The sequence below is a fragment of the Paracoccus marinus genome (assembly GCF_007018965.1).
Taxonomy (GTDB): Bacteria; Pseudomonadota; Alphaproteobacteria; order Rhodobacterales; family Rhodobacteraceae; genus Paracoccus; species Paracoccus marinus.
On sequence record NZ_VJYZ01000005.1, the window covers coordinates 1 to 55,974 of the forward strand.

52 protein-coding genes, 1 tRNA gene and 1 riboswitch (1 of these 54 only partly in view) are annotated in these 55,974 nt (G+C 70.6%); of the genes, 25 read left to right on the top strand and 28 right to left on the bottom strand.

The window, feature by feature from the left end:
* Positions 1–330 precede the first annotated feature (330 nt).
* On the top strand, positions 331–1,005 hold the full coding sequence (locus FNF32_RS02600) for a hypothetical protein (protein ID WP_131675416.1): 675 nt from the start codon (positions 331–333) through the stop codon (positions 1,003–1,005).
* A gap of 32 nt (positions 1,006–1,037) precedes the next feature.
* Here FNF32_RS02600 and carB read toward each other — a convergent pair whose 3' ends face one another.
* A complete protein-coding gene (carB, locus tag FNF32_RS02605) occupies positions 1,038–4,376 on the bottom strand; it encodes a carbamoyl-phosphate synthase large subunit (protein ID WP_131675417.1) in 3,339 nt (1,112 codons plus the stop codon).
* Positions 4,377–4,542: 166 nt separating this feature from the next.
* On the opposite strand from carB, the gene FNF32_RS02610 reads away from it, so the two are divergent.
* On the top strand, positions 4,543–4,806 hold the full coding sequence (locus tag FNF32_RS02610; RefSeq protein WP_131675418.1) for a hypothetical protein: 264 nt from the start codon (positions 4,543–4,545) through the stop codon (positions 4,804–4,806).
* Positions 4,807–4,881: 75 nt separating this feature from the next.
* Here the strand turns inward: FNF32_RS02610 and FNF32_RS02615 are convergent, their stop codons facing one another.
* Positions 4,882–6,087 carry a phosphoglycerate kinase gene (locus tag FNF32_RS02615; protein ID WP_131675419.1) on the bottom strand — a complete coding sequence of 402 codons (1,206 nt, stop codon included), beginning with the start codon at positions 6,085–6,087 and terminating at the stop codon, positions 4,882–4,884.
* 166 nt (positions 6,088–6,253) lie between these two features.
* Here FNF32_RS02615 and FNF32_RS02620 point away from each other — a divergent pair, with 166 nt between their 5' ends.
* Positions 6,254–6,763, top strand: a complete 510-nt coding sequence (locus tag FNF32_RS02620) for a peptidylprolyl isomerase (protein ID WP_131675420.1) — start codon at positions 6,254–6,256, stop codon at positions 6,761–6,763.
* Positions 6,753–7,361, top strand: a complete 609-nt coding sequence (locus tag FNF32_RS02625) for a peptidylprolyl isomerase (RefSeq protein WP_131675421.1) — start codon at positions 6,753–6,755, stop codon at positions 7,359–7,361. Before FNF32_RS02620 ends, FNF32_RS02625 begins: the two co-directional genes overlap by 11 nt.
* Positions 7,362–7,442: 81 nt before the next feature.
* Here FNF32_RS02625 and FNF32_RS02630 read toward each other — a convergent pair whose 3' ends face one another.
* Positions 7,443–10,163, bottom strand: a complete 2,721-nt coding sequence (locus tag FNF32_RS02630; RefSeq protein WP_185961829.1) for a penicillin acylase family protein — start codon at positions 10,161–10,163, stop codon at positions 7,443–7,445.
* Positions 10,164–10,334: 171 nt separating this feature from the next.
* Here FNF32_RS02630 and FNF32_RS02635 point away from each other — a divergent pair, with 171 nt between their 5' ends.
* On the top strand, positions 10,335–11,204 hold the full coding sequence (locus FNF32_RS02635; RefSeq protein ID WP_131674498.1) for an NAD(P)-dependent oxidoreductase: 870 nt from the start codon (positions 10,335–10,337) through the stop codon (positions 11,202–11,204).
* Positions 11,201–11,617: a cupin gene (locus tag FNF32_RS02640; protein ID WP_131674497.1), complete on the top strand. Its 417-nt coding sequence runs from the start codon at positions 11,201–11,203 to the stop codon at positions 11,615–11,617. The genes FNF32_RS02635 and FNF32_RS02640 overlap by 4 nt, the downstream gene beginning before the upstream one ends.
* A 164-nt stretch (positions 11,618–11,781) precedes the next feature.
* Here the strand turns inward: FNF32_RS02640 and FNF32_RS02645 are convergent, their stop codons facing one another.
* From FNF32_RS02645 to FNF32_RS02660, 3 genes are all read right to left on the bottom strand, one after another.
* On the bottom strand, positions 11,782–15,138 hold the full coding sequence (locus FNF32_RS02645; RefSeq protein WP_131674496.1) for an error-prone DNA polymerase: 3,357 nt from the start codon (positions 15,136–15,138) through the stop codon (positions 11,782–11,784).
* A gap of 97 nt (positions 15,139–15,235) precedes the next feature.
* Positions 15,236–17,116, bottom strand: coding sequence for a Y-family DNA polymerase (locus FNF32_RS02655; RefSeq protein WP_246087642.1), 1,881 nt, complete (start codon positions 17,114–17,116; stop codon positions 15,236–15,238).
* The gene (locus FNF32_RS02660) at positions 17,103–17,789 is read right to left on the bottom strand and encodes a hypothetical protein (RefSeq protein WP_185961830.1); all 687 of its coding nucleotides are present in this window, start codon (positions 17,787–17,789) and stop codon (positions 17,103–17,105) included. Before FNF32_RS02660 ends, FNF32_RS02655 begins: the two co-directional genes overlap by 14 nt.
* Positions 17,790–18,133: 344 nt before the next feature.
* On the opposite strand from FNF32_RS02660, the gene FNF32_RS02665 reads away from it, so the two are divergent.
* Both FNF32_RS02665 and FNF32_RS02670 read left to right on the top strand, forming a co-directional pair.
* Positions 18,134–19,300: an RsmB/NOP family class I SAM-dependent RNA methyltransferase gene (locus tag FNF32_RS02665; RefSeq protein WP_131674495.1), complete on the top strand. Its 1,167-nt coding sequence runs from the start codon at positions 18,134–18,136 to the stop codon at positions 19,298–19,300.
* Positions 19,301–19,694: 394 nt separating this feature from the next.
* Positions 19,695–20,894, top strand: coding sequence for a Hint domain-containing protein (locus FNF32_RS02670; RefSeq protein ID WP_131674494.1), 1,200 nt, complete (start codon positions 19,695–19,697; stop codon positions 20,892–20,894).
* 190 nt (positions 20,895–21,084) lie between these two features.
* Here FNF32_RS02670 and FNF32_RS02675 read toward each other — a convergent pair whose 3' ends face one another.
* The 5 genes from FNF32_RS02675 to pdxH form a co-directional block, all read right to left on the bottom strand.
* Positions 21,085–22,194, bottom strand: coding sequence for a hypothetical protein (locus tag FNF32_RS02675; protein ID WP_131674493.1), 1,110 nt, complete (start codon positions 22,192–22,194; stop codon positions 21,085–21,087).
* Positions 22,194–22,270 (bottom strand) — tRNA-Pro (locus FNF32_RS02680). The genes FNF32_RS02675 and FNF32_RS02680 overlap by 1 nt, the downstream gene beginning before the upstream one ends.
* A 114-nt stretch (positions 22,271–22,384) precedes the next feature.
* A complete protein-coding gene (locus FNF32_RS02685; RefSeq protein ID WP_246087643.1) occupies positions 22,385–22,909 on the bottom strand; it encodes a DUF192 domain-containing protein in 525 nt (174 codons plus the stop codon).
* 27 nt (positions 22,910–22,936) lie between these two features.
* Complete coding sequence (locus FNF32_RS02690; protein WP_131674491.1) at positions 22,937–23,674, bottom strand: cold-shock protein; 738 nt, start codon at positions 23,672–23,674, stop codon at positions 22,937–22,939.
* 251 nt (positions 23,675–23,925) lie between these two features.
* Positions 23,926–24,525 (bottom strand): pyridoxamine 5'-phosphate oxidase, encoded by a 600-nt coding sequence (gene pdxH, locus FNF32_RS02695; RefSeq protein WP_131674490.1) that lies wholly within the window; start codon positions 24,523–24,525, stop codon positions 23,926–23,928.
* A gap of 63 nt (positions 24,526–24,588) precedes the next feature.
* Between pdxH and fabI the strand changes: the two genes are divergently transcribed.
* The 11 genes from fabI (at position 24,589) to lpxK (ending at position 35,932) form a co-directional block, all read left to right on the top strand.
* Positions 24,589–25,452, top strand: coding sequence for an enoyl-ACP reductase FabI (gene fabI / locus FNF32_RS02700; RefSeq protein ID WP_143796465.1), 864 nt, complete (start codon positions 24,589–24,591; stop codon positions 25,450–25,452).
* 37 nt (positions 25,453–25,489) lie between these two features.
* Positions 25,490–26,104: a LysE family translocator gene (locus FNF32_RS02705; protein WP_246087644.1), complete on the top strand. Its 615-nt coding sequence runs from the start codon at positions 25,490–25,492 to the stop codon at positions 26,102–26,104.
* Between the two features lie 40 nt (positions 26,105–26,144).
* On the top strand, positions 26,145–26,651 hold the full coding sequence (gene gpt / locus FNF32_RS02710; RefSeq protein WP_131674501.1) for a xanthine phosphoribosyltransferase: 507 nt from the start codon (positions 26,145–26,147) through the stop codon (positions 26,649–26,651).
* Between the two features lie 135 nt (positions 26,652–26,786).
* Positions 26,787–28,361: a phospholipase D-like domain-containing protein gene (locus tag FNF32_RS02715; RefSeq protein ID WP_131674488.1), complete on the top strand. Its 1,575-nt coding sequence runs from the start codon at positions 26,787–26,789 to the stop codon at positions 28,359–28,361.
* Between the two features lie 18 nt (positions 28,362–28,379).
* A riboswitch (cobalamin riboswitch) is annotated at positions 28,380–28,597 on the top strand.
* Positions 28,598–28,743: 146 nt separating this feature from the next.
* On the top strand, positions 28,744–30,699 hold the full coding sequence (locus FNF32_RS02720) for a TonB-dependent receptor plug domain-containing protein (RefSeq protein ID WP_131674487.1): 1,956 nt from the start codon (positions 28,744–28,746) through the stop codon (positions 30,697–30,699).
* A 1-nt stretch (position 30,700) separates the two neighbouring features.
* Positions 30,701–31,585, top strand: a complete 885-nt coding sequence (locus FNF32_RS02725; protein ID WP_246087645.1) for an ABC transporter substrate-binding protein — start codon at positions 30,701–30,703, stop codon at positions 31,583–31,585.
* Positions 31,582–32,616, top strand: a complete 1,035-nt coding sequence (locus tag FNF32_RS02730; RefSeq protein ID WP_185961843.1) for a FecCD family ABC transporter permease — start codon at positions 31,582–31,584, stop codon at positions 32,614–32,616. Before FNF32_RS02725 ends, FNF32_RS02730 begins: the two co-directional genes overlap by 4 nt.
* Positions 32,613–33,389 (top strand): ABC transporter ATP-binding protein, encoded by a 777-nt coding sequence (locus tag FNF32_RS02735; RefSeq protein ID WP_131674484.1) that lies wholly within the window; start codon positions 32,613–32,615, stop codon positions 33,387–33,389. Before FNF32_RS02730 ends, FNF32_RS02735 begins: the two co-directional genes overlap by 4 nt.
* A 53-nt stretch (positions 33,390–33,442) precedes the next feature.
* The gene (locus tag FNF32_RS02740; protein WP_131674483.1) at positions 33,443–33,691 is read left to right on the top strand and encodes a DUF4170 domain-containing protein; all 249 of its coding nucleotides are present in this window, start codon (positions 33,443–33,445) and stop codon (positions 33,689–33,691) included.
* A 22-nt stretch (positions 33,692–33,713) separates the two neighbouring features.
* Positions 33,714–34,949 carry a 3-deoxy-D-manno-octulosonic acid transferase gene (locus FNF32_RS02745; RefSeq protein ID WP_131674482.1) on the top strand — a complete coding sequence of 412 codons (1,236 nt, stop codon included), beginning with the start codon at positions 33,714–33,716 and terminating at the stop codon, positions 34,947–34,949.
* Positions 34,946–35,932, top strand: coding sequence for a tetraacyldisaccharide 4'-kinase (gene lpxK / locus FNF32_RS02750; protein ID WP_246087646.1), 987 nt, complete (start codon positions 34,946–34,948; stop codon positions 35,930–35,932). Before FNF32_RS02745 ends, lpxK begins: the two co-directional genes overlap by 4 nt.
* A gap of 2 nt (positions 35,933–35,934) precedes the next feature.
* On the opposite strand, the gene mutY is transcribed toward lpxK, so the two are convergent.
* Positions 35,935–36,975, bottom strand: a complete 1,041-nt coding sequence (gene mutY / locus FNF32_RS02755) for an A/G-specific adenine glycosylase (RefSeq protein WP_246087647.1) — start codon at positions 36,973–36,975, stop codon at positions 35,935–35,937.
* Between the two features lie 138 nt (positions 36,976–37,113).
* On the opposite strand from mutY, the gene FNF32_RS02760 reads away from it, so the two are divergent.
* From FNF32_RS02760 to FNF32_RS02770, 3 genes are read left to right on the top strand one after another with little or no spacing between them, the layout of a single operon-like run.
* Positions 37,114–37,695 (top strand): DUF721 domain-containing protein, encoded by a 582-nt coding sequence (locus FNF32_RS02760; RefSeq protein WP_246087648.1) that lies wholly within the window; start codon positions 37,114–37,116, stop codon positions 37,693–37,695.
* Positions 37,692–38,360, top strand: a complete 669-nt coding sequence (locus FNF32_RS02765) for a DsbA family protein (protein WP_131674479.1) — start codon at positions 37,692–37,694, stop codon at positions 38,358–38,360. Before FNF32_RS02760 ends, FNF32_RS02765 begins: the two co-directional genes overlap by 4 nt.
* Positions 38,361–38,370: 10 nt before the next feature.
* Positions 38,371–39,483 (top strand): CaiB/BaiF CoA transferase family protein, encoded by a 1,113-nt coding sequence (locus tag FNF32_RS02770; RefSeq protein ID WP_131674478.1) that lies wholly within the window; start codon positions 38,371–38,373, stop codon positions 39,481–39,483.
* A 4-nt stretch (positions 39,484–39,487) separates the two neighbouring features.
* On the opposite strand, the gene FNF32_RS02775 is transcribed toward FNF32_RS02770, so the two are convergent.
* From FNF32_RS02775 to FNF32_RS02810, 8 genes are all read right to left on the bottom strand, one after another.
* Positions 39,488–39,835 carry a cupin domain-containing protein gene (locus FNF32_RS02775; protein WP_131674477.1) on the bottom strand — a complete coding sequence of 116 codons (348 nt, stop codon included), beginning with the start codon at positions 39,833–39,835 and terminating at the stop codon, positions 39,488–39,490.
* Between the two features lie 73 nt (positions 39,836–39,908).
* Complete coding sequence (gene argF / locus FNF32_RS02780) at positions 39,909–40,835, bottom strand: ornithine carbamoyltransferase (protein ID WP_131674476.1); 927 nt, start codon at positions 40,833–40,835, stop codon at positions 39,909–39,911.
* A gap of 238 nt (positions 40,836–41,073) precedes the next feature.
* Entirely contained in the window at positions 41,074–41,994 is a 921-nt protein-coding gene (gene rocF, locus FNF32_RS02785) for an arginase (RefSeq protein ID WP_131674475.1), read from the bottom strand.
* Between the two features lie 68 nt (positions 41,995–42,062).
* Positions 42,063–42,842, bottom strand: a complete 780-nt coding sequence (locus FNF32_RS02790; RefSeq protein WP_131674474.1) for a TSUP family transporter — start codon at positions 42,840–42,842, stop codon at positions 42,063–42,065.
* Positions 42,843–42,860: 18 nt separating this feature from the next.
* The gene (metG, locus tag FNF32_RS02795) at positions 42,861–44,579 is read right to left on the bottom strand and encodes a methionine--tRNA ligase (protein WP_131674473.1); all 1,719 of its coding nucleotides are present in this window, start codon (positions 44,577–44,579) and stop codon (positions 42,861–42,863) included.
* An 85-nt stretch (positions 44,580–44,664) separates the two neighbouring features.
* Entirely contained in the window at positions 44,665–45,327 is a 663-nt protein-coding gene (locus FNF32_RS02800; RefSeq protein ID WP_131674472.1) for a glutathione S-transferase family protein, read from the bottom strand.
* A 140-nt stretch (positions 45,328–45,467) separates the two neighbouring features.
* On the bottom strand, positions 45,468–46,022 hold the full coding sequence (locus FNF32_RS02805; RefSeq protein ID WP_131674471.1) for an NADPH-dependent FMN reductase: 555 nt from the start codon (positions 46,020–46,022) through the stop codon (positions 45,468–45,470).
* A 30-nt stretch (positions 46,023–46,052) separates the two neighbouring features.
* Positions 46,053–46,835: a GcrA family cell cycle regulator gene (locus FNF32_RS02810; protein ID WP_143796466.1), complete on the bottom strand. Its 783-nt coding sequence runs from the start codon at positions 46,833–46,835 to the stop codon at positions 46,053–46,055.
* Positions 46,836–46,946: 111 nt separating this feature from the next.
* On the opposite strand from FNF32_RS02810, the gene FNF32_RS02815 reads away from it, so the two are divergent.
* Complete coding sequence (locus FNF32_RS02815) at positions 46,947–47,789, top strand: ABC transporter permease (protein ID WP_425467878.1); 843 nt, start codon at positions 46,947–46,949, stop codon at positions 47,787–47,789.
* Positions 47,790–47,797: 8 nt separating this feature from the next.
* Here FNF32_RS02815 and FNF32_RS02820 read toward each other — a convergent pair whose 3' ends face one another.
* The 6 genes from FNF32_RS02820 to def (FNF32_RS02845) form a co-directional block, all read right to left on the bottom strand.
* Positions 47,798–48,427: a GNAT family N-acetyltransferase gene (locus FNF32_RS02820; protein ID WP_185961831.1), complete on the bottom strand. Its 630-nt coding sequence runs from the start codon at positions 48,425–48,427 to the stop codon at positions 47,798–47,800.
* Between the two features lie 103 nt (positions 48,428–48,530).
* Positions 48,531–49,907 carry an MATE family efflux transporter gene (locus FNF32_RS02825; RefSeq protein WP_131674923.1) on the bottom strand — a complete coding sequence of 459 codons (1,377 nt, stop codon included), beginning with the start codon at positions 49,905–49,907 and terminating at the stop codon, positions 48,531–48,533.
* Positions 49,908–50,080: 173 nt separating this feature from the next.
* Complete coding sequence (gene fmt / locus FNF32_RS02830; protein ID WP_131674922.1) at positions 50,081–50,992, bottom strand: methionyl-tRNA formyltransferase; 912 nt, start codon at positions 50,990–50,992, stop codon at positions 50,081–50,083.
* 105 nt (positions 50,993–51,097) lie between these two features.
* A complete protein-coding gene (def, locus tag FNF32_RS02835) occupies positions 51,098–51,598 on the bottom strand; it encodes a peptide deformylase (protein ID WP_131674921.1) in 501 nt (166 codons plus the stop codon).
* A gap of 4 nt (positions 51,599–51,602) precedes the next feature.
* Entirely contained in the window at positions 51,603–52,151 is a 549-nt protein-coding gene (locus FNF32_RS02840) for a peptide deformylase (protein WP_246087649.1), read from the bottom strand.
* A complete protein-coding gene (gene def / locus FNF32_RS02845; protein ID WP_131674920.1) occupies positions 52,144–52,671 on the bottom strand; it encodes a peptide deformylase in 528 nt (175 codons plus the stop codon). Before def (FNF32_RS02845) ends, FNF32_RS02840 begins: the two co-directional genes overlap by 8 nt.
* A gap of 80 nt (positions 52,672–52,751) precedes the next feature.
* On the opposite strand from def (FNF32_RS02845), the gene FNF32_RS02850 reads away from it, so the two are divergent.
* Entirely contained in the window at positions 52,752–53,936 is a 1,185-nt protein-coding gene (locus FNF32_RS02850) for a MalY/PatB family protein (RefSeq protein ID WP_131674919.1), read from the top strand.
* A gap of 100 nt (positions 53,937–54,036) precedes the next feature.
* Complete coding sequence (locus FNF32_RS02855; protein ID WP_131674918.1) at positions 54,037–54,693, top strand: L,D-transpeptidase family protein; 657 nt, start codon at positions 54,037–54,039, stop codon at positions 54,691–54,693.
* A gap of 78 nt (positions 54,694–54,771) precedes the next feature.
* Here the strand turns inward: FNF32_RS02855 and rfbA are convergent, their stop codons facing one another.
* Both rfbA and rfbD read right to left on the bottom strand, forming a co-directional pair.
* Positions 54,772–55,656: a glucose-1-phosphate thymidylyltransferase RfbA gene (gene rfbA, locus FNF32_RS02860; RefSeq protein WP_131674917.1), complete on the bottom strand. Its 885-nt coding sequence runs from the start codon at positions 55,654–55,656 to the stop codon at positions 54,772–54,774.
* Positions 55,653–55,974 carry the final stretch of a dTDP-4-dehydrorhamnose reductase gene (gene rfbD, locus FNF32_RS02865; protein WP_131674916.1) on the bottom strand. The gene runs 530 nt beyond the window's last position, so the window shows 322 of its 852 coding nt (coding positions 531–852); its start codon lies off the right edge, out of view; it ends in the stop codon at positions 55,653–55,655. The genes rfbA and rfbD overlap by 4 nt, the downstream gene beginning before the upstream one ends.

Sequence of the window (55,974 nt, forward strand, 5' to 3'; positions counted from 1 at the left end):
TCGGCCTGTTCCCGTTTCCCATAGAACACCTCCTGGTTCCTCAGTTGGTGCTCTCCACATTTTCCGGGCAAGTCCAACTAGGCGGTGCGTAGGTCGTATTACCCCTTTTCAGAAGCAATCGACTTACGCATCGCTTTCGCTCGCAGCATGGCTCGTAATCGCGCTGCTAGCTCGGTATCTGAGCGGCCTCCTAGGGTGTTGGTAGCACCTTACGGAGGCCGCTCTCGTTTCCGAGCTTCCACAGACCTACCACGTCCCAACGAGCCACGCAAGTCAGCGCTTGCCGTTGGCTGGACTTTTTCTTAGGCTCTCCTGAAACGGAGTGCCACCATGACCGACCCAGCCGTCCAAAGGCTTGAAATCGAACTGGCAGAGATCGAGAAAAAGCTTTCTGACCTAGATTTATATCAAGATTACAAAGCACTGAAGAGAATCATACGACGCTTGCGTAGTCGAGATGATGATGAGCGTCCGCTAGGTAGCCGAGATGATGATGAGCGCCTGCTAGGTAGGGATGAGGCGATGCCTATGACGAGCACTGCTGGAAATCCGGCCACAATGAAAAATGCTGTTGTAGAGGTTCTAAAAGGTAGAGCCTCACCCATGGCAACAAAAGATATTTATGACTGGATTTCAGATCACGGGGTCGAGGTGCCAGGGGAAAACCCTACCAACAACCTGAGCGCTCACATGTCCCGAGATCCCCGTTTCCTTAGTTGGGGACGAGCCGGTTGGACATTGACGAGTGCGATCGACCCAGACCTCACCGAGGTGCAAGGCATAGCGGCCGACTTTCTAGCGTCTCTAGATGATGAGGCGCGTCAACCTCTTTTGCACAGCATATCGGAGGGCCGTGGCCTCACTAGCGAGTTAGACGGTGAGCTTCTTCGCTTTGCTCGGCAAAGAATGGGAAGGCATCTCGTGAACGAAGAGAAACGAAGCCTTCGTGAAAAGATTGTGGCGGATGGGAGCGCTCGTGAGCGCGGAGAGGGCGGCGAGGCTTAGGTTCTATCTTCACTGTGACAACATCACAATGTTCACCCCTGCAACGTCCTGACCCCCACATCCCCCTCCGCCCGTGACGCGATCGCGGCCACCGCTGCGATCGCCCCTGCCGCCGTCGTGAAATACGGGATCTTGTCGTACAGCGCCACCGACCGGATGTCGCGCGAATCGGCGATCGCCTGCGCGCCCTCGGTCGTGTTCAGCACCATCGCGATGTCGCCGTTCTTCAGGCGGTCCACGATGTTCGGGCGGCCTTCGTAGACCTTGTTCACCGGCTCGGCCGCGACGCCGGCGCCGCGCAGGAACTCCAGCGTGCCGCGGGTCGCGAGAAGGGTGAAGCCCATCGCCGACAGGTCACGCATCGCCGCGGCCATCTCGGGCGTCTTGTCGGCGTCCTTGACCGACACGAACACGCACCCCGCTTCGGGCAGGTGCGTGCCCGCGCCCATCTGCGCCTTCAGGAACGCGCGGGCGAAGTTGCGGTCCCAGCCCATGACCTCGCCGGTGGACCGCATCTCGGGGCCCAGCAGCGTGTCGACGCCGGGGAAGCGGGCGAAGGGCAGGACCGCCTCCTTGACCGAGAACCAGGGGGTTTTCGGGTCCGCCAGCGTCAGCGGGTCGGCGTAGGGCAGGGGCGTGTCGGGGCCGACGCCTTCGGGATAGGGGGCGCGGTGAGGGAATGCCTCCATCGGCTCGCCCGCCATCAGCCGCGCGGCAATGGACGCGATGGCGCTGTCGGTTGCCTTGGCCACGAACGGCACGGTGCGGGACGCGCGCGGGTTCACCTCCAGCACGTAGATCGCGCCGTCCTTGATCGCGAACTGCACGTTCATCAGGCCCACGACGTTCAGCGCCAGCGCCATCGCGACGGTCTGCCGCTTCAGCTCGGCGATGGTGTCCGCGTCCAGCGTGTGCGGCGGCAGCGAGCAGGCGCTGTCGCCCGAATGGACGCCCGCTTCCTCGATATGTTCCATGATGCCGGCGACGTGGACGGTGCGGCCGTCCGACAGCGCGTCCACGTCCACCTCGATCGCGCCGGACAGGTAGCTGTCGAGCAGCACCGGGTTGCGGCCCGACACCTGCACGGCGGTGGTGATGTAGCGGTTGAGGTGGTCCATGTCGCGCACGATTTCCATCGCGCGGCCGCCCAGCACGTAGGAGGGGCGGATCACCAGCGGGAAGCCCACGCGGCCCGCGATCTCGCGCGCTTCGTCGGCGCTGCGGGCGATGCCGTTGACGGGCTGTTTCAGGCCGAGGTCGTGGAGCAGCTTCTGGAACCGCTCGCGGTCCTCGGCGAGGTCGATCGCGTCCGGCGTGGTGCCGAGGATCGGGATCCCCTCGTCCTTCAGCGCCTGCGCGAGCTTCAGGGGGGTCTGCCCGCCGAACTGCACGATGACGCCGTGAAGCGTGCCGTTTTCCTGTTCAACGCGCAGGATTTCCAGCACGTGTTCCAGCGTCAGCGGCTCGAAATACAGGCGGTCCGAGGTGTCGTAGTCGGTGCTGACCGTCTCGGGGTTGCAGTTGACCATGATGGTCTCATACCCTGCATCGGTCAGCGCGAAGCAGGCGTGGCAGCAGCAGTAGTCGAACTCGATCCCCTGGCCGATCCGGTTGGGGCCACCGCCGAGGATCACCACCTTCTTGCGGTCCGAGGGCCAGGCCTCGTCCTCGACATCGCCCATCGCGGGGGCTTCGTAGGTCGAATACATGTAGGGGGTCTGCGCCTCGAACTCGGCGGCGCAGGTGTCGATGCGCTTGAAGACCGGGAGGATGTCCAGCGCCTGCCGGGCGCGTCGGACCTCCGCCTCGGGGTGGCCCGTCAGATGCGCGAGGCGGGCGTCGGTGAAGCCCATCATCTTGATCCGCCGCAGCCCCTCGGCGTCCGAGGGCAGGCCGTGGTGGCGGATCTCGTGCTCGGCGTCCACGATCTCGCGGATTCGGGCGAGGAACCACGGATCGAAGCTGGTGACGGCGTTGATGTCGTCGTCCGACAGGCCGGCGCGCATGGATTCGGCGATTACGCGGATGCGGTCGGGGGTCGCCTGCGACAGCGCCTTGATGAAGGCGGGGCGGCCTTCCTCGGCCGCGCCGTCGATCGCGATCTCGTCCAGGCCCGAAAGCCCGTTCTCCATCGAGGCGAGCGCCTTTTGCAGGGACTCGTGGAAGGTGCGGCCGATCGCCATGACCTCGCCCACCGACTTCATCGCGGTGGTCAGTTCGGGCTTCGAGCCCGGGAACTTCTCGAACGCGAAGCGCGGGATCTTGGTCACGACGTAGTCGATCGACGGCTCGAAGCTTGCGGGCGTCACGCGGGTGATGTCGTTGTCGAGCTCGTCCAGCGTGTAGCCAACGGCGAGTTTCGCCGCGACCTTGGCGATGGGAAAGCCGGTGGCCTTGGACGCCAGCGCCGACGAGCGGCTGACGCGCGGGTTCATCTCGATCACGACCATGCGGCCGTCGGCGGGGTTCACGGCCCATTGGACGTTCGAGCCGCCGGTTTCCACGCCGATCTCGCGCAGGACGGCGATGGAGGCCGAGCGCATCCGCTGGTATTCGCGGTCCGTCAGCGTCAGCGCGGGCGCGACGGTGATGGAATCGCCGGTGTGGACGCCCATCGGGTCAATGTTCTCGATCGAGCAGACGATGATGGCGTTGTCGGCGCGGTCGCGCACGACTTCCATCTCGTATTCCTTCCAGCCGAGCAGGCTTTCGTCGATCAGCACCTGCGCCACGGGCGACGCATCAAGGCCCGAGCGCACGATCGCTTCGTAGTCGTCGCGGTTGTAGGCCACGCCGCCGCCGGTGCCGCCAAGGGTGAAGGCGGGGCGGATAATGGCGGGCAGGCCCACGTTGTCCAGCGCCTCGACGGCCTGCGCGACGCCGGCCGCGATATCGTACTTGCCGCCGGGCAGCTTCGGCGCGGACACGATGGTGGCGCGCGGGTTTTCCAGCCCGATCCGGTCCATTGCCTCGCGGAAGAGAGCGCGGTCCTCGGCCATCTCGATGGCGGACCGCTGCGCGCCGATCAGTTCGACGTCGTATTTTTCCAGCGTGCCGCGATCGGCGAGCGCAAGCGCGGTGTTCAGCGCGGTCTGCCCGCCCATCGTCGGCAGCAGCGCGTCGGGGCGTTCGGCGGCGATGATCTTTTCGACCACCTCGGGGGTGATCGGTTCAATATAGGTGGCGTCGGCCATGCCGGGGTCGGTCATGATCGTCGCGGGGTTCGAGTTGACGAGGATGACCCGGTAGCCTTCCTCGCGCAGCGCCTTGCAGGCCTGTGCGCCGGAATAGTCGAACTCGCAGGCCTGGCCGATCACGATGGGACCGGCGCCGATGATGAGGATCGAGGAAATGTCGGTTCTTTTCGGCATGGCTCGTTCCCTCGGGCTTGCGGCGGATAAATCGTCCGGGGTTATAGCCACGGCCCGTCCGGGCGCAAGGGCGGCGGGGCCGCGCCGCGCGTGGGCGGCCCCGCATCCGCGCGGAACGGGGGCGGCCGGGCCGGCGTTGTGTCCAAAGCTTTGAACGAGGATCCAGATGTCGAACAACGAAGGCAACATCCAGAAGGCGGCACGCTGGCACCGCCCGGCGATCATCGGGATCGTCGTCGCGCTGGCATTGGCGGCGCTGGCCGCGTTCGTCTTTGCCCCAATGGGCGGCAGCGCGCCCGAACCGGGCGGGCAGGCGGCGCCGGGGACCGACGCGCTGGCGCCCGCCACCACGCCGGGCGCAGAGCCGGTCGCGGGCGGGCAGGCGACGACGACGACGCCGCCCGCAACGACGACGCCCGCCACGAACTGAGCGGCCGGTCCGGCTGGCGCGAAATGAAAAAGGGCGGCTCGCGGAGCCGCCCTTGTCTGTTGGTGACCTTTAGGGTCAGCCGTGGCGCACGTCGGCAAGCGCCGCGACGCCCGGCAGGTCCTTGCCCTCCATCCACTCAAGGAAGGCGCCGCCCGCCGTCGAGATGAAGGTGAAGTCGTCGGCTACCCCCGCCTTGTTCAGCGCCGCGACCGTGTCGCCGCCGCCGGCGACCGACACCAGGCGGCCGTCGCGGGTCAGGTCTGCCGCCGCCCGGGCGGCCGCGTTGGTGGCGGCGTCGAAGGGCGCGATCTCGAACGCGCCCAGCGGGCCGTTCCACAGCAGCGTGCGGCTTTGGGCAAAGACCTCGCCGATGGCGGCCACGGTCTGCGGCCCGGCGTCCAGGATCATGGCGTCGGCGGGGCAGGCGTCCACGGGAACGGTCGTGTTCTCGGCATTGGCCTTGAACTCGCGCGCGACGACCACGTCCACCGGCAGGTGGATGGTGCAACCCGCGGACTGCGCCTTGTCGATGATCGCGCGGGCGGTGTCGGCCATGTCGCGCTCGGCCAGGCTGGTGCCGACCTCGATCCCCTTGGCGACGAGGAAGGTGTTGGCCATCCCGCCGCCGATGACGAGGTGATCGACCTTTTCCAGCAGGTTCGACAGCAGCTCGAGCTTGGTCGAGACCTTTGCCCCGCCCACCACCGCGACCACCGGCCGCTGCGGGTTGCCCAAGGCCGCGTCCAGCGCGTTCAGCTCCGCCTCCATCAGGCGGCCCGCGGCGCTGGGCATCATCCGCGCCAGCCCCTCGGTCGAGCCGTGGGCGCGGTGCGCCGCCGAGAACGCGTCGTTGACGAACACCGACCCCAGCGCGGCGAGCGAGGCCACGAAGGTCGGATCGTTGGCTTCCTCGCCCGGGTAGAAGCGGGTGTTTTCCATCAGGAGCACGTCGCCCTTTTCCAGCCCCGCCACGGCGCGCTTGGCCGGGCCGCCGATCGCCTCGTCCGCGAACTTGACGGGCTGGCCCAGCGCCGCTTCCAGCGCCGGGACGATCTGCTTGAGGCTCATCGCCTCGACCCGCTGGCCCTTGGGGCGGTCGAAATGGGCCAGCAGGACCGGGATCCCGCCGCGGCCCTGGATGTCCTTCACGGTCGGCACAATCTTTTCGATCCGGGTCGCGTCCGTGACCTGCCCGTTCTCGACGGGGACGTTCAGATCCACGCGCGTGAGGACGACCTTGCCGTCCATGTCGAGGTCGTCGATCGTGTTGAACTGGGCCATGCCGGTCCCCTTTTTTCGCCGTTCCGTGTGTGCTGCGCCTTACTGGCCGCAGATGACATTCGCGTCAACTGCCCGCGACCGGACGGCACGCGGGCGCGGGCGGATGCGTTGCCCTTGGCCGCACGGGCGCATAAGCCGGTGCCACATGACGCGAAAGGAGGCCCGGATGGCCGACATCAAGGATCCCGAAAACACCATCATCATCGAGCTGAAGGACGGCCCGGTGGTGATCCAGCTTCTGCCCGACGTGGCGCCCAAGCACGCCGAGCGCATGAAGGAGCTGGCGCGCGCGGGCAAGTACGACAACGTGGCCTTCCACCGCGTGATCGAGGGCTTCATGGCCCAGACCGGCGACGTGGAACACGCCAACATGGAAAAGGACTACAAGCCCAATCGCGCGGGCACCGGCGGGTCGGACATGCCGGACCTTCCGGCCGAGTTCTCCAAGCTGCCGCACGAGCGCGGCACGATCGGGGCGGCGCGCAGCCAGAACCCGAACAGCGCCAACAGCCAGTTCTTCATCAACTTCAAGGACAACTCGTTCCTGAACGGCCAGTACACCGTCTATGGCCGCGTCCTGTCGGGGATGGAGCATGTCGACAAGATCGCCCGCGGCGAGCCGCCGGCGAACCCCGACCGCATGATTTCCGTGAAGGTGGCCGCCGATGCACAATAAGTTCCTGATCGCCGCGGCGCTGGCCGCCACCGCCACCGTCACCGGCACCGCCGGCGCGGGCTTCGCGCAGGACATGCCCGCCGACGGCCCCGGACCGAACCTTGTGATCGAGGTCGCGGACGAAGGCGGCGCATCGAAGGGCCAGATCGTTCTGGACCTGTACGCCGACAAGGCGCCCAAGCACGTCGAGCGGATCGTCGCGCTGGCGAAGTCGGGGGCCTATGACGGGGTGGTGTTCCACCGCGTGATCGACGGCTTCATGGCCCAGACCGGCGACGTGGAGTTCGGCAAGCAGGGCGGCGACACCGCGATGGCCGGCACCGGCGGGTCCGACATGCCCGACCTCGCGGCCGAGTTCAACGACACCACCTTCGGGCCCGGCACCGTCGGCATGGCCCGTTCGGCCAGCCCCGACAGCGCCAACAGCCAGTTCTTCATCGACCTGGCGCCGGCCCCGTTCCTCGACGGCGAATATACCGTCGTGGGCCAGCTGGTCGAAGGCTGGGACGTGCTGGGCGCGGTGAAAAAGGGCGATGCCGCCGCCAACGGCGCGGTGGACCGCCCGGACTACATGGCCAAGGTGACCGTGGCCGAGTGATCCGCCGTCTGAGAACCGGTCGGGAAAGGCGGCGGGCTTCGGCCTTGCCGCCTTTTTCGTCGCGGCCTATTGCGTCGCGGCCTATTGAGTCGTGGGCAGCAGCGTCGTGACGCCGGTCGCGCCGGCCCGGGCAAGGTCGGGGTCCAGCGACATGCCCACGTACTCGCCCCGCCGCCAAAGTTCCGACAGGTCGTCGTAGTGGCGCGACAGCGGATGGCCCGACTGCCCGGTCGAGATGACGAAGACCGAACTGTCCGGGTCGGCCAGGTCATAGACGCCGCGATAGCCCGCGCCCGTCACCTGCGCCCACCGTCCCGGCGCGGCCAGACCGTCCGTCCCCGGCGTCGTTCCGCGGTCGCCCGCGCCGCCCGCGCTCGTCGCGCGCGCCAGCGTGAAATCCCCGCCCGACGTGGACTGGATCAGGCTCACCACCCAGCGCAGCCCCGGCATCCGGCCGAGCGCGGGGTGTTCGTGCCGCGCCTCGTGGACGTCGCCCCAGCGCCAGCTTGCCACGTCGCCGCCGAACCGTCCCGACAGGTCCAGGATCGCGGCGTCCAGCGCCTGCCGCGCGATGGTCGCGCAGCTTTCCATGGGGGCGGACTGCACCACGTCGCACCAGACGCCCGCGCCGCCCGTGTTGCGGAACACCGCGTCGATGAACGCGGGCCTGAGCCGCGTGAGCGAGTCCGTCAGCGGCCCCAGCTCGTCCTGCACCAGCCGCGCCTGCAGCTGCGCCATCCATGCCGAATAGATCAGCGGCTCGGGCAGATGCTCGCTCATGTTGCCGTCCCATTCGGCGAGCAGCGCAAGCGCGTCCTGCCGCTGCCGCTCGGGCGTGCCCTGCGCGGCGGGCTCGCCCGTGAACCACAGGTCGGCGCCGACCAGCGGCAGCAGCGCGCGGGCGGCCGGGCTGACGGTATCCAGCTGGGCTGCAACGAAGCTGTCGCGCGAATGAACCTCGCGCGCGGACAGAAGCCGGGACAGCCGCGCTTTCCGCAGCGCGCCGTCGCGGCTGTCGCCAAGGATGCTGCCGGGCGTCGCGGGCGCGAGCAGCGGAAGAAGGGCGGGGGTGGGGGCCGCAGGGGTCGTCGCGGCAGGTGCCGGCGGGGGCGTGGCCGGCGACAGCTCGGACATCGTCGGCTCGCCCGCGATCGGGACGGAACCCGGGCCGGGGCCGGGTGCGGACCGCGGAACCGTCGGCGGCGCGGACGACGCTGCGGCTGCGCCCGGTGCGCCGGGCGTGCCGGACATGGCCAGAACCTCGGCCCCCGTCGCGGCGAGAATGCCGTTCTGGGCGGGCTGGTCGCGCCCGGCCGCGCCCGCGGGCAGAAGCCCGGTCCACCCCGCGCCGCGCAGCCAGCCCGGCACTGGCATCCGGCCGCCGGTCGGGTGGTCCGCGCCGCGCATGGGCACCGCCCCGGCAAGCGTCTGCGCGACGCCGCCCTCGTCGGCCAGCGTGACCTGCACCGCGGGCGCGACGATCCCGCGCACCGCGCTTGCAGCGGCAACCCGGTCGGGCGCGGTCATCAGCCCCATCAGCGCGGTCATCGTGGTGTCGTCGGCCGCAAGCCCGGTCCAGCGCAGCGCCGCGACGTGCCCCGAGGGCGTAACGGACCCCAGCGCGAAGTGGCCGCCGGGGATCACCGGGCCATTGCCGGTGTCGCGCAGGGTGATCGGCTGGTTTTCGGCGCCGCGGATGCGGATCACCTCGGTCCGGGTGGTGAACTCGGTCCAGCCGTCGGGGCCGCGATAGCGGTCGGCATTGCCGGGCTGGACCTCCTCCATCACGATGTCCTGATCGTCCACCTGCGCGGGCGTCAGCCCCCAGGCGAGGGTCGGGTTGCGCCCGGTCAGCACCGCGGGCACGCCCGGAATGGTGCCGCCGATCATCCCGCCCGAGGCAAGCTCGATCCGGGCCAGATACCACAGCGACGGCGCGGTCAGCGCCACGTGCGGGTCGTTCGCGAGCAGCGGCGCGCCGGCGGCGGTGCGTTCGGGTGCTGCGGCGAAGGCGTTGGCCGACGCGCCGAGGCCGGGCCGCACGAACCCCGCGAGCCCGTCGAACCAGCCGCCGGGCTGCGCCCCCGCGTGGTCGGGGCTGGGCAGCCGCGCGTCGCCGAAAAGCGAGGCATACGCGGGCAGCGGCGCCTCGCCCGGGCGCGCGACCACGTCCTGCCCGCGCTCGGGTGCCGCGATCGACAGCCGCGCGCGCAGCACCTCGGCCGGGATCTGGTCGCTGGCGCCCGCCGCGATCAGCTTCAGGATCGCCAGCGAATCCGCCGGCTGCCAGTAGGCGACGTCGCCCGGCAGCACGAAGAACTCGGGCGCGCCACGCCCCCGCGCGCCCTCGTTGACGAGCGCGATCCACGCGTTCACCCCGTCGGCATAGGCCGCGAGCGCCGCCTTGGTGCGGTCGTCTTGCGCGGCTAGGGACGCCTGCGCGTTCCGCCACAGGCCCAGCCTGCGGGCGAGGTCGTCGGCGGCATAGGTGCGCGAGCCGTAGATCTCGGACAGCCGCCCCTGCGCCGCGCGGCGCAGCACCGTCATCTGGAACAGCCGGTCCTGCGCGTGGGCGAGCCCCAGCGCGAAGAAGGCGTCGTGGTCCGAGCCCGCGAAGATGTGGGGGACGTCGTCGGTCGTCCGCACGATCTCGACCTGGGCGCCGATCCCCGCGACCCGGTGGGTCGCCTGATAGTCGGGCAACGAGCGGACCGCGAAATACCACGCCAGTGTCACCGCCAGCACCGCGCCGACAAGAAGCCCCACGGTCAACCGGACCAGCCAGCGGAAAAGCGTCAGCATCGGCGGGGCGGTCCTTCGGGTCGATCGGCCGGCGGGGCGGCGTTGTGGGCGGCGTGACGGGCGGCGAGATGCGCGGTTGACCCGCGCGGGTGGTCGAGGGTTGAAATGCGGCGATGCATAAGTCAGCACCGGCCGCAGATCAACGCGGTGCGGAAGGCAGGGGGACGGCGGATGGCGCGTGTGGCATTTCTGGGGCTTGGGGTCATGGGCTACCCGATGGCGGGGCACTTGGCCCGCGCGGGGCATGAGGTGACGGTTTATAACCGCACCGCCACCCGCGCCGGGGCGTGGGTCGCCGAGCACGGCGGACGCGCGGCGGCGACACCGCGCGCGGCGGCGGACGGGGCGGCGTTCGTGATGGCTTGCGTCGGCAACGACGACGACCTGCGCGCGGTCTGCACCGGCGCGGACGGCGCGTTCGCGGGCATGGCGCAGGGCGCGGTGTTCGTGGACCACACCACCGTCAGCGCCGCGGTCACGCGGGACCTTGCGGCGCAGGCCGAAGCCGCGGGCCTGGGCTACGTCGATGCGCCGGTGTCGGGCGGGCAGGCGGGGGCGGAAAACGGCCAGCTTTCCATCATGTGCGGCGGCGCCCAGGATGCGTTCGACCGCGCCGAGCCGGTAATGGCGGTCTATGCCAAGATCTGCCGCCGGATGGGCGACACCGGCGCGGGCCAGCTGGCCAAGATGTGCAACCAGATCGCGATCGCGGGCGTGGTGCAGGGCCTGGCGGAATCGCTTTCCTTTGCGGAGCGCGCGGGCCTGTCGATTCCCGACCTGGTCGAGGTCATCAGCCAGGGCGCGGCCGGCAGCTGGCAGATGCAGAACCGCCACGCGACGATGGCCAAGGGCGAGTTCGAGTTCGGCTTTGCCGTGGACTGGATGCGCAAGGACCTGGGCATCTGCCTTGCCACCGCCGACGAGAACGGGGCGAGCTTGCCGCTGACCGCGCTGGTGGACCAGTTCTACAAGGACGTGCAGAACATGGGGGGCGGGCGCTGGGACACCTCGTCCCTGATCGCGCGGCTGCGCGCGAGATGAGCGGGGATGCGGTGATCCATCGCGGGGTGGGCAAGGCGGACCCGGAGTGGTTCGAGAACCGCTTCGCCGCGAACGGCTGGACCGGCGCGTGGCGGAACGGGGTCTATGGCTACCACCACTACCACGCCACGACGCACGAGGTGCTGGGCTGCTATGCCGGGTCCGCCCTGCTTCAACTCGGCGGACCTGACGGCGCGGTCCACGAGATCGCCGCGGGCGACGTGGTGGTGATCCCCGCAGGCGTCGCGCACAGGCGGGTGGAGGCATCGGACGACTTCGCCGTCGTCGGCGCCTACCCGGACGGCGTCACGCCCGACCTGCAGGAAGTCGGGGGCGATCCGTCGATCGCGCTGGACCGGCCGGAATGCGATCCGGTGCTGGGCGCGGGAGAAGGGTTCGCGGCGGACGGCTGATGCCTTGGGGCTCGCTTCGTCGGGCGCGCGATCGGTGCCTGAGGCAGGGTGTTGCGGGCATCTTGTCCCCGCCTAGCCAAGCCGCTCTCTCACCGCCAGCGCGATCCGGCGCGCCGTCCTGCTCCTGACCGGCGCCGCGCCCTTCTGCCGCAACCTGCCGCGCCTCAATGGAAATCCCGCGATTCCGGCATGATCCGGGCGTCCCGCGGATGGCCGTGCCGTTGCGTCGGGATCGGCCGCTTCACCTCGTCGGCGCGGGCAAGCTGCGGGTCCACCGTCTCGCCCTTTGACAGGCGCAGCAGCGCGTCGCTGCGGTCGTGGACGGCGCGGGCGACGATGTGGGTCACGCCCTCGCTGCGCTGGACCTGCCCCTCGACCACCATCAGGCGCGCGGTCATGACGGTCTTGCGGAACGCCTCGAACACCTTGGGCCAGACGACGAGGTTGGCGACGCCCGTCTCGTCCTCCAGCGTGACGAAGCACACCCCCTTGGCGCTGCCGGGACGCTGCCGGATCAGGACGATCCCCGCCATCCGCACCGGCTGCCGGTTTCGCAGGCGCGAGAGGTCCGCGGCCGACACATGCCCCTGCCGCGCAAGCGAGCGGCGCAGGAACCGCATAGGATGCGCCTTCAGGGACAGCCGCAGGGTCTGGTAGTCGGCGACCACATGCTCGCACACGGGCATCGCGGGCAGGGTCACGCGCGGCTCCGCCCCCTCGTCCTCGCGCTCGGCGAACAGGGGCAGGTCGGGGGCATCGCGCAGCGCCCGCGCGTCCCACAGCGCCGCCCGCCGGTCCAGGTCCATCGACCGCAGCGCATCCGCCGCCGCGATCCGGCGCACCGTGCCCGCATCCAGCCGCGCCCGGTCCTTCAGCTCGGCCAGGCTCTCGAACGGGGCGTCGCGCGCGTCCACGACCCGCCGCGCCGCCGCCTCGGCCATCCCGGTGATCTGACGCAGCCCCAGCCGCAGGGCGAAGCGCGGCGCGCCCCCGCACGCCACGGCAGGCTCAAGCGTGTTGTCCCAGTCCGACAGGTTTGCGTCCACCGCGCGCACGGCCACCCCGTGCGCCCGCGCGCAGCCCACGATCTGCGCGGGCGCATAGAACCCCATCGGCTGGCTGTTCAGCAGCGCCGCCGCAAAGGCGTCGGGGTAGTAGTGCTTGAGCCAGGCCGAGACATAGACCAGATGCGCGAAGGCCGCCGCGTGGCTTTCGGGAAAGCCGTATTCGCCGAAGCCCTTGATCTGGTCGAAGCAGCGGCGGGCGAAGTCGGGGTCGTAGCCGCGCTCGATCATGCGGCCGACCATCTTGTCCTGCAGCTTGTCGATCGTGCCGCGCGACCGGAACGTCGCCATCGCCTTGCGAAGCTCGTTCGCCTCGGCGGGGGAAAACCGCGCCGCCACCAGCGCGATCTTCATCGCCTGTTCCTGAAAGATCGGCACGCCCTTGGTGCGGCCAAGGATGTGGCGCAGCTCGTCGGGATCGTTGGGGGGCGCGGGCGAGGGGTATTCCTCGACCTCGATCCCGTTGCGGCGGCGCAGATAGGGGTGGACCATGTCGCCCTGCACGGGGCCGGGACGGACGATCGCCACCTCGATCACGAGGTCGTAAAAGCAGCGCGGTTTCAGGCGCGGCAGCATGTTCATCTGCGCCCGGCTTTCGACCTGGAACACGCCCAGGCTGTCGCCCCGGCACAGCATGTCGAAGACCGGCTTCGCGTCCGGGGCGGCCGGGTTCAGGTCGGCAAGCGTCAGCGGACGCCCGTAATGCGCCGCCACCAGGTCGAAGCATTTCCGGATGCAGGTCAGCATCCCCAGCGCCAGCACGTCCATTTTCAGGATGCCAAGCGCGTCGATGTCGTCCTTGTCCCACTCGATGAAGCTGCGGTCGGGCATGGCGCCGTTGCCGATCGGCACGGTCTCGGTCAGCCGCCCCTCGGTCAGGATGAAGCCGCCGACATGCTGGCCCAGATGCCGGGGCATCCCGATCATCTGCTCGGCCAGCCGCAGCGTCATCGCAAGATGCGGGTCGCGCAGGTTCAGACCGGTCTCGGGCGCGTGTTCCAGGTTCTCGCCCCAGCTGCCCCAGACGGTCGAGGCGAGGGCGCCGGTCACGTCATCGGACAGGCCCATGGCCTTCCCGACCTCGCGGATGGCGCTGCGGGGGCGGTAGTGGATGACGGTCGCGCACAGGCCCGCGCGGTGGCGGCCGTATTTGGCGTAGATGTGCTGGATCACCTCCTCGCGCCGCTCGTGCTCGAAATCGACGTCGATGTCGGGCGGCTCGTCGCGGTCCTCGCTGATGAAGCGCTCGAAGAGCAGGTCGTGGTGCGCGGGATCGACCGGGGTGATGCCGAGGACGAAGCACACCGCGCTGTTGGCCGCCGAACCGCGTCCCTGGCACAGGATCCCTTCGCCGCGGGCGAACTGCACGATCTCGTGGATGGTCAGGAAATAGCGCGCGATCCGCTTCTTCGCGATCATCGCCAGCTCCTTGACGATGGTGTCGCGCACATGGTCGGGCGTCCCGTCGGGATAGCGCCACTCGCACCCGGCCCAGGTCAGCTCCTCCAGATGCTGGTCGGCGTCGAGCCCCTCGGGCACCGTCTCGGCCGGATATTCGTAGCGCAGGTCGTCGAGCGAAAAACGGCAGGCGTCGGCCACCTGCCGGGTCGCCGCGATGGCGTGGGGCCAGTCGGAAAACAGCCGCGCCATCTCGGCGGGCGATTTCAGGTGCCGCTCGGCGTTGGCGTCCAGCAGAAAGCCCGCGCGGGCGACGGTGGTGCCGTGCAGGATGCAGGTCATCACGTCCTGCAAGGGGCGGCGGTCGGGGGCGTGGTAATGCACGTCGTTGGTGGCGAGGATCGACAGCCCGCAGGCGCGGGCGGCCGCATCCAGCCGGTTGATCCGGGCCCGGTCGCAGCCGCGATAAAGCCAGCGGGCCGCCACATGGCGCAGCGTCGGCAGCCGCGCGGCGAGGTGCGGCAGCGCCGACAGGTCCTCGGATGCCGCCGCCGCCGTGGCCGCATCCCCGGCGATCTCGGGCGGCATCCAGATCAGCTGGATGACGCTGCCCGCAGTCCCCCCGGGCGCGCGGGCCGCGTCCGCCAGATCGTCCAGCGTCAGGTCGCAGATGTCCTTCGCCTGCCAGTCCCCCGCCGCCGTCGCCATCCGCCCCTTGGAGATCAGCGCCGACAGCCGCCCATAGGCCGCCCGGTCGGTCGGATAGGCGAGGAACGCGGTCCCGTCCGTCAGGACGATCCGCGCCCCGATCACGGGCCGCATGCGCGCCTTCTTCGCCTCGGCATGGATCCGCACCACGCCCGCGAGGCTGTTCAGGTCTGCGATCCCGATGGCGTCGTGACCCAGCTCCCACGCGGCCTGCACCAGATCGGGCGCCATCGACGCCCCGCGCAGGAACGAAAAGGCCGAGGTCACCCCCAGCTCGACGTAATCGGCGCGCGGGTTGGGCGTGAATTCGCCGGCAAGCGTGCGGCGCGGAACGCTGTCGTTCTGCGGCATCAGCCCGCCCCCGCGCGCGTCAGGTCACCGCCCGCGCCCGATCTTCTGTCCGCAAATATTCCGGGATCCGGGGCAGCGCCCCGCCTTTGCAGCCCGTTCATGCGAACACCCCGTGCAAGAACCAGCGAGGCGCGCCGCCGCGCCCGTCATGGGCCAGCCCCTCGCGATAGATCCACAGCCGCCGCCCGCCCGGGTCCTCGACGCAGAAATAGTCGCGCAGCCGGGTGCCGGGGCGGTCCACCCACCACTCCGGCGCGATCCGTTCGGGGCCGGCGTGGCGCGCCACGCGCAGGATCTGGCGGCGCCAGACGAACTGCGCGGGCGGGCCTTCGGGGATGGCGTAGAGGACACGGATTTCCTCGGGCGGGTGGAACAGGCGCAGGGGCCGCGCGGTGCGGGTGGGGGAAGGGGGCGCGGGGGCCGGATCGGCAGCGCCGGGGCTGAGGCTGAGGGCGGGGTCGACCACGACGGGGCAGGGCGGGGTGTCATCAACGACCTGCGCCTCCTCCGCGTTCGCCCCTTGCACGACGGCATCCTCGTCTGCCCGGGGCGACCTTGGATCGCATTCCGCGGCATCCGCCGCCGGTCGCCGCCCCGTTGTTCGCCGCCCGGCCGTTCTTCGCGTCTTGTTGCGCGGCTCGGGCACCCTTGTCCGCGGCCTTCCCTCCAGCGCGGACGCGGTTTCCTCGGCCCGTTCCGGGACGTGGCTTTCGCGCGGCTCGGGCCGGGTGATCGCCCCCGCGCCGAAGCGGGCGCTCAGCCGGTCCACCAGCCGCGCGAGTTCCAGCGTGCCGTCCGCGCCGCCGTCCAGCCGGTCCTGCGCGGCGGCCAGCGGCTCCACCGCCTCGGCCGTCAGGGTGATGAGGTCGAAGCCGAAGCCCGGGTCCAGCCGTTCCAGCCGGTCGCCCCACAGCCGCGACAGATGCGCGGGATCGCGCGTCGGCACCGCCATCGCCACGGACAGATCGCGCCGCTCGCCGTCCACGCGGAACACCGACAGGACCAGCCGTCGGCAGCCCTGCGCCTCGGCCGCCAGCCGCGCGCACAGATCGCGCGTCAAGCCCGGCAGCCAGTCCGAGGGGTCCTGCACCGGCTCGGCCAGTCGCGCCGCCGCCTGAAAGCGGGGCGGCGGCTCGGGCGAGGACATCGGCTCGGCCAGCCGCCCCATCGCCTGGTCCAGCCGGATCAGCGGGTTGTCGCCCGGCTCGGCCCGGCCGAACCGGCGCATCATCGACAGCCGCGGCACCGCGGCCAGATCGCCGATGGTCCGCAGCCCCAGCCGCCGCAAAAGCAGCAGCGTGTCCCCCGACAGCCGCAGCGCCGCGACCGGCAGGGGGAAAAGATCGCCGGGGTCCGCGCAGACCGCGCGTTCCGCCCCGTAGCGCGCAAGCCCCCAGGCCGCGCCGCGCGTGGGGGCTACGGCCACCCGCGCGGTCAGCCCCGCCAGCGCGAAGCGCGCCTGCATGTCGGCCAGCATCGCCGCCTCGCCGCCATGCAGATGCGCCGCGCCCGTGGTGTCCACCACCAGCCCGTCGCACCCGTCGGCCGCCGACCACGGCCCCCAGCGCCGCGCCCACAGCATCAGCCGGTCGAGCGTCGCGGCTTCCAGGTCCGGCCGCGCCTCCTCGATCCGCAGGGCGGGGCAGATCGCGCGCATGTCGGTGACGCGCGCGCCGACCTGCACGCCCGCCAGCCCCGCGGCCCGGTTCGCGCCGTGGATCACCGGCCCGTGCCGCCCCTCGACCGACAGGGCGAGCGGCAGGTCGTCGGGAATGTCCTCGCTCCGGCGCAGGGCATGGGCGAGCCATAGCTCGATCGGCAGCAGCGGCAGGTGGATCGACACGATCCGACGGGCGGGGGGGGCGCCTTGGGGACCGGTCGCAACCTCGCGCCCGGTGCCGTGCTGCCGCTCACGGCTGTCCGGCGGCCCTGCGGTGCCCGCAGCGGGGCGGCCCGCGCCCAGCCTAAGCGGACGCATGGGCCCTTGCCCTTGAAATGGCCGGGATGTCGCCCGTGCCAGGGAAACCGGCGTCGTGCAGGGGCGCGAAGGTCAGGCCACCGGCCGCATCGTTGCTCACGAGCCATGTCGCGGGCGGGCGGCCCCGGGCGCGGAACAGCTCTGCCTTCCAGCGCGGGGCGCCGGGGGCCAGCGGGTCGTGGGGATGCGCGGCCGAGGGGGCGCAGCTCAGCCGCCAGCGCAGCCGGGCGGCGCTGGGCTGGGGCGCGCTGCCGTGCAGGATCAGCCAGCAGGGCCGCCCCCAGCGTTCCGCCCGCAGCGCGAGGCGGCGGGTCGCGGTGAAGCTGGGGGCGTCGCCGTGGATTTCCCCCACCACGGCGGCCAGCGCCGGGCTGGACAGCCCGTCCTCGAGCGCCGCCAGAACGTCGGTGGCGCGGGACAGGTCGGCGCGCAGAAGCGGCCTGCCGCTGAAGGGGGCGGATGGCAGGTAGGGCGCGCCCGCCTCGCGCCGCGACAGCCGGTCCTGCGCCCACAGGACCGCGCCGCCGGGCGGCAGCATGGCCATCACGAACGCCCCCGCCGCCCCGTCGAGCGGGTGTGCGGCAAAGGCCTCGCACAGGGTCGGGGCGTCGAACCCGGGTGCTTCCGGCAGGGCATCGCGGGCATCGGAGACGCCCGCCACCCCCGCGGCCATGCCAGCGGCCACTCTCGTGGACACACCCGCGGGCCCGGTATCCGGGATACGCGCATCACCGGCCCGTGCCTGCCCGGAGGGCAGGGGCCGCCGCCGGAAGGAATGAACGGACATGGGGTTCTCACAGCGCCTTTGGGTCGAATGTTCTCATTTCGTTCTAGTCCTGCACAGAACGATTCGCCACCCGCTTCTGGTTCCCTTGGCCGTTGCTGACGTGATCGCCCGCTTGGCGTCGGCGGGGGCGGTTGCTAAGCACGACCCATGCCCATCACCACCTCCGTCCACGTGCCGACCCCCATCCAGACGCCCGCGCCCGCCCGCTCGCGCCAGCGCAGGCACAGCCCGTGACGCCCGCCGCGCGGGTCGAGGCCGCGATCCACATCCTCGACCAGATCATCGCCGGCAGCCCGGCAGAGCCCGCGCTGATCCGCTGGGCGCGCGGCAGCCGCTTCGCCGGATCGGGCGACCGGGCCGCGGTACGCGACCTCGTGTTCGACAGCCTGCGCCGCCGCCATTCCCGCGCGCGCCTCGGCGGTGCCGCGCCGGGGGCCGAGACCGGCCGCGCGCTGATGATCGGCATGTGCCGCGAGACCGGGCAGGACCTGGCGGGAATCTTTACCGGGCAGGGCCACGCCCCCGCGCCGCTGACGGATGCCGAGGCCACCGCCCCGCCGCCCGGCCGGGACGATCCCGCGATCGACCTGCCCGAGTGGATCGCCGCGCGCCTTAAGGCCGACCTCGGCCCCGGATTTCCGGCCGTCGCGGCCGCCTTGCGGGACCGGGCGCCGGTCTGGCTTCGCGCGAACCCTGCCCGCGCCACGCCGCAAGCCGCCATGGCCGCATTGGCCGCGGACGGGGTCGAGGCGGTGCCCGCGCCCGACCTGCCCGGCGCGTTGCGGGTGACGGCGGGGGAACGCCGGGTCGCCGCGTCCGCCGCCTATCGCGACGGGCTGGTGGAGCTTCAGGACCTGTCGCCCCAGCTTGCCTGCGCCGCGCTGGACATCGGCCCGGCCACCCGCGTCCTCGACTTTTGCGCGGGCGGCGGCGGCAAGTCGCTGGCGCTGGCCGCGCGGGGCGCGCAGGTGACCGCCCACGACGCGGACGCGGGCCGGATGCGCGACCTTCCCGCGCGCGCCACCCGCGCCGGAACCCCCGTCGGCATCGCACCCCCGGGCGGCCCCAAGGGCGTGTTCGACCTGGTCGTGACCGACGTGCCCTGTTCGGGGTCGGGCACCTGGCGGCGGTCGCCCGACGCGAAGTGGCGGATCGCGCCCGCGGACCTTGACCGGCTCGTCGCCCTGCAACGCGACATCGTCGAACAGGCGGCGCGCCACGTGCGGCCGGGCGGGCAGCTGGCCTACATGACCTGCTCGCTTCTCGACGCCGAGAACGGCGTTCAGGTGGGCCGGTTCGTCCGCAGCCATCCCGAGTTCCGGCAGGTCCGGTCCCAGACCCTGACGCCCCTCACCGCGAGCGACGGGTTCTTCTACGCGATCCTCGCCCGGGATTGACGAAGGAGAGGGCGCCCGCGCGACGGAGACCTGACCCCATCATGACCTTGCGGCAACGCGGGGCCAAGACGGGTGTCCCCCAGCGTCTCGGTGCATCGCGCCAGACGCTGCGACACCGGCGCGCCAGCGCAACGGACCACTTGATCGGCGCCCCGTTGTTTGGCATAGAACCGCCTGTATGCGCAGGACAACCAATGCCCGGGACAGGGCGCTGCGCGCACCGACTGAACTGCGCGACAACGCACATTCCGAAGCGGACGACCTGCACACGGAAAACTGCGGCCATGCACAAGTGTGGCAAGTCGCGTCAGGCGTTGTATCTGGAAATCTTTGTAAACTCGCTTCGATCGAATTGATTGGCGCGAAGTGTAAACGGTAGAAGGTGGTTTGGAAGATGCCCTCGATCGATATCGTCAGGCTTGACGAGAATCCCCACGAAACGGAAAACGGGCTCCGCTCCGATACGGCCTCGCGCGGGGTCGATCTGGCTGGCGCGAAGATCACGGTCACCTATTCGGACGGTTCTTCCGAAACCCTGACCTGGGAGGCTTTCGACCCCTACACCAACGGCGGCGCGTCGGGCACCGACGTCACCATGTCCTATGGTTTCGACTGGCATGAGCTGTCGACGACCAAACCCCTTGCCTCGCTGAGGTTCGACCTGCAGCCCGCAAGCTCGGTCTTCGACACCACGACCGACAGCGCCGATTTCCCGGAAGGGCAGTCGACGCCCGGCTCGCTGAACGGGTTTCCGTTCCGTCTTGACACCGAGTCCGAAGACAGCATCGGCGGCGACCTGACGGTGACCTATTCGGGGATCGTCAACCGCGCGGGCAGCCCGGCGGTCGGCGATCTTTACACAACGATGGTCGTCGATTTCTCGAAGCTGCCCGGCGGCGGCCTTCTGGGTGATCTGCGATGGAACTCCGACATCGACACGATGCGCGATGCCGGGGACCTGGTGCCGACTGATGCGACATGTATCGCCCGCGGAACCTTGATCACCACCGATCTCGGCGACATCCCCGTCGAGGAGCTGAGGGCGGGCTGCAGGGTCCTGACCGAGGATAACGGATTCCAGGAACTCGTGTCGTCGATGAGCCGGGTTGTCGAGGCCAGCGGGCTTCGCGGCAATCCGAAGCTTTATCCGGTGCGGATCACGGCGGGGGCGCTGGGTTCCGGCCTGCCGAAACGGGATCTGGTCGTATCGCGCCAGCACCGGATGGCCGTGAAGTCGAACATCGTCAAACGCATGTTCGGGGCTGAAACCGTCCTCGTCGCCGCGATCAGGCTGACGGAATTGCCGGGCATCTATGTCGACGAAACCGTCGAGAGCGTCGAATATTTTCATCTCGTCTTCAAGAAGCACGAGGTGATCTTTGCCGAAGGCACGCCGACCGAAAGCTTCCTGATGAACTTCGAGACGCAAAAGACCCTGACCCGGGCGCAGCGGGACGAATTCGCGTCGCTGTTCCCTGAGGTGGGTGAAACCGGTTATCGCGGCGCGCCGGCGCACGCAATTCCGTCGCGGCTGCTGCAAAAGGAACTGGTGCGGCGGCATGTGAAGAATTTGAAGGGCATTCTTTCGCTGTAGCCAAGCGCCGACGTGAACGAATGATGCGACGGGGTCGGACATCCAACGGCCCCATCCGTCTTTCACAGGTTCCGCCGTCGGGACGGCCGCTTTCCGGTCACCGAGTCTCTGGCGGTTGCGAACCGGACCGCTGCCCGACAACGCGCTGGTGGAAATCGACGGCCCGGTCTGACGCCGCCGGGCCGCGAGCTCAGTTCGCGCCGCCCCGCAGGATCGACGCGGGCTGCAGCGCAAGGAACCTGGCCGGGTTGGCGTCTTCGGCCTTGATCGCGTCCTTCTGCGCGCGCAGTTCGTTGAACCGCGCGTTTTCCTCGGGCGTGCGTTCCGTGGCTTTCAGACGCGCAAACTCCCGCAGCACCTGCCGCGCGCGGGCCTCGCGCGCGTGGGGCTCGCGCGTGAGGTCGGCCAGGCTGTCGAAGCTTGTAAAGCGGCGCAGCGCCGCGTCCACCAGTCCCGCGTAGCGGGTGCCTTTGAGGTATCGCGGATGATGGTAATGCAGGATCAGCGCGTCGGTCTGGTCGAGCCTTGCCCCCGCCGCCGCCTTCCAGGGCTTGTCGAGGTCTCGCTTCATCGACAGGTTAAGGGCACTGTCCATGACGTTCGCCGTCAGGCCCGCGCGCGCGATCGCTACGGGCAGCGCGATCTGGTCGAGCCACGGGCGGCGTTGCTGGACCGCCTTGTTCGCGTCGATCGCCAGCGCCGTGTCCATCCACAGCCGCGCGAAGTCCGAACCCGTCGGAAAGCCGACCACGCCCGCGTTGAAATAGGGCAGGGACTTGACCGCCTTTCGGGCCAGCACCACCCGCTCGTCCGGCGGCTCCATCCCAAACATGGCGTAGATCGGGGTCCAGTTGGCCTGCTTCTTTCCCCAGGTGAGCGCGCCTTCGGGGACGACGCTGACCTGCCCGTCGCGGGCGATCAGGCCAAGATCGAAGGGGCGGGCGATCGCCGTGTCGGTGTCGAGAAAGATCGAATGCCGCGTCTCGCGCGGCTGGCAGGCGGCCACGATCTTGTTGCCCTGCTTGTAGTGCGGCTGGAACGGCGCGCGCGGCATGAAGCGGATCGACACGCCGACGCTGGCCATGAACTCGGCCACGTAAGGCGGCAGCATCGCGCGCCGGGGCTCCGGGCAATAGGCGATGATCTCGGCCCGCTCGAAGCTCGCGCGAAGCGTGCTTGCAAGGACGATGCCGTCGATCAGCAATGCGGGCGGGTCGATGACGAAGAAGAACGACAGATCGTCTTGATCCAGCTTGTGCCTCGTGCGCGAAGGGGGGCCAAAACCGATGCACAGCAACATGGTCGGGGCGAGAGGATTCGAACCTCCGGCCTACGGTACCCAAAACCGTCGCGCTACCAGGCTGCGCCACGCCCCGAACGCTGGCCTTGTAGCGGCCGCGCGGGGGCTGCGAAAGGGTTATTCGGGGCAAGCCGGGGCGTAGATGCGGGACGGTGCGGGGGTGCCGGGGTGCCGGCCAGACCGGGTTCGTTCAGCGGCAGGGGGCCTCGGCCTTGTCCTGCGGCAGGCGCGGGTGGCGCAGGATGGCGCCGGGGGCGATGTCCAGCCGCGCCGCCTCTCCGCCGCCGATCTCGAGCACCATCAGGCGGTCGGGGTCGGTGTCGCCCGGCGCGGCGCCGGGCAGGGGGGTCAGGTCCATCGGCCGCGCTTTGCGGTGGATGTGGCGCACGACGCCGGAGGCGTCCATGTAAAGCAGGTCCAGCGGGATCAGCGTGTTCTTCATCCAGAAGGATTGCGGACGCGCTTCCTGGAACACGAACAGCATGCCGGTGCCCGGGCGCAGGCTGCGGCGGTTCATCAGGCCGATGCGCCGTTCATCGGGCGTGTCGGCGATCTCGACCGAAAAGCTGACCTCGCGGGTGCCCGTGACGAAGGTCGCGATTCCGTCGCGGCAAGCGGCGCCATTCGCGGCAGCCGTCTGCGGGGCCGCCCCTGCGGCAAGCGGCAGCAGTCCTGCCGCGAGGGCGAGCGCAAGCGCCGCACCGTGTCGCCGCACGGGCCTGCGGGCAACGTTCATCCGGGCTTACCGGCGGACGAGCTGGGGATAGGGGAAGGGGGCCATCACCTGGGCGCCGACCTGGCTTTCCTCGTGCGATTGATCGCTCAGGCGATCGCTCGCGCGGCGGTTCCAGTGGTCGGGCAGGTTCAGGTCGTCGAAGTCGTCGCCCAGCAGCGAATCCGGCCGGCGCACGTGCGGCAGCAGGGGTTCGGCCACAAAGCTGTCCACCGACGCCTCGTCACCCGCCCGGTCCCAGCTGAACAGCTGCGCAGCCATGAGCCCGCGACGCCCCTCGACCACCCGCATCCCCACCGCCTCGCCCTGCGCGAGGTCGGCAAAGCCCGAATGGCGCACCACCTCGATATGCAGGAACACGTCGTCGCGGCGGCCGAAGATGTTGGCGAAGCCGAACCCCTTGGCGCGATCGAACCACTTCACGCGCGCGGCGAGCGCCGGCAGGCACATCAGCTCGTCGTGCGAGATGTTGCACAGATCGGCGATGGGTGCGGTCGTGACCTCGGCGGCGGTGTCGATACTGACGATCCGGGCGGCCTGACGCCCGCGATCCGCGCTGATGGCATCGACGATGATCCGGGTGCCCTCGGCCACCGAACCCTGGCCGAACTTGCGCAGGACATTGCCGTGGATCAGGACATCCGCCCCGCCCGCATCGTCAACGAGAAAGCCAAATCCGCGGTTCGCATCGAACCACTTGACGTAACCGGACACGCGCTGCGCGTGTTCCGACGCTTCTTCCTGCACCCTGACCTACCACCCTGCATGCTTTTTGGACTGACGGCATCTGATGAACCTAAACCCGAAACGGATCAAGTCACCTGCTGGGTAAGACTAGTTTACCTGACGCCACTCTGCCACAAGTTGTGTGACTATTTCATGAATTAGGCGACTAATCGCCGGTCGAACGTGACCGGCTCAATTGTCTGCCCAAAATGCAGGCACGCATTCGTGACCGGCGATCGGCCGGACGCGTGGCGGTCGCGGGTCGGCGCGAATCAGGGGTTGAGCCGGATCACGTCCCAGCCGGCGTCGGTGCGGATCCAGCGGAAGCGGTCGTGCAGCCGGAACGCGCCGTCCGCCCAAAACTCGATCTGGGTCGGGGCGATGCGGAAGCCGCCCCAGAAGGGCGGTCGCGCGGGATCGGTCCCCTGCTCGGCCTCGGTCCTGGCGACCGCATCCAGCAGCGCCTGCCGGTCCCCCAATGGCCGGCTTTGCCGGCTGGCCCACGCGCCGATCCGCGATTGCAGCGCCCTGCTGCGATAGTAGGCGTCGGCCTGCGGCCCGTCTTCGCGCGTGACGGTGCCGCGCACGCGGACCTGCCGGCGCAGCGATTTCCAGTGCATCACGAACGCGGCCTTTCCGGTCGCGGCGATCTGGGTGCCCTTGGCGCTGTCGTAGTTGGTGTAGAACACGAAGCCCGCATCCTCGATATCCTTCAGAAGCACCGTCCGCACGTCGGGCATCCCGTCCGCATCGACGGTGGCCAGCGCCACGGCGTTGGGATCGTTCGGCTCGGTCGCCGTGGCCTCGGCCAGCCACGCGCGGGCCAGCGCAAAGGGGTCGTCGCCTGCGAATATTCCGCTGCGGTCGCTCATGCTTGATGCCCCTTCGGCTTTGGCCTAATCCTCACCAAGGGTTGAGAACGCGGGGAAACTGCCATGTCAAGCGATGCCGCCGGGACGCAGGTGAACAAGGCCACGGCCGGGCTGATGTCGGGCAAGCGCGGGCTCATCATGGGGCTGGCCAACGACAAGTCGATCGCTTGGGGCATCGCCCGGGCGCTGGCGGGCGCCGGGGCGGAACTCGCCTTCTCGTATCAGGGCGAGGCGCTGAAGAAGCGCGTCGTGCCGCTGGCCCAGCAGCTCGGCTCGTCGCTGGTCGTTCCGTGCGACGTGGGCGACATGCAGTCGGTGGACGACCTGTTCGCGGCGCTGGAACAGGAATGGGGCACGCTCGACTTCGTCGTCCACGCGATCGGCTTTTCCGACAAGGAGGAACTGCGCGGCCGCTATGCCGACACCAGCCGCGACAATTTCCTGATGACGATGGACATATCGGTCTATTCGTTCACCGCGATCACGCGGCGGGCGGCGGCGATGATGCCCGATGGCGGCAGCCTGGTGACGCTGACCTATTACGGGGCCGAGCGGGTGATGCCGCACTACAACGTCATGGGCGTGGCCAAGGCCGCGCTCGAGGCGTCGGTGCGCTATCTGGCCGAGGATCTGGGCAAGGACCGCATCCGCGTGAACGCGATCAGCGCCGGGCCGATCAAGACGCTTGCGGCGTCGGGGATCGGCGACTTCCGCTATATCCTAAAATGGAACGAGCTGAACTCGCCCCTGCGCCGCAACACGACGATCGAGGACGTGGGGAACTCGGCCCTGTACCTGCTGTCCGACCTCGGCGCGGGCGTCACGGGCGAAACCCATCACGTCGACTCGGGCTATCATGTCGTCGGCATGAAGGCCGTGGACGCGCCAGACATCGACGCCGCCGTGAACCGCGAGGCGGCCGAGTGACGACGCAGGCGGGCCACCCCGGCGCGGGGACCGGCCGGTGACGCCTGCGATCACCGCCGCGCAGCTTGCGGTCTTTGTCGGAACGCTGGCGGTCGCGATCCTGTCGCCCGGTCCCGCCATCATCGCTGCCAGCCGTTCGGCCGCGTCGCGCGGGCGCAACGCGTCGATGCCCTATGCAATGGGACTGGCGTTCGGCGCCTCTGTCTGGTGCGCGGTGGCGCTCTTCGGGCTGACCCTGGTGTTCGAGCGGCTTCCGGGGCTTTTCACCATCCTCAAGGTCGCGGGCGGCGCCTATCTGGTCTGGATCGCGTGGAAGATGGTGCGCCACGCCGCCGATCCGCTGGCGATGGACGGCGAGACGGTGACCGGGCCGGGCTTTCTTCAGGGCCTTGCGCTGAACCTGTCGAACCCCAAGCCCGCGCTGTTCTACGCGGGCCTCATCATGTCGATCTTTCCCACGCTGCACGGTCCGGCGGCGGGCATGATCTATGCCGTCGCGCTGTCGGTCGAGGTCACGTTCTACGCGGTCGTGACCTTCCTGATGGCGACCGGGCCGATGCGCCGGGGCTACGCCGTGGCGCGGGTCTGGATCGACAGGGTCGCGGGCGGGCTGATCGGCGTGCTAGGGCTGTCGCTGATGATCCGTCACTGACCCATTCCAGATCCCGAGGACCCCGATGGCCCGCACCACCATGACCGACCGCCTGCCGCACGAGCGGGGCTTCCATGTCAGCTGGGACCAGCTGCACCGCGACGCGCGGGCGCTGGCGTGGCGGCTGCAGGACACCCAGCCCGAGGGGGGCGGCGACTGGCGCGCGGTCGTGGCGATCACCCGCGGCGGCATGGTGCCCGCGATGATAGTGGCGCGCGAGCTCGACATCCGCATCGTCGACACGATCAGCGTCAAGTCCTATCTCAAGGGCGAGCAGGGCGAGATGGTGGTCCTGAAATCGCCCGACGCGGGGCTGATGGGCGACGGCGAGGGCGTGCTGATCGTGGACGACCTGGTGGACAGCGGGCGCACGCTGGAACTGGTCCGCAAGCTTTATCCCAAGGCGCATTTCGCGACCGTCTACGCCAAGCCCAAGGGCCAGCCGATGGTGCAGACCTACATCACCGAGGTCAGCCAGGACACGTGGATCTTCTTTCCGTGGGATCTTGCCCTGCAATATGTCGAGCCCTACCGCGGCAGCGACTGAGCCGATCACGCGCTCGCGTTCCGGGCGGTCGGAACGTCCGCCCTGCGGCCGCGTTGGCGAGTGATGCGGCGGGGGACTGCCGTCGCCCCGCCCGCCGCCGCCTGCCAGCCGCCGACCCGCCACGCACGGACCGACATGACAGACCTGACATTCGCGCCCGGGCGCAACTGCTGGCGCCACGCGCGGGCCGACCGTTTTTCCCTGATCATCGACGCGCAGGATTATTTCGTGGCGCTTCGCCGGGCGATGATCGAGGCCCGCGACCAGGTGCTGATGATCGGCTGGGATTTCGACTTCGAGATCGAGATGCTGCCGGGGCAAAGCGATGCCGGGGGGCTTGCCCCCGACGGTCTGCCGAACCGGGTCGGCCCGTTCCTCGAGGCGCTGGTGGACCGCGCCCCCCGGCTCGACATCTATCTTTTGAAATGGAGCGGCGGGGTCCTGATCGCGCCGGCCCGGATCATTCCGGGACTGCGCGTCAAGTGGCTTAGCCCCGGGCAGATCCACCTGGGTTTCGACGGCCGCCATCCGGTCGGCGCGTGCCATCACCAGAAGATCGTGGTGGTGGACGATTCGCTCGCGTTCTGCGGCGGCATCGACGTGACCGACGGGCGCTGGGACACGCGCGACCATCGCCCGGGCGATCCCTGCCGGGCGCTGAAATCGGGTGAGATCGCGCAGCCCTGGCACGACGCGGCCGCCATGTTCGACGGCCCCGCCGTGCGCGTGACCGCCGATCTCGCCCGCGCCCGCTGGCTGCGCGCCACCGACGAGGACCTGCCCGCGCCCCTGGCCGACACCCGCGACATGTGGCCGGCCGAGGTCGAGCCTGACCTGCGCGACGTCGAGATCGCCCTGTCGCGGACCGAGCCGCCCACCGGCGACGCGCCCGCGGTGGTCGAGATCGAGACGATGTATCTTGACGCGATCGCCTCGGCCCGTCGCAGCATCTACCTTGAATCGCAGTATTTCTCGGCCCCCGGCATCGCCGACGCGATCGCCGCCCGGCTGGCTGAGCCGGACGGGCCGGACGTGGTCGTCATCAACCCGCGCGCGGCGCAGGGCGCGGTCGAGGATCTGGCGATGCACGTCCCGCGCAGCCGCATCCTGCGCGAGATGTCGCGCCGCGACCCCCACCGTCGCTTCCGCATCCTTTACCCGGTCAACGCCGCGTCCGAACCGATCTATGTCCACGCCAAGCTGATGATCGTGGACGACACCATGCTGCGGGTGGGATCGAGCAACCTCAACCGCCGCTCGATGGGCTTCGACAGCGAGGCGGACGTGACCCTGATCGCCGCGAACGACGAACACCGGGCCGCGATCCGCCGCATCCGCGCCTCGCTTCTGGCCGAGCACATGGGGCGCGACCCGGACCGGGTGGCCCGCGCCATCGAACGCCGCGGCCTTGTCGGGGCGGTGCGGGCGCTCAACCACATGACCCACCGCAGGCTGCGCCGGGTGCCGCGCCGGCGCGAGGGGTTCTGGGGTCGCTGGCTGGCGGATACGCACATCTTCGATCCGCGCTACCACCCGGACGCGGACGGCCGGTCGGGCGTCACCGGCCGTCACCTGATGATCGGCGCGGGCGTGCTGGCCCTGGGCGCCGGGCTGATCACGTGGCGTCGCCGGACACGCGGCGGCGCCCGCACCCGGGCCGAAAGCCACACCCCGCCGCGCGATCCGGGCCGCGATCACGACGGCCGTTGACCGGCCGTCATCCCGGCAGATAAGAGAAATCGTCCGAGTTTCCGGCACACGCCGGATGAAAAGGGAACGCGTAACGGCTGGACGCCCGTCCGGCCCGATCCGCGGCTGCCCCCGCAACTGTAAGCGGTGAGCGGCGTCGACATGCCACTGGGGATCGGCGCCGCGCGCTCACCCTGGGAAGGCCGGCGCCGCGCTGATCCGCCAGCCAGGAGACCTGCTTGGACACCACCCTTTCCGACGGCGCGGGGCGCGCCGAGGAAGCGGCATGCCGCAGCGGTGACTTCACTGTCTGCGGGCACGCCACGCTCTACCCGACGCGCGCGATCCCCGGACCAAGGCCAACAGGCGGGCCGTTCCCGCCACGCATCGCAAGGACAGGGACATGGATTCCCGCACGCTTACACCCGCCGCCCATGACGTCCGCTTCCGCCTGACCCGCCTCGCGCGGACCGCCCTGATGATCGGCGTCGCCCTGCCCGCAGCCGCGCTGGCCCAGGACGCCGGACAGATCGCGGCGTCCACCCAGTCCGACGTGGCGCAGGTCGCGCCCGCGCCCGGCATCACGCTGGATCCGATCGTCATCTCCGCCGGCTTCTCGCCGCTCGAGGCGTTGTCCTACGGCCGCGCCTCCACGACGCTCGACGGCGAGGACCTGCGCGAGCGCGGGATCCTGTCGGTCGTGGACGCGCTTCGCACCGTGCCAAGCCTCGCCATCACCACATCGGGCCCCGGTTTCACCGAGATCCGCACGCGCGGGGCCGAGGCGAACAACACCATGATCCTGATCGACGGGATCGAGGCGAGCGCGGGCGACGGGCAGTACATCCTGACCGGCCTCGACACCGCCAACGTCGAACGGATCGAGGTGCTGCGCGGCCCGCAGTCGGTGTTCTATGGCGCAAGCGCCGCGGCGGGCGTCATCAACATCATCACCGAGCGCCGGGAACAGGGCACCCGCGCCGGGTTCGAGGTCGGGAACGGCGCAGCTAGCTGGCTGTCCACCGGCATCTCGGGCGAACGCGGGCGGCTGTCGTTCAGCGGGTCGGCGCGCCATGACCGGGGCTACGACGTGTCGGGCGACGGCGGCGAGGAAGATTCGATCCGCCGCAACACCGCCACACTGTCGGGCGATCTGAACCTGACCCCGGACGCGAGGCTCGGCTTCAGCGTCCGGCGCGCGGACGAGCATTTCAACTATGACGCGAACGCCTTTCCGGCTGCGAACGCCGCCGAATACGTCGTGGACAGCGACGACTACAGCGACCGCGACGAACTCGGCGCCGAAATCTTCGCCGAAGCGACCACCTTCGACGGGCGCGTGGTCAGCCGGCTCAGCTGGCAGGAAACCCGGCTCGACCTCAGCCAGAACGGCGGCGACGAGACCCGCGCCAAGACCCGCGCGCTGCGCTGGCGCGCCGTCGTCGGGATCGACGGGACGGCGGCCGACGCGACGCAGACGCTCGCCTTCGCGCTGGACCGCCGGAAGGACGAAAACAGCCTGTCGTCCGACAACGAGCGGCGCAACACCTCGGCCGCGATCGAATACCGCGCGGCGCTGGCGAACGGCGTGGACATGCAGTTCGGCCTGCGCCACGACGACAACGACGTGTTCGGGTCCAAGACCAGCTACGCGCTCGCCGGGTCGTGGCGGGTCGAGGGGACGCCGTGGCGGCTGCACGCCTCGGCCGGGACGGGCACCGTCAACCCCGATTATTTCGAGCTGCTGGGCGGGTTCGGCTATGTCGGCAACCCCGACCTTGAACCCGAGGAAAACCGCAGCTTCGACCTGGGCGCCGAGGCGACGCTGGCGGGCGGCCGCGGCAGGATCGACCTGACCTATTTCAACGAGCGGCTGGAAAACGAGATCACCTTTTCGGGCGCGCCGCTCGCCGACGGGACCAACTTCTTCAATGAGCGCGGGACCAGCGACCGCGAAGGGGTCGAGATCGCGGGCAGCTACGACGTGACCGACGCCGTGTCGCTGGGCGCGAACTACACCTATCTCGAGGCGTTCAACGCCGACGGCACGGTCGAACAGCGCCGCCCGCAGCACAAGCTGGCGCTGAACGCTACCGCGCGGCTGCTGGACGGGCGCGCCACCCTGTCGGGCAACGTGCTGCACGTCCGCGACACCTACGACCAGACCTTCTTCGGCACCGGCTACGTGTCGGAACTGCCCGACTACACGGTCGTCAACGTCGCTGGCAGCTACGACCTGAACGACCGCGCCCGGATCACCGCGCGGGTCGAGAACCTGTTCGACCGGGAATATGCCACCACCTGGGGCTACGCGAACCAGGACCGCACCGGCTGGATCGGGCTCGAATCGCGGTGGTGAGGTGCTGATCCGCAGGGCCCCCACGGCTCTCGCGGCGGTCGCCGCGCTCGTTCTCACGGGCGCCGCGGCCGAGGTGGGGACCGCGCCCTTGCGGGTGGTGTCGATCAACCTTTGCACCGACCAGCTTGCGATGACGCTGGCGGCGCCGGGGCAGCTTGTCTCGGTGTCGTCGCTGGCGCAGGACCCGCGCACCTCGCTGATGGCCGACCGCGCGGCGGCGTTCCCGGCCAATCACGGCCGGGCCGAGGAAATCTATCTGCTACGCCCGGACCTGGTGCTGGCGAGCAGCTTCACCACGCCCGCGACCCTGTCGATGCTGCGGCGCCTGGGCGTGCCGGTGGCGACGTTCGAGCCAGAGACGTCGCTGGACGGGGTGACCCGGTCGATCCTGCAGATGGGCCAGGCGCTGGGGCGCGAGGCCGAGGCCCACGACATGGCCGCCCGCTTTCGCGGCGACCTTGCGGCGCTGCGGGCGCAGGGCGGGGCGGGGCCGCTGGCGGCCACGTGGGCCGCGAACGGCTACATGACGGGCACGGAAACGCTGTCGGCGGACGTGCTGCGCGCGGCGGGGTTCGACCTTGTGGCCGAACGGCTGGGAATGCGCTTCGGCGCGTCGATCCCGCTGGAATCCCTTCTGATGACGGATCCCGACGCGGTGGTGACCGGCCCACCCGACGGCGCCCCCGCCCGCGCCGACGACGTCGTGCGCCACCCCGCGCTCGCCCGGTCCCGCGCCGCCCGGATCGAGGTGGACGACCGCGAATGGATCTGCGGCCTGCCGCAGGTGCTTGCCGCCGCCCGCGACCTGAAGAATGCGCGCGAAGGGCTGGAACGCGGGTCCGGCCGCTTGCCCCCGGATGCGGCGGCGAAAGGCCCGATCCCGTGAGCCGCCCCGTGACCGGACCCGTGACCGGCCGCGCGCTGCTGCCCGCGCTGGCGGTCCTTTGCGCCGTGTTGTTCGCGGCCTCGGTCCTGACCGGCCCGGCAGACGCAGGCGCTCGCGCGAGCCTTGTTGCGCTGTTTCGCGGCGATGGCGGCCCGCTGACGCTGGTCATGCGCGAGATCAGGCTGCCCCGCGCCGTCCTGGGCGTCCTCGCGGGGGCGAGCCTCGGCCTCGCCGGGGCGGCGATCCAGGGGTTCCTCAGGAACCCTCTGGCTGAGCCGGGGCTGATCGGGGTGTCGGCCTCGGCCGGGCTGGGGGCGGTGCTGGCGATCCAGACCGGGATCGCGGCCACCGGCGCGCTTGCCTTGCCGTTGTCGGGGTTCGCCGGCGCGCTGGTGGCGGTGGCGCTGATCCTGGGCCTGTCCGCCCGCAGCGGCGACGCGCTGGACGCGGGCCGGGGCGGCGGCTTCGGCCTGATCCTCGCCGGGATCGCGGTGTCGGCATTCGCCGGCGCGCTCACCTCGCTGGTTCTCAACCTGTCGCCGAATCCCTTTGCCGCAAGCGAGATCGTGTTCTGGATGATGGGATCACTTGCCGACCGAAGCTGGATCGAGGTCTGGACCGCGCTGCCGGTGATGGCCGTGGGCTGGGTCCTGCTGGCCCGGACCGCGCGCGACCTCGACGCGCTGACGCTGGGGGAAGAAGCCGCTGCCTCGCTGGGGGTGAACCTGCCCCGGCTGCGCCTGCTCACGGTCCTGGGGATCGCCGCGGCGGTGGGGGCGACGACGGCGGTGGCGGGCGCGATCGGGTTCGTGGGGCTGGTCGTGCCGCACCTGCTGCGCGGGGCGGTGGGGGGCGTACCCTCGCGGCTGCTGCCGGCATCGGCGCTTGGGGGCGCGGCGCTGGTGCTGGCGGCGGATATCGCCGTGCGCCTGATCCTGCCCGAACGTGACCTCAAGCTGGGCGTGATGATGGCGCTGGTCGGCACGCCCGTGTTCCTGCACCTGATCCACCGCATCCGGCACGGCGCATGAAGCCCGCGCTGACACTCGACCGGTTGACGGTGCGGCGGGGCGGCGTGGCCGTCGTGAGTGACGTGTCGCTGCGCGTGATGCCCGGCAGCTTCGTCGGGCTGATCGGCCCGAACGGCGCTGGCAAGACCACGCTTCTGCGCGCCGCACTGGGCCTGATCCCGGCCGAAGGGCAAAGCGACCTCGCCGCGCTCGACCCCGGGGCGCGCGCGCGCCGCGCGGCCTATCTGCCGCAGGCCCGCGACGTGGCCTGGCCGATCGCGGTGGAAACGCTGGTGCGCCTTGGCCGCCGCGCCCATCCCGACCGGCGCGAGGACGCCGCCGCCGTAGCGGACGCGCTGTCGCGGATGGACCTGACCCATCTCGCCCGCCGACCCGCCACCGCCCTGTCGGGGGGCGAGCTTGCCCGCGCCCTCATCGCCAGGCTGATCGCGCAGGACACGCCCCTGATCCTCGCGGACGAACCCGAGGCGGGGCTTGATCCCGCGCACGAGATGGCGGTCATGCAACTGCTCGCCAGGCTGGCGGGGCAGGGCCGGGCGGTGGTGGCGTCGATGCACGACCTTGGCATGGCGGCGCGCTGGTGCGACCGGCTGGTGCTGATGGACCGGGGCCGGGTGGTCGCCGACGGCCCGCCCAAGGCGGTGCTGACGCCCGGCAACCTGCAGGGCAGCTTCGGCGTGTCGGGCGCCTTTCTGGACAGCCCGGCGGGGCCGGTGTTCGTGACCCTGCCGCCCCGCCCGATGCCCACCCCCGACCCGGCGAACGGCCTTTAGTTTCGCCGGCCCTTCGGCTAGCAAGCGGCCAAGCGAGACAGAAGGGATGACCCATGACCCAGCAGCGCCTGCATCTGGTCTTCGGCGGCGAGTTGATCGACACCGACAGCCAAGAATTCGCCGACCCCTCGGCCATCCACGTGGTCGGCGTGTTCCCGGACTACGCCTCGGCTTTCGCCGCGTGGAAGGCGAACGCGCAGCGCACCGTGGACAGCGCCCAGACCCGCTATTTCATCGCCCACCTGCACCGCCTCTACGACGAAAAGCTCGCGGAAAGCCCGACGGGCGAGCTGCGCGCCTGACCACCCGGATGGGCGTCGCCGCATGTCCGTGATCTCGGAACTCGCGCTGTGGCGGCGGCTGCGCCCGCAGCCGGGCGAGGGCACGGCGCAGGCGCCGTCGCTGCCGCTGGGCGACGGGCCGCTGATCCTGCTGCACGGGGGCGGCAGCGCCGCCGGTCCGGTCGCCGCCGCGCTGGCCGCGCGCAGGAAGGACCTGCGGATGGGGACGGTGGGGCCGGTCGCGGGGGCCGACCTGCCCGAGCTGGTGCAGGTCACCGCGCGGGTTCCGTCGGATGGCGGCGCGGCGCGAGCGCTGATCGCGCAGGCCGCGCCCGCCGCGATCGTGCTCCTGGATGCGGACCTGCCGCGCGCGCTTCTGGCGGCGGCCGACGAGGCAGGGGTGCCGGTCACGCTAATCCAGTCGGGGCCGCTGCAGCGCGCGAACGATCCGTGGTGGCGCGCCAACATGTCGCGCGGCGCGCTCAGCCGGGTCTCGCGCCTGCTGGTTCCCGACACCGCGTCCCGGATCGAGGCGCTGCGCCAAGGCGTGGCCCCGGCCCGGATCGAGGTCACGGGCCAGCTGACCCCGATCCGCCGCGTCCTGCCCTGCAACAGCCGAGAATACGCCGCGCTTCAGGCGCAGCTTCGCAACCGTCACGTCTGGCTGGCGGCGGGCGTGCCGCTGGCAGAACTGGACGCGGTCATCGACGCGCATCAGGCGGTGCTGAGCTATCGTCACCGCTCGCTTCTGATCGTGGCGCCGGCGCGGCCCGCGGATGAACCCGCGCTAGCCGCCGCGCTGGAGGCATCCGGCCTCACCGTCGCGCGCCGCGCGCTGGACGACGAGCCGACGGCCGACATGCAGGTGCTGGTGGCCGAGGACCAGACCGAGCTTGGCCTGTGGTATCGCCTTGCGTCGGTGACGTGGCTCGGCGGCACGCTGTCGCCCGAGGCGGGCGTCCCGCCCCGCCACCCGTTCGAGCCCGCGGCGCTGGGGTCGGCGATCATCCACGGCCCCGACATGTCGGCCCACGTCACCGAATGGCGCCAGCTCGGCGCGGCGGGGGCGGCACGCAAGATCGATTCGGCGGCGACGCTGGCGGCCGCCGCCTCGGACCTGACCGCGCCGGATGTGGCGGCGCGGATGGCGCAAGCCGCCTGGGGGGTCGAGACGAGCGGCGCCGCCGTCGCGACCCGGGTCGCGACGGTGATCCTGTCGGACATCGACGGCGACGGTGACAGTGGCGGTGATGGCGGCAGCGGATGGGGCGGGCCGTGACCGGCCGCGCCCCGGACTTCTGGAACCGCGAGCCCGGCGTGCTGTCGGCGGCGCTGTCGCCCCTTGGCGCAATCTACGCGGCCGCGACCGCGCGGCGGCTGCGGCGCGGCGGCCGCGCGCGCGTCGGCGTGCCGGTGATCTGCGCGGGCAACCTGAACGCCGGCGGAACGGGCAAGACGCCCACGGTCATCGCGCTGGTGCAGCGGCTGGCCGCGCGCGGCGTCGCAGCCCATGTCGTGAGCCGGGGGCACGGCGGGACCGAGACGGGGCCGCTGCTCGTCGATCCGCAGCGCCACCCGGCCGATCGCGTGGGCGACGAGCCGCGGCTGATGGCGGCCTTCGGCCCGGTCTGGGTGGCGGACGACCGGGTCGCGGGCGCGCGGGCGGCGGTCGCGGGGGGCGCGCGGGCCGTGATCCTTGACGACGGGTTCCAGGACCCGGCGCTGGCGCACGATCTGGCCATCGTCGTGGTCGATGCGGCGAAGGGCTGGGGCAACGGGCGCTGCCTGCCGGCGGGGCCGCTGCGCGAACCGGTGTCGGCCGGGCTCGCGCGCGCCGATCTGATCCTCGGCATCGGGGGCGACGCGGCGCAGCGCCGGTTCGCGGCCCGCTGGCCCGCGCTGCCGGTGCCGCTGCTGACCGCCCGGCTCGAGCCGCTGCGGACCGGGATGGACTGGACCGGCCTGCGCGCGCTCGCCTTCGCCGGGATCGGTCATCCCGAAAAGTTCTTCGCCACCCTCGCCGCCCAGGGGGCCGAGGTCGTGCGGGCCGAGGCGCTGGCCGACCACCAGCCGTTTTCCCCCCGGCTGCTGGCGCGGCTGGAAACCGAAGCGCGGCTCATGGGCGCGCAGATGGTCACGACCGAAAAGGACGCGGCGCGGCTGCCGCCCGAGTTTCTGGGCAAGGTCCTGACCCTGCCGGTGCGGCTCGAGTTCGACGATACCGGGGCGCTGGACCGGCGGCTGGACGCGCTCTTCGCCTGATCTCAGCGCGCGAGCGTCCACACCTTCCGCATCAGCCCCGGCAGCGCCCCCGCATCGAAACCCGAGCGTTGCGTCCAGTCCCCCCGGCCCGGCACCGCCGCCGGTTCGGGCGCGGCCCGCAAGACACGCAGCCGCAGCTCGAAATGGGTGAAGACGTGGCGCACCTCGCCCATGTCCTGCCATGTCGCGGCGACCGGGGCGGGCAGGTCGGTCCCGTCCCAGCCGGTCGTCGGAAAGCCGAGCGTGCCGCCCAGAAGGCCCTTGGGCGGGCGGCGCTCAAGCAGCACCCGTCCGGCATCCAGCGCCACCCAGACGGTGCCGGTGCGGACGGGCTTTGCGGCCTTGGGGCTGCGACGGGGCAGGTCGGACTGGATGCCCGCCGCGCGCGCGGCGCAGGGTTCGACCAGCGGGCAGATGCCGCAGGCGGGACTGCGCGGCGTGCAGATCGTCGCGCCAAGGTCCATCATCGCCTGCGCGAAATCGCCGGGCCTCTGCGCGGGCGTCAGCGTGGCCGCCAGTGTCCCAAGCTCGCGCTTAGCGGCGGGCAGCGGCGTCGGGACCGCGAACAGCCGCGCCACGACCCGTTCGACATTGCCGTCCACCACCGTCTCCGCCCGGTCGAACGCGATCGCCGCGACCGCGGCCGAGGTGTAGGGGCCCACGCCCGGCAGCGCCTGCAACCCCTCGCGCGTCGTCGGAAACCCGCCCGCCCGCGCCACCGCCCGCGCGGTCGCAAGCAGGTTCCGCGCGCGGGCATAGTAGCCAAGGCCCGCCCATGCGGCCATCACCTCGGCGTCGTCGGCCGCCGCCAGCGCCTCGACCGTGGGCCAGCGGCCGGTGAAGCGCAGGAAGTAGTCGCGGACGGCGGCGACCGTGGTCTGCTGCAGCATGATCTCGGACAGCCAGACGCGATAGGGGTCCATCGCGGGCGTGCCGGGCGGGGCGCGCCACGGAAGGTCGCGGGCGTGGCGGTCGTACCAGTCAAGCAGCAACGGCGCCACGGCGCGCAAGGGGGTGGGGCTTTCGGCTGACAGAACTCTCACGCAAACTTTCCCCCGTGCTGGCCGCGCCGGTCTGGCATCCGGGCGCATGTGCGTCCAGATTGGCCGCGACTTCGATCCGCCCGGCCGCCCGATCCGGCACCGGGCCAAAGCCCAGACGCAACCCGAACCGCAGGCGACATGGCCCGTTCCACCCCGACCCGCAAGCCCGGACCCGACGCCCCGCCGCGCAGGCGGATGCGCGGGTTCGAGCCGGCGGCGACGCTGGTCGCGGCCCGCGTGCGGGCGGGGGCCGAGGGGCGGGGCTTTGCGATGACCCGGCTGCTGACCCAGTGGGCCGAGGTGGTGGGCGAGGATATCGCCCGCTGCACCCGGCCGGTCCGCATCTCGCACGGCAAGGGGTTCGGGGCCACGCTGACGATCCTGACGACCGGCCCCCAGGCCCCCTTGGTGCAGATGCAGCTGCCCCATATCCGCGACCGGGTGAACGCCTGCTACGGCTTCAACGCGGTCGCCCGCGTGACGATCACCCAGACCGCGCCGCAGGGCTTTGCCGAAGGGCAGGCGGTGTTCGCGCCCCCGTCTGGCACGGGGACGGGCGCGGGTGCCGCGCAAGCGCGTCCGCCCACGCCCGAGACGGCGGCGGAATGCGGCCGCATCGCCGATGATTTCGACGACCCCCGGCTTGCGGACGCGATCCGCAGGCTGGCGCTGAACATCCTGTCCCGCCGGGACGCAACCGACCGAAAGGCCACGCCATGACCCCGACCTTCCGCGCCCCCGTCTTCCTTGCCGTCGCGTTGCTTGCCGCGACCCCGGCCCTCGCCCAGTCCACCGCGACCCCGGCGCCCGCCCCCGCGGCCACGGCGCAGGCACCCAGCACCCTTCCCGACATCGTCCTTGGCGACGCGAACGCCCCCGTGACGGTCATCGAATACGCAAGCTTCACCTGCCCCCACTGCGCGGCCTTCCACGACGAAAGCTTCGACGACCTGAAGGCCGAGTATGTCGATACCGGCAAGGTCAAGTTCATCCAGCGCGACGTCTATCTGGACCAGATCGGCCTGTGGGCCGGGGTGCTGGCGCGCTGCGGCGGCGACGACAAGTACTATGCCGTGTCCGACATGCTGTTCGGCAAGCAGCGCCAGTGGCTGGACGCCAACTCGGGCGAACAGCTGACCGCGAACCTTCGCAAGCTGGGGACGACCGCCGGGTTCACGGACGCGCAGATGGAGGCGTGCTGGGCCGACCAGTCCAAGGTCGAGCAGCTGGTCGCCACGTTCCAGAAGAATGCGACCGCCGACGGCGTCGAGGGCACGCCCACCTTCATCATCGGCGGCGAGAAGGTCGCGAACGCTCCTTGGCCTCAGCTGAAGGCCAAGATCGACGAAAAGCTCGCCGCGACATCGCAACCCGCGACGAACTGAGCCCCCGCCCGTGGCGCCCCTGTCCGGGCTGAAGGTCGTCGAGCTGGCGCGCATCCTGGCCGGTCCCTGGGCCGGGCAGGTGCTGTCGGACCTGGGCGCCGAGGTCATCAAGGTCGAGGCGCCGGAAGGCGACGACACCCGCCGCTGGGGCCCGCCCTTCGTGGACCACGACGGCGACCGCTCGGCCGCCTATTTCCACGCGGCGAACCGCGGCAAGCGATCGGTGATCGCCGACTTCCGCACCCCCCAGGGGCAGGCGGCGGTCCGCGACCTCGTGCGGGGCGCGGACGTGCTGATCGAGAACTTTAAGGTCGGCGGGCTTGCGAAATACGGCCTCGACTGGGACAGCCTGCGGCAGGTCAACCCGCGCCTCGTCTATTGCTCAGTCACGGGGTTCGGGCAGGACGGCCCCTATGCCGCGCGCGCGGGCTACGACTACATCATCCAGGGCATGTCCGGGATGATGAGCGTGACGGGCGATCCTGCGGGCCAGCCGCAAAAGGTGGGCGTCGCGGTCGTGGACCTGTTCACGGGCCTTTACGGCGTGGCGGGAATCCTCGCCGCCCTGCGCCAGCGCGACCGGACGGGCCAGGGGCAGCATGTCGACATGGCGCTGCTGGACGTGGCGACGGCGGTGATGGCGAACCAGGCCATGAACTACCTTGTTTCCGGCAACGCGCCGGGGATGCTGGGGAATGCGCATCCGAACATCGTGCCCTACGCGGTCTTCGACTGCGCCGACGGCTGGATCATCATCGCGTCGGGGAACGACGGCCAGTACCGCCGCCTGGTCGAGGTGCTGGGCCTGCCCGCGCTGGCGGATGCGCCCGATTATCTGACGAACGCCGACCGGGTGGCAAACCGCGACCGGCTGACGGAAACGCTGACGGCGGTGACGCGCGGCTGGCGGCGCGACGACCTGCTCGCCGCGCTGGAACGTGCGGGTGTGCCGGCCGGTCCGATCAACGACATGGCTGACGTCTTTGCCGACCCGCAGGTGATCGCCCGCGGCATGCGGATCGACCCCGAAGGGATCCCCGGCGTCCGCACCCCGATCCGCTTTTCCGACGCCGACCTCGTGCTGGACCGCGCCTCGCCAAGGCTGGGCTCGACCGACCTGTAGTCCGCTAGATTTCGGTCCGCGCGGCGGCGGTCGCCGGATCGCCGGTGTTGGGCGTGCCCTTCGGTTCGATCAGCAGCAGGTGCGTTTCCTCGTCCGCGGCGGTGCAATGTTCGACCCCGGCCGGAATGACGTAAAGCTCGCCCGGTCCCAGATGCACGTCGCCGTCGCGCAGCCGGATCGTCAGCCGTCCCTTCAGCACCAGGAAGAGGTCGTCGGTGTCGGCATGTTCGTGCCAGTTGAACTCGCCCTTCACCTTCACGACCATCACGTCGTGGCCGTTGAAGCCCGCAACCGTCCGGGGCGACCAGTGCCCGTCGAAGCTGGCGAGCTTTTCCTCAAGATTGATCTTCATCGTCCGGCCCCCTCATCTTCTGTCCGCAAGTATCCCGCCGGGTCCGGGGGCGCGCAGCCCCCGGGTGCTCCGGTCACACGCCAAGGCACCAGCGCATCACCGCCTTTTGCGCGTGAAGGCGGTTCTCGGCCTCGTCCCAGATCACGCTGTTCGGCCCGTCCATCACCTCGGACGTGACCTCGTCGTCGCGGTGCGCGGGCAGGCAGTGCATGAACAATGCGTCGGGGCGCGCGCGATCCATCAGCGCCCTGTTCACCTGATAGCCGCGCAACTGATTGTGCCGCCGTTCCTTGGCCGACTGCGGATCGTGCATGCTGACCCAGGTGTCGGTGACGACCAGGTCCGCGCCCTCAACCGCCTTCGCGGGGTCGCGCACGATCTGGGCGTTCACCCCTTGGGCGCGGGCGAAGTCGAGCCACTCGGCCTCGGGGTCCAACGGCGGCGGGCCGGTGAAGGTGAAGTCGAAGCCGAACTGACCGGCGGCATGGATCATCGAGGCGCAGACGTTGTTGCCGTCGCCGGACCAGACCACCTTCTTGCCGGCGATGGGGCCGCGATGTTCCTCGAACGTCATCACGTCGGACATGATCTGGCAGGGGTGGGTGCGGTTCGTCAGGCCGTTGATGACCGGGACGGTGGCGTATTCCGCCATCTCCTGCAACGTCGCCTCCTCGAAGGTGCGGATCATGATGAGATCGACATAGCGCGACATGACGCGGGCGGTGTCGGCGATGGTCTCGCCGTGGCCCAGCTGCATTTCCTTGCCCGACAGCACCATCGTCTGCCCGCCCATCTGCCGCACGCCCAGGTCGAAGCTGACGCGGGTGCGGGTCGAGGGTTTCTCGAAGATCAGCGCGACCATGCGGTTCGCCAGCGGCTGCTCGGTATCGGGGGTGCCCTTGGGGGCCCCGTTGCGGGCGTCCTTCATGCGGCGGGCGCCGTCGATGATGGACCTCAGATCCTGTTTCGAGGTGGTGTGGATGTCGAGAAAGCTTTGCATGCGGTGTTCCTGAAGGCAGCGTCGGAGCGTGGCGGCGATAGGCGGCGGCGCCTATCGTCGATGCGCGCACTGCGCGCGTTCGGCCACCGCGCAGCCGGGAACGCCAGCGGGGAAAACGGCAAGGCCGGTAGGGTCTGCCGGCGGGGGATGACGCGTGACACACATGACCGACGCACTTCACAGGCGCGCCGGGTCGCGGTCAAGCCCCGGCGTCCCGTCCCCCGTCCCCCGTCCCCCGTCAGGCCGAGCGGGTCGGGCGGTCGAACACCTTGCGGCCCATCAGGCTGCCGACGAGATCCACCATCATCTTGGCCGTCTGCCCGCGTTCGTCGAGGAACGGGTTCAGCTCGACCAGGTCGAGCGAGGTCATCAGCCCGCTTTCGTGGATCAGCTCGCAGACCAGATGCGCCTCGCGGAAGGTCGCGCCGCCCGGGACCGTGGTGCCGACCGCGGGCGCGATGGACGGGTCGAGAAAGTCCACGTCGAGGCTGACGTGGAGAAGCCCGTTCGCCGCCCGCACCTGGTCCAGGAACGCGCGCATAGGGACGGCAAAGCCGAACTCATCCAGCACCCGCATGTCGTTGACGGTGATGTCGGACGCCTCCAGCGCGGCGTGTTCCGCCGGGTCCACGCTGCGGATGCCGAACAGGCAGATGTTGCGTTCCGGCACCGGGGCGGGAAAGGCCGGGAAGTGGTCGAAGCCCGCGCGCCCGGCAAGATAGGCCAGCGGCGTTCCGTGCAGGTTCCCCGATTGCGTCGTCACCGGCGTGTGGATGTCGGAATGGGCGTCGAGCCACAGGACGAACAGCGGCCGCCCGATGCCTCGCGCGTGCGCGGCCACGCCCGACACGCTGCCCAGCGACAGCGAATGGTCGCCGCCGAGGAAGATCGGCAGCCCCGTCGCGCAGGCGTCCCGTCCCGCGAGCGCCAGTTCGCGGGACCAGCCCAGCGTTTCGGACAGGTGGTGGACGGCCGGGTTCGCGGCCGTTTCGGATCCGAGCTCGCCCGGGCCGACGTCGCCCCGGTCCTCGACCGTGTGGCCAAGCGCGGCCAAAGTGTCGCCCAGCCGCGCCACTCGGTAGGCCGCCGGGCCCATCAGGCAGCCGGGGCGTTGCTGGCCGCTGTCCACCGGCGCGCCGATCAGGATGCAATGGGTCATGTGTCCGCCTACCCTTGTTTTTCGGGCCATCGTTGCCGCGCGCAACTTGCGTCCCGGGGTCGGGATCGTCAACCGGGACGCTGCACCAGCGCCAGTCCCGCGGTCACGATCAGCGCGACCCCCGACAGCAGCAGCAGCCCCAGCGCGACGCGGCGGATCGTCAGCGTCGTGACCGGCGGCGGAAAGCGGCGCGCGGCCCAGGTGCCGATGCCGGTCGCCGCCATCGCGCCCGCCCCGGCGACCAGGGTCAGGCGGTCGAGGCTTTGGTCCAGGGCGGAAAGCCCCAGCCGCCACGCCTGCGTCACCACGAAAAAGCTGACCAGCGTCACCCGCACCGCCTGCAGGGGCAGGGGCTGGCGGTAGAGCAGCCAGATGATCGGCGGGCCGGAGGTCGCGAACAGCCCGCCCATGATCCCGCCCGCGCCGCCCGCCGCCAGAAACGCCCCGCGTCCCGACCGGCGCGGCCATGGCTGCGGCTTGCCCACCAGCTGCAGCGCCGCCGCCGTGACGAACACGCCAAGGATCAGCCGCAGCCAGTTCAGCGCGCCCGTGGCCATCAGGCCGAGAAGCCAGTACCCCAGCGCGATCGTCGGCAGCGCGCCCAGCAGGGCCGCGACCAGCGCCGGCCGGTCCGCCGCGCGGTGGTCGCGCGACAGCACCATGGCGCCGTTCAGCAGCACCAGCATCGACACGATCTGCGCCGTGGCCTGCACCGGCAGCAGGTGAAACAGCGTCGCGCCGCTGACGACGATCAGCCCCAGCGCAAAGCCGGTCAGCGTCTGCGTCCACGCCCCCGCCGCCGCCAGCAGCCAGAACGCGGCAAGCTGAAGCCAGCCGGGATCAGCCATTCCGGCGATCGGTTGCCATCAGTCGCGCACGCCCTTGAACCGCTCCTGCCACTCCTCGCGCGCCTCGTCGCTGATCTTGGCGAACATCACCTCGGGCACCTCGAAGGCGTGACCGGGGGGCAGGGCGCGCAGCGCGGCGTCCGCGTCGTCGGGCCAGCTGCGGTCGTCGGTTTTCATCGCGGCCAGCATCGTGTCGGACGCGAACGGGATGAACGGCTGCGACAGCACGGCGTAAAGCCGGATCAGGTTCAGCCCCAGCCGGACCTGCATTGCGGCGCGCGTCTCGTCGGTCTTGAAGGTGGACCACGGCGCCGCCGATTGCAGGTATTCGTTCCCCAGAACCCAGATCGCGCGCAGCTCGGCCGAGGCCTTGCGGATCTCCATCGCTTCCATGAAGCCCGCATAGGCGCGGATGCGGACCGAAAGGGCGTCGATCAGCGCCGTCTCCTCGGGGCCGTAGTCGCCGCCCTCGGGCACCACCTCGCCGAACTTCGAGCGGCAGAACTTGGTGATCCGGCTGACGAAGTTGCCCAGAACGTCGGCCAGGTCCTTGTTCACCGAGGTCTGGAAGTTATCCCAGGTGAACTCGGCGTCCGACCCCTCGGGCGCGTGGGACAGAAGCCACCAGCGCCAGTAGTCGGCGGGCAGGATCGACAGCGCCTGGTCCATGAACACGCCGCGCCCCTGGCTGGTCGAGAACTGGCCGCCGTCATAGGTGAGATAGTTGAACGACTTGATGTAATCGACCAGCTTCCACGGCTCGCCCGACCCGAGGATCGTCGCGGGGAAGCTGAGCGTGTGGAAGGGCACGTTGTCCTTGCCCATGAACTGGGTGTAGCGCACGTCGTCCGCGCCCTCGTCCAGCCGCCACCAGCGCAGCCAGTCGGCCGCGGGCAGGCCGCGCGCGTCGGCCCATTCGGCGGTCGCGGCGATGTATTCGATGGGTGCGTCGAACCAGACGTAGAAGACCTTCCCTTCCATCCCCGGCCAGGGCTCGTCGCCCTTGCGGACCGGGATCCCCCAGTCGAGGTCGCGGGTGATGCCGCGGTCGCGCAGCCCGTCGCCGTCGTTGAGCCACTTCTTCGCGATCGAGGTCGTCAGGATCGGCCAGTCCGCCTTGCCGTCGATCCAGTCCGACAGCTCGCCCCTGAGCGCGGACTGGCGCAGATACAGGTGCTTGGTCTCGCGCACCTCGAGATCGCTGGAACCGGAGATCGCGCTGTGCGGGTTGATGAGGTCGGTCGGGTCCAGCTGCTTGGTGCAGTTCTCGCACTGGTCGCCCCGCGCCTTGTCGTAGCCGCAGTTGGGGCAGGTGCCCTCGATATAGCGGTCTGGCAGGAAGCGGCCGTCGGCGTTGGAATAGACCTGCCGCTCGCTCACCTCGGCGATCAGGCCGTTCTCGGCCAGCCTGCCCGCGAAATGCTGCGTCAGGCGGTGGTTTTGCGGGCTGGACGAGCGGCCGAAATGGTCGAAGGACAGCCCGAAGCGGCGGGCGATGTCGGCCTGAACCTCGTGCATTTGCGCGCAGAACACGTCGACCGGAAGCCCGGCCTTGGCGGCGGCGAGTTCCGCTGGGGTGCCGTGTTCGTCGGTGGCGCAGACGAACATCACCTCGGCCCCGCGCGCGCGCTGGTAGCGGGCGAACAGGTCTGCGGGCAGCTGGCTGCCGATCAGGTTCCCCAGGTGCTTGATGCCGTTGATGTAGGGGATCGCGGAGGTGATGAGGTGGCGGGTCATGGATCTGTCCTGTGGGTCGCGGACTATCTATCCAACGACCGTGGGCAATTCCAGAGCGGGGCCGACAGCCCGAACGGTGCGCCAGTCAGTCCCGACCGGCGTCCGGATGACGGCGGGTGAACACCGCGCGCTGCGCGTCGAAAGCGCGGCGGAACGCCGGGCGCGCCTCGCCCCGCCGGACGTAGGCCGCGAGCGTCGGATGATCGGCCAGGATCGCCGAGCCGTTCAGCCGCCGCAGCACCATCACCATCATCAGGTCGCCCGCGCTGAAGTCCCCGTCCAGCCAGTCGGCGTCGCCCAGCCGGAGCGAAAGCTCGCCCAGGCGGGTGCGGATGCGCTTTTCCACAAGTGCCATGTGTTCGGCCTGCCACGGCTGGTCGGCTTCCAGGTATTCCGCCGCCTCATGCTCGACGATCGGCGGCTCGACCGTGTTCAGCGCGGCGAAGATCCAGCCGATGGCGCGGGCGCGCGCGGCGTCGTTTGTGGGCAGCAGGCCGGGATGCGTGTCCGCGATCCGCAGGACGATCGCGCCGGATTCGAACAGCGCCAGATCGTCTTCCTCGTAGGTCGGGATCTGGCCAAAGGGATGCAGCGCCAGATGCGCGGGTTCCTTCATCGCCGCGAATGAGACGAGGCGGACGTCGTAGGGCTGCCCCACCTCCTCGAACGCCCAGCGGACGCGCATGTCGCGGGCTTGGCCCTGACCCTCGTCGGGCGAATCCTCGAAGGCGGTGATGATCGGGGTCATGGCAGCGCTCCCTTTGCCGGGAAGGATCGCCCGACCACGGCGGGTGCTGTCAAGTGCGCGCCGCGCGGTTGGTCGGTCCAAGCTGGTTCGGGCGACGCGAAAGACCGCCCGCAGGCGGCCCTCGTTCGTTCGTCGGGGCCTTAGCGCGCCGGTTGCTGATCGGCCGCCTTGCTGCGGCGATGCCGGTCGAAACCGCGCAAGAACTCTGCCACGGCCTCGCGATTTTCCGGCGCCTGCAAATGGCGCGTGATTTCGTCGGGCGAAAGTTTCATCAGGTGAAATCGCAGGAACAGATGCTCGGCGAATCGCTGGCTCACCGTCGAAAGCACCAACCTGAGTTGCGCGAGCATGTCGTCGCCCCGATGCGAGGCGTGCATCAGCGCGGTCGGTTTCTCGACGATCTCGTCGCGGGACACCAGCCAGTCGATGGCGTTTTTCAGACCGCCCGGGATTGCCCGCGCGTATTCCGGGCTGGCGATGATGACGCCGTCGCTGCGCCCGACCATGTCAGCGAATTTGCCGACCGCAACCGGCAGCGCGCCCGTTTCCAGATCCGGGGAAAAGACCGGCAGATCGCCCAAGCCGGCCAGCACGGTCACCTCATGCTGGGGCGCGGCCATGGCGGCCACCGCCCGCAGCATCGCCGTGTTGGTCGAAGCTGCCCGTCCGCTGCCCGAGATGGCGAGGATGTTCATGCCTCGTCCGCCGGGCCTGATCCGGCGTGCTTAGCGACGGCGGTCGCGGCGGGCGCTCATCGGCTGGAAGGCGACGCCGACATGCGCCTCGCAATAGGGTTTGCCGGCTTGGCTCGGAAGTCCGCAGAACCAGAACTTGTCGGTCGCGGGATCGCCGATCGGCCATTTGCAGGTGCGCTCGGTCAGCTCCATCAGCGTCAGCTTGCGCGCCTTCTTCTCGACCTCGCGGACCGAGGCGAGCGCCTCGGGCGAGATCTCGTTGGCGGACGGCTGCGGCGGCAGCGGCTGGCCGGCGGGGACGATCGGTCGGCGGGACGGGTTGAAGGCGCGGGCGGGCGCGTCTGCCCCGTCGCTGGCACCGTCGCTGTCGTCGGCGTCCGCCTCGATCCGGTCGGGGCCGGTTGCCGGGTCGTCGCGTTCATCCGGTTCCTCGACCGCGGGATCGGGCCGGTCGAAATCGGGCCGGTCGGAATCGGGCATGGGTTCCGGCTGCGGGTCGGGCTCGACCGGGGCCGGGCGGCCGGGGTTGGCCGCGGCGGCGTCGGGGCGTGAGGGGCGGTTCGCGGCGGCCTTGCCGCGCGCGGTGGACGGCGCGGCGGCCGACGCGGGGGCGCTCGCCTGCTGTTCGGCCGCGGAAGCGGCGGCCACGGGCGCCTCGCCCCCTTCGGTGCGGTTCGACAGGCCCAGCCGGTGCACCTTGCCGATCACCGCGTTGCGGGTCACGCCGCCCAGGTCCTTGGCGATCTGGCTGGCCGACAGGCCCTCGGCCCACATGCGTTTCAGGGTCTCGACGCGTTCATCCGTCCAGGACATGGATAGCCTTCCTTGGTGACCGGGCCGGACCGCACGGGCTTGCGCATCCGCCGGGGGCCGTCTTTAAACCGGGATGCTTGGGAATAAGCCCTGAACCCCCGGATTTCAAGGATGACGCGCAAGATGACCCGGCAATCGACCGACCTGGATCACGAACTGAGGGGCGAGATGGGGGTGCGCCGTTTCGGGCGCGTCAACTGGCTGGGCCTGCGGACGCTGATCGGGCGCGAGGTGCGGCGGTTCATGGCCGTCTGGCAGCAAACGATCTTTGCGCCGCTGATCACGGCGGGGCTGTTCATCGTCGTGTTCGTCCTGGCGCTGGGCCGCGACCGGGGCGAGGTGATGGGCATGCCCTACGTCGCCTTCCTGGGTCCGGGCATCCTGATGATGACGGTGATCCAGAACGCCTTCGCCAACAGCTCGTCGTCGATGATCGCGGCCAAGATGCAGGGCAACATCGTCGATACGCTGATGCCGCCCCTGTCGGCGGGCGAGATCCTGGCGGGTTATCTTGCCGGTTCGGTGATCCGGGCGGGGCTGGTGGCGCTGGTCATCGCGCTGGGGCTGGCGCTGACGCTGGGGCTGGTACCCGCGCGGCCGCTATGGGCCGTGGCCTTCATCGTGCTGGGCTCGCTCTTCATGGGCGGGCTGGGGCTGCTGGCCGGGATCATCGCGCAAAAGTTCGACCAGATGGCGGCGATCACCAACTTTATCGTGACGCCGCTGTCGTATCTGTCGGGCACGTTCTATTCGGTCGAGGCGCTGCCCGAGCCGTTCCGCACCCTGTCGCACTGGAACCCGATCTTCTACCTGATCGACGGCCTGCGCTACGGCTTCGCCGGCGCCAGCGACGCGCCGCCGCTGCGGGGGCTGGTGGTCTGCGCCTGCGCGGCGCTGCTGGTCAACTGGCTCGGCTGGCGCTGGCTCAAGACCGGCTACCGGATGAAACCCTGACGCAGGCCTCAGGGGGCCTTGATCATCAAGAGCCAGGCCCGGCCGTGGCCGCGCCAGCCTTCCTTGACCATCGGCCGGCGGTCGGTGACCGCGTAGCCCAGCCGCTCGTAAAGCCGCCGCGCGCCGGGGTTGCCGTCCGACACGATCACGCTCATCCCGCGCGGCCCGGCCGTTTCCTCGGCCGAGGCGAGGAGCGCGCGCCCGACGCCCCGTCGCCGGAACGCCGAGGCGGTCGCGAGGATGTTGACGTAGCCGGTGCCGGCGGCCTCGTTTTCCAGCTGCTGCAGGGGCACGAACATGGGGGGCAGGTCGCCGGGCAGGGTCTCGGTCGGGGTCGCGGTTGGGGTCGCGGGCGGGTCGGGCAGTCGGCAGGCGTAGCAGCAGCCGGCGGGCCGGCCGTCGAACTCTGCCACCCGCGCGTGGCGCCAGGACACGGTCGCGGTCTCGCCCTCAACACGCGCAAGGCCGACCTCGGCCGGGATTTGCCCCGGCTGCGCCAGCCGCGCCCACAGGTAGGACGGCAGCCCTTCGCCCGCCGCGTCGATCAGGGGAACCAGGAAACGGGCGTCGTCCTGCGTGGCAGGCCGGACCGTGATCCGGGGCATCAGCGAGGTCGGGGTGGCCGGACCGGGGGACATGGCGGCGAGACTAGCACGCGGCCGGTGGGGCGTCGAACAGTGTAAAAGGACAGGTCGGGGGGCGGGCGCAGGCGCGGTCGGTCGCCGCCCGATCCCTCGCCCGTCAGGCGGGCTGCGCGGCCCCGTCGGGCGCGCCGACCCACCCGTCGCCGCGGGTCCAGAAGCGCCACAGAAGCAGCGCCGCCGCCGCCGACAGACCCGCGACCAGCCCAGCCCACAGCCCCTGCGGGCCCATGCCCACCGGGAACGCCAGCACATAGGCGGCGGGAATCCCGATCAGCCAGTAGCTCACCATCGTCAGCAAAAGCGGCACCCGCGTGTCCTGCACCCCGCGCAGAAGGCCAAGCGTCACCACCTGCATCGCGTCCACGACCTGGAACGCGCCGGCATAGATCATCAGCGACGCGGCCAGCGCGACGATGGCGGGCGCGGCTGGATCGCTGTCGGCAAGGTAGAACCCGGTCAGCGTCCGCGGCAGCAGGATGAACATGGCCATCGTCAGCACCGCGAAGGCGAGCGACAGCACCAGCGCGGCCTTGGCCCCGCTGCGCAGCGACAGCGCGTCGCCCGCGCCCCTGGCCGCGCCCACGCGGATGGTGGCCGCGTTCGACAGGCCGATATGGACCATGAAGGTCAGCGACGCGATCTGCAGCGCGATCCCGTGTGCCGCCAGCGCCTCGGGACCGAACCAGCCCATCATCAGGTTCGAGCCGGTGAACATCGCGATCTCGGCGACCGTGGTCAGCCCGATCGGCAGCCCAAGCACCAGGATGTCGCGGAACGCGGCCCAGTCGGGGCGCCAGAAATGCTTGAACAGGTGAAAGCGGCGCGCCTCGGGCAGGCGGGCGGCGAACAGCGCCAGCGCGGCCAGCTGGATCCAGTTCACGCTCATCGAGGCGATGGCCGCGCCCATGATCCCCCAGGCGGGGAACGGGCCGGGGCCGAAGATCAGCAGCCAGTTGAACAGCACGTTCAGCGGCACGCCCGCCAGCGTGATCCACATCACGACGTTGGCGCGGCCGAGCGCGGCGAGATAGCTGTTGAGCGTCATCCCGCACAGCACGGCGGGCGTGGCGAAGGCCATGACCAGCAGCCATTCCTGCGCGAGCGCCGCCAACCTTGGCTCTTGACCCAGCGCCACAAGGATCGGGCCCGACGCCCACATGATCGGCGCCGACAGCGCCGCGTGCAGGATCGACAGCCACAGGGCCATCCGCGTGGACCGGCGCACATCGGTGTCGTCGTCGCGCGCAAGCGCCGTCGCCACCCGCGCCATCAGCCCCATCGCGTAGCCGCTGCCCGCCATGAACAGGATGAAGAAAAGCGAGGTCGCCAGCACCAGAGCCGCCAGCGCATCGACACCCAGCCGCGCGACCATCAGCGTGTCGGTGACGCCGATGGCCATGCGCGCGAGATGGCTGCCGATGAGCGGCAGGGCGAGCGCGAGCGTGGGCAGGAAATGGGGGCGGATGCGGTCCATGCGGGTTCCTTTGCATGGGGCCGTCGGCGGCCGCAAGGTGCCGCGTGACGCGGCGGCAGGGTTGTGCCGGACGGCGCTGCGGCCGGGCGGTCGGCTGGGGAGGGGGCGCGATACGCTCGTGCCGGGTTCTGGTCGACCGGCCGCCGGATCGTGCGGGCAGGCCCGCGCCCGGGTCAGTCCAGCGTCGCGGGCAGGGTCAGCCCCCGCAGGATTTCGGCCGCGGGCATGGGGCGCTTGCCTTGCCGCTGCGCCTGCATCACCTCGATCGCGCCGTCGCCGCAGGCGATGGTGAAGCCTTCGAGAACCTGCCCCGGCGTGTGGGCGGCAGACCCGACCGCGCCGGTATCGGCAAGCCGGGAACGCAGCAGCTTCACCCGCTCGCCCGCGATCTCGCACCACGCGCCGGGAAAGGGCGACAGCCCGCGGATCAACCTGTCCACCTGCGCCGCGGGCAGGGTCCAGTCGATCCGCGCCTCGGCCTTGTCGATCTTGGCGGCGTAGGTCACGCCCGCGTCGGGCTGCGGCCGCGCGGCAAGGGGCAGGCGCGCCAGCGTGTCCACGATCAGCGCCGCGCCCATCGCGGCCAGCCGGTCGTGCAGGTCGCCTGTAGTGTCCTCGGGGCCGATCGGGGTCCTCGCCTCGGCCAGGACCGGGCCGGTGTCCAGCCCCGCCTCCATCTGCATGATGGCTGTGCCGGTTTCCGCGTCGCCCGTCATCACCGCCCGGTGGATCGGCGCCGCCCCGCGCCAGCGCGGCAGGATCGAGGCGTGGATGTTGAGGCAGCCGAGCCGCGGCGCGTCCAGCACCGGCTGCGGCAGGATCAGGCCATAGGCCACGACCACGGCCACGTCCGCGCCAAGCGCCGCGAACGCCGCCTGCTCGTCGGCGCCGCGCAGGCGTTCGGGGGTGCGGACGGCGATCCCCAGCGCCTCGGCCGCGTCCTGCACGGGCGATGGGCGCGGCTTTTGGCCCCGGCCCGCGGCGCGCGGGGGCTGGGAATAGACGGCCACGACCTGATGCGCGGCGGCGATGGCCTTGAGCGCCGGCACCGAAAACGCGGGCGTCCCCATGAAAACGACACGCATCGCGGCCCCCTTTGCGGATGTTTCGACAGACGGATAGCGCCGGGCGGCGGGGTGAGACAGCGGATAGTTGCGGATGCGCGGCGGCCCGCCCCCTGTTGCCTTCCTTCAGCGCCGCGACAGCTTGGACGACTTCGCGACCAGCATCCGCCGCTTCAGCGCCGACAGGTGGTCCACATAGACGCGCCCGTTCAGGTGGTCGATCTGGTGCTGGACGCTGGTGGCCCACAGACCGACGAAGTCGCGGTCCTCGACCTCGCCCCGGTCGTTCAGGAACCGCACGGTGACGGCGCGCGGGCGCTCGATCACGGCCGAGACGCCGGGCAGGTTCGGGCTCGCCTCGTCATGGGCGCGCATCCGGGCGGAGGCGTGCAGCACCTCGGGGTTGGCCATCCGCACGACCTCGCCCCGCCGGTCCGAGGCGTCCACGACCGCGAGCCGCAGCATGACCCCGATCTGGGGCGCGGCAAGGCCCACGCCGGGCATCGCCTCCATCGTGTGGACCATGTCGTCCCAGACCGCGCGCACGGCGTCGGTGATCGCACCCACCGGCTCGGCCGCGCTGTGCAGGCGGCGGTCGTCGTAGGGGATGAAGGGGCGGACCGCCACGCGATCAGCGACCCGGCCGGTCGGGTGCCGAAGCCGGGTTGGGCCGGTCCGTCGCGTCGGCCGCGTCCACGATCAGGATGCCGTCGAGATGATCGTATTCGTGCTGCGCGATGCGGGCGGCGTCGCCCGACAGGTCGGCCTCGTGCGCCGCGCCGACCAGGTCGAACCAGCGCATCCGCACCTCGACGGGGCGCGACATCTCGACCGGGCGGTCGGGGATCGACAGGCACTGCTCACGCACGACCGCCGAGGTGTCCGAGCGCCACAGGACTTGCGGGTCCAGCATCACGACGGGCGCGGGCGCGCCGGATTTCCATTGCGGGTCCATGACGAACATCCGCACCGCCCGGCCCACCTGCGGGGCGGCAAGGCCGCGACCCCGGGCGTCGTACATCGTCGCCAGCAGGTCGGCCGCCAGACGCTCGCGCTCAGCCGGCGCGACCAGCGCGGCGGCCGTGCAGGGCGCGCGCAGCCCCGGGTCGGGATGGGTCAGGATCGCTCGGATCGTGCCACCGACAGGCGGCGGCGGGGGCACGCGCTCACGCTCAGGCACGGTCGCGGTCCAGTTCGCGCTTCAACTTGACCATCTTGCGGGTGATCATCTGCCGCTTCATGGGGCCGACATGGTCGATGAACAGCTTGCCGTTCAGGTGGTCCAGCTCGTGCTGCGCGCAGGTGGACCAAAGCCCGTCGAAATCGCGTTCCTGCGTCTTGCCGTCGAGCCCGGTCCAGCGCATCCGAACCTCGGTCGGGCGGACCACCTCGGCGTAGATGTCGGGAAACGACAGGCAGCCTTCCTCGAAGATCCGCGTGGTCTCGGACAGGCTGACGATCTCGGGGTTGACCATGACCAGGGGCGCGGCGCTGCGGTCGGGATCCTTGCTGCAATCCATCACGAACATCCGCTGCAGGACGCCCAGCTGCGGCGCGGCAAGGCCCACGCCCGGCGCCTGGTACATCGTGGCCAGCATGTCGGCCGCCAGCGTCTCGAGCTCGGGCGTGATCCGCACGACCGGCTCGCAGCGTTTCTTGAGGCGTGGATCGGGGTGAAGGATGATGTGTCGAAGTGTCATCCGCGCCGTGTAGGCGATGGCTTTCCGCCGCGCAACAGATCGCTATGCTGCGCGCGAAATCGCAACCGGGGACAACGCTGATGGCCGATATCGACTTCGACACGCTGATCGACCGCCGCGGCACGATGTGCAGCAAATGGGACGACATGGGGGCCCTGTTCGGCATCGACGAGCCCGACGCGCTGGCGATGTGGGTCGCGGACATGGACTTCAAGGCGCCCGAGGCGGTCCGCCGCGCGCTCGAGGAAACGGTTGCCTGCGGGATCTACGGCTATCCGGGGCAGAACCTGCCCTATCTCGACGCGATCCGCTGGTGGATGGAGAACCGTCACGGCTGGCAGATCCAGCGCGACGACATCCTGTCGGTGCACGGGCTGGTCAACGGGACCGCGCTGGCGATCGACGCCTATACCAATCCCGGCGACGGCGTGATCCTGATGACGCCGGTCTATCACGCCTTCGCCCGCGTGATCCGCGCCGCCGGGCGCGAGGTCGTGGAACTGCCGCTGGCGCAGGTCGACGGGCAGTACATGATGGACTGGGACGGCTGGGCCGCGCGCCTGACCGGGCGCGAGCGGATGCTGATCCTGTGTTCGCCCCACAACCCCGGCGGCCGGGTCTGGTCGGCCGACGAACTGCGCCGCGTCGCCGACTTCTGCCGCGAGCGTGACATCGTGCTGGTGTCGGACGAGATCCACCACGACCTCGTCCTGCCGGGCGCGCCCGTGCACACGCCGACGGCGGTCGCAGCACCCGACATCGCCGACCGGCTCGTCACGCTGACGTCCGCGACCAAGACCTTCAACATCGCGGGCGCCCATGTCGGCAACGCGATCATCACCGACCCGGTGCTGCGCGACCGCTACAAGGCGCGGATGATGGCGCTCGGCATCTCGCCCGGTCTGTTCGGGCTGCCGATGGTGACCGCCGCCTATTCGCCCGAGGGGGCCGAATGGGTGGACGCGCTGCGCGTCTATGTCAGCAAGAACGCCCGCATCTTCGACGACGCGCTGGCGCGGATCCCCGGCGCCAAGTCGATGAAGCTGCAATCGACCTATCTCGCCTGGGTCGATTTCAGCGGCATGGGCCTGTCCGCCGAGGACCTGCACCGCCGGGTCGAGGGGCAGGCGCGGATCGCGGCCAACCACGGCGAAAGCTTCGGTCTGGGCGGCGAGTGCTGGATGCGGTTCAACCTTGCCACGCCGAGCGCGCGGATCCACGAGGCGGTGGCCCGGCTGCGCGACGCGTTCAAGGACCTGCAGTGACGACCGCCGGGCCGGACGCGCCGCGCGGGAGCGCGGGCGGACGGATGGCATCGGCAGCGTGCGCGGCCGCGGGAATGGCGGCGGGCAAGGCGCGCGGCTGATGTTCGCGCGGCTCTTTTCCGCGCTATCGATCGCGGCCGTCCTTGCCGGCGCGTTCGTCGCGTGGGCGCCGGAACGGGCCCGCCTGCCGGCACCCCTGCCGCCCGCCATCCCGACCCCGGCGCTACCCCCACCGCTGCCGCCGGCCACGCGCCTGCCGCTGCCCCGCATCCCGTTTCCCGACCTGCACTGGCCGCGCTTTCCCCGTCCGGCACCCGCGCCCGAGCCGAAGATCGCAAGCCCGATCCAGCGCATCCTGGTGGAAAAGGCGGCCCGCCGCATGACCGTCTGGCAGGCCGTTGGGCCCAGCAAGGTCTATCCGATCGCGCTGGGGTTCGCGCCCGATGGCGACAAGTCGCGCCAGGGCGACGGCCGCACCCCCGAGGGCGTGTTCCGGATCGACCGGCTGAACGACCGCAGCGCCTATCACCTGTCGCTGGGGCTGGACTATCCCCAGCCGCAGCACCGCGCGGCGGCGCGCAGGCTGGGACAGGACCCCGGCGGTGACATCATGATCCACGGCCAGCCGAACCAGCTTCCCGACGGCACCCGCGTGCCCGGCGACTGGACCGCGGGCTGCATCGCCGTGACCGACGCGCAGATCGAGGAACTGTTCGCCCACACCGGCATCGGCACCGAGGTCGAGATCAGGCCCTGAGTCGGGACCGGGGCGCGGACCTTGAAGGCGCGGGGCCCGGCGTGCCCCGCCGGAACCGCGTCGCCCGACGCCCCGTCGTCAGTCCAGCAGCCGTCGCAGGTAGCCGCCGTATTCGTTCTTGCCGAACAGCTTCGCCCGCGCGCGCAGGTCGTCGTCGCCGATCCAGCCCTGATCGTGCGCGATCTCGTCGGGGCTGCCCGACTGCATCCCCTGCCGCTGTTCCAGCGTGCGGACGAAGTTGCCCGCGTCGAGCAGGCTCGCATGGGTCCCGGTGTCGAGCCAGGCGTAGCCCCGGCCCATCCGCTCGACGTTCAGCCGCCCCTCGTGCAGGTAGGTTTCGAGCAGGGTGGTGATTTCCAGCTCGCCCCGCGCCGACGGCTTCACCGACCGCGCCCGCGCGGGCGCGTCGGCGTCGAGGAAGTAAAGCCCGGTCACCGCATAGTTCGACGGCGGGACCTCGGGCTTTTCGATGATCTCGACCGCCCGACCGTTGCCGTCGAACGCGACCACGCCGTAGCGTTCCGGGTCTGCCACGTGATAGCCGAAGACCGTCGCCTCGGCCCGCGCGTCCGCCTGCTGCAGCATCTCGGTCAGGCCGTGGCCGAAGAAGATGTTGTCCCCCAGGACCATCGCCGACGGCGCGCCGGCCAGGAAATCCTCGGCCAGGATATAGGCCTGCGCCAGCCCGTCGGGACGCGCCTGCACGATCCATTCGAACCGCAGCCCCCACTGGCTGCCGTCGCCCAGCAGGCGCTGGAACTGGGTCTGGTCGTCGGGGGTCGTGATGATCGCGATCTCGCGGATGCCGGCCAGCATCAGCACGCTGATCGGATAATAGATCATCGGCTTGTCGTAGATCGGCAGCAGCTGCTTCGACACGCCCATGGTGATCGGATAAAGCCGCGTGCCCGAGCCGCCGGCCAGGATGATGCCCTTCCGCTGGGCGGGACTAGCTTGGGTCATGCGGAGAGTTCCTCGATCACGGGTTTCAGGCTGTCGCGCCAGTCGGGGCGCGGAATGTCGAAGTCGCGGGTAATGGCCGCGCAGTGCAGGCGCGAGTTCAGCGGCCTGCGCGCGGGCGTGGGATAGTCGGCGGACGGGATGTCGGCCACCTCGGGCGAAAGCCCGGACTGCGCGAAGATCTCGCGCGCGAATTCGGCCCAGCTGACGTCGGGCGCGCCCGCGAAGTGGTAGATGCCGCCCTTTGCAGGATCGTCCGCCATCGCCCGGGCCATCGTCAGCACCGCCCGCGCGATGTCGGCGGCGGCGGTCGGCCCGCCG

What these genes read in the sequence shown, in the direction of transcription:
- FNF32_RS02600 (WP_131675416.1), top strand. Translation starts at nt 331, where the DNA reads ATGACCGACCCAGCCGTCCAAAGGCTTGAAATCGAACTGGCAGAGATC.
- carB (WP_131675417.1), bottom strand. Translation starts at nt 4,376, where the DNA reads ATGCCGAAAAGAACCGACATTTCCTCGATCCTCATCATCGGCGCCGGT.
- FNF32_RS02610 (WP_131675418.1), top strand. Translation starts at nt 4,543, where the DNA reads ATGTCGAACAACGAAGGCAACATCCAGAAGGCGGCACGCTGGCACCGC.
- FNF32_RS02615 (WP_131675419.1), bottom strand. Translation starts at nt 6,087, where the DNA reads ATGGCCCAGTTCAACACGATCGACGACCTCGACATGGACGGCAAGGTC.
- FNF32_RS02620 (WP_131675420.1), top strand. Translation starts at nt 6,254, where the DNA reads ATGGCCGACATCAAGGATCCCGAAAACACCATCATCATCGAGCTGAAG.
- FNF32_RS02625 (WP_131675421.1), top strand. Translation starts at nt 6,753, where the DNA reads ATGCACAATAAGTTCCTGATCGCCGCGGCGCTGGCCGCCACCGCCACC.
- FNF32_RS02630 (WP_185961829.1), bottom strand. Translation starts at nt 10,163, where the DNA reads ATGCTGACGCTTTTCCGCTGGCTGGTCCGGTTGACCGTGGGGCTTCTT.
- FNF32_RS02635 (WP_131674498.1), top strand. Translation starts at nt 10,335, where the DNA reads ATGGCGCGTGTGGCATTTCTGGGGCTTGGGGTCATGGGCTACCCGATG.
- FNF32_RS02640 (WP_131674497.1), top strand. Translation starts at nt 11,201, where the DNA reads ATGAGCGGGGATGCGGTGATCCATCGCGGGGTGGGCAAGGCGGACCCG.
- FNF32_RS02645 (WP_131674496.1), bottom strand. Translation starts at nt 15,138, where the DNA reads ATGCCGCAGAACGACAGCGTTCCGCGCCGCACGCTTGCCGGCGAATTC.
- FNF32_RS02655 (WP_246087642.1), bottom strand. Translation starts at nt 17,116, where the DNA reads ATGCGTCCGCTTAGGCTGGGCGCGGGCCGCCCCGCTGCGGGCACCGCA.
- FNF32_RS02660 (WP_185961830.1), bottom strand. Translation starts at nt 17,789, where the DNA reads ATGGCCGCGGGGGTGGCGGGCGTCTCCGATGCCCGCGATGCCCTGCCG.
- FNF32_RS02670 (WP_131674494.1), top strand. Translation starts at nt 19,695, where the DNA reads ATGCCCTCGATCGATATCGTCAGGCTTGACGAGAATCCCCACGAAACG.
- FNF32_RS02675 (WP_131674493.1), bottom strand. Translation starts at nt 22,194, where the DNA reads ATGTTGCTGTGCATCGGTTTTGGCCCCCCTTCGCGCACGAGGCACAAG.
- pdxH (WP_131674490.1), bottom strand. Translation starts at nt 24,525, where the DNA reads ATGAGCGACCGCAGCGGAATATTCGCAGGCGACGACCCCTTTGCGCTG.
- fabI (WP_143796465.1), top strand. Translation starts at nt 24,589, where the DNA reads ATGTCAAGCGATGCCGCCGGGACGCAGGTGAACAAGGCCACGGCCGGG.
- gpt (WP_131674501.1), top strand. Translation starts at nt 26,145, where the DNA reads ATGACCGACCGCCTGCCGCACGAGCGGGGCTTCCATGTCAGCTGGGAC.
- FNF32_RS02715 (WP_131674488.1), top strand. Translation starts at nt 26,787, where the DNA reads ATGACAGACCTGACATTCGCGCCCGGGCGCAACTGCTGGCGCCACGCG.
- FNF32_RS02720 (WP_131674487.1), top strand. Translation starts at nt 28,744, where the DNA reads ATGGATTCCCGCACGCTTACACCCGCCGCCCATGACGTCCGCTTCCGC.
- FNF32_RS02735 (WP_131674484.1), top strand. Translation starts at nt 32,613, where the DNA reads ATGAAGCCCGCGCTGACACTCGACCGGTTGACGGTGCGGCGGGGCGGC.
- FNF32_RS02740 (WP_131674483.1), top strand. Translation starts at nt 33,443, where the DNA reads ATGACCCAGCAGCGCCTGCATCTGGTCTTCGGCGGCGAGTTGATCGAC.
- FNF32_RS02745 (WP_131674482.1), top strand. Translation starts at nt 33,714, where the DNA reads ATGTCCGTGATCTCGGAACTCGCGCTGTGGCGGCGGCTGCGCCCGCAG.
- FNF32_RS02760 (WP_246087648.1), top strand. Translation starts at nt 37,114, where the DNA reads ATGGCCCGTTCCACCCCGACCCGCAAGCCCGGACCCGACGCCCCGCCG.
- FNF32_RS02765 (WP_131674479.1), top strand. Translation starts at nt 37,692, where the DNA reads ATGACCCCGACCTTCCGCGCCCCCGTCTTCCTTGCCGTCGCGTTGCTT.
- FNF32_RS02775 (WP_131674477.1), bottom strand. Translation starts at nt 39,835, where the DNA reads ATGAAGATCAATCTTGAGGAAAAGCTCGCCAGCTTCGACGGGCACTGG.
- argF (WP_131674476.1), bottom strand. Translation starts at nt 40,835, where the DNA reads ATGCAAAGCTTTCTCGACATCCACACCACCTCGAAACAGGATCTGAGG.
- rocF (WP_131674475.1), bottom strand. Translation starts at nt 41,994, where the DNA reads ATGACCCATTGCATCCTGATCGGCGCGCCGGTGGACAGCGGCCAGCAA.
- FNF32_RS02790 (WP_131674474.1), bottom strand. Translation starts at nt 42,842, where the DNA reads ATGGCTGATCCCGGCTGGCTTCAGCTTGCCGCGTTCTGGCTGCTGGCG.
- metG (WP_131674473.1), bottom strand. Translation starts at nt 44,579, where the DNA reads ATGACCCGCCACCTCATCACCTCCGCGATCCCCTACATCAACGGCATC.
- FNF32_RS02800 (WP_131674472.1), bottom strand. Translation starts at nt 45,327, where the DNA reads ATGACCCCGATCATCACCGCCTTCGAGGATTCGCCCGACGAGGGTCAG.
- FNF32_RS02805 (WP_131674471.1), bottom strand. Translation starts at nt 46,022, where the DNA reads ATGAACATCCTCGCCATCTCGGGCAGCGGACGGGCAGCTTCGACCAAC.
- FNF32_RS02810 (WP_143796466.1), bottom strand. Translation starts at nt 46,835, where the DNA reads ATGTCCTGGACGGATGAACGCGTCGAGACCCTGAAACGCATGTGGGCC.
- FNF32_RS02815 (WP_425467878.1), top strand. Translation starts at nt 46,947, where the DNA reads ATGACGCGCAAGATGACCCGGCAATCGACCGACCTGGATCACGAACTG.
- FNF32_RS02820 (WP_185961831.1), bottom strand. Translation starts at nt 48,427, where the DNA reads ATGTCCCCCGGTCCGGCCACCCCGACCTCGCTGATGCCCCGGATCACG.
- FNF32_RS02825 (WP_131674923.1), bottom strand. Translation starts at nt 49,907, where the DNA reads ATGGACCGCATCCGCCCCCATTTCCTGCCCACGCTCGCGCTCGCCCTG.
- fmt (WP_131674922.1), bottom strand. Translation starts at nt 50,992, where the DNA reads ATGCGTGTCGTTTTCATGGGGACGCCCGCGTTTTCGGTGCCGGCGCTC.
- def (WP_131674920.1), bottom strand. Translation starts at nt 52,671, where the DNA reads ATGACACTTCGACACATCATCCTTCACCCCGATCCACGCCTCAAGAAA.
- FNF32_RS02850 (WP_131674919.1), top strand. Translation starts at nt 52,752, where the DNA reads ATGGCCGATATCGACTTCGACACGCTGATCGACCGCCGCGGCACGATG.
- FNF32_RS02855 (WP_131674918.1), top strand. Translation starts at nt 54,037, where the DNA reads ATGTTCGCGCGGCTCTTTTCCGCGCTATCGATCGCGGCCGTCCTTGCC.
- rfbA (WP_131674917.1), bottom strand. Translation starts at nt 55,656, where the DNA reads ATGACCCAAGCTAGTCCCGCCCAGCGGAAGGGCATCATCCTGGCCGGC.